Consider the following 55947-nt stretch of genomic DNA (forward strand, 5'->3'; position numbering starts at 1 on the left):
GGCACAAACGACTTAATCCCCTCCGTCCCCTTTTCCCAGATGCCGGCCAGCGGCCGGCACTACCGCGTAGGGATCAATCGCCCAGCAGGGCGGTGTTGCGCACGGCGCCCTTGTCGGCGCTGGTGGCGAGCAGGGCGTAAGCCTTCAGGGCGCTGGTGACCTTGCGCGGGCGCGGCGCACGCGGTTTCCAGCCGCGTGCATCGGCCTCGCTGCGGCGCTGGGCCAGCGTGGCCTCATCCAGCAGCAGGTCGATGCGGCGGGCCGGGATGTCGATGCGGATGCGGTCACCGTCTTCCACAAGCCCGATCGCGCCGCCACTGGCCGCTTCCGGCGAAACGTGGCCGATCGACAACCCCGAGGTGCCACCGGAGAAGCGGCCATCGGTGAGCAGCGCGCACTGCTTGCCCAGTCCCTTCGACTTCAGGTAGCTGGTCGGGTACAGCATCTCCTGCATGCCCGGGCCGCCCTTCGGCCCTTCGTAGCGGATCACCACCACCTCGCCCGGCTGCACCTCGTCGGCGAGGATGCCGGCGACGGCGGCGTCCTGGCTTTCGTAGACGCGTGCGGGGCCTTCGAACACATGGATCGATTCGTCCACGCCGGCGGTTTTCACCACGCAGCCATCGACGGCCAGATTGCCGCGCAGCACAGCCAGGCCACCTTCCAGCGAATACGCATGTTGCAGCGAGCGGATGCAGCCCTCGGCGCGGTCCAGGTCCAGCGCGGGCCAGCGCGTGGCCTGGCTGAAGGCCTCCTGGGTGGGGATGCCGGCCGGGCCGGCCTTGAAGAAGGTATGCAGGGTGTCGTTGTCGCTGCGCACCACGTCCCAGCGTTCCAGCGCTTCGGCCAGGCTGGCGCTGTGCACGGTCGGCACTGTGGTATCGAGCAGGCCGGCGCGATCCAGTTCACCGAGGATGCCGAACACGCCGCCGGCGCGGTGCACGTCCTCGATGTGGTACTTCGGTGTGTTCGGCGCCACCTTGCACAGCTGCGGGACGCGTCGCGACAGCGCGTCGATGTGGGTCAGGTCGAAGTCGACCTCCGCTTCCTGCGCTGCGGCCAGCAGATGCAGGATGGTGTTGGTGGAGCCGCCCATGGCGATGTCCAGGGTCATCGCGTTGGCGAACGCGGCCTGGGTGGCGATCCCGCGCGGCAGCGCGCTCGGGTCTTGGCCGCCGTACCAGCGATGGCAGAGCTCGACGATCAGGCGGCCGGCGCGACGGAACAGCGCCTCGCGGTCGGCATGGGTGGCCAGCGTAGTGCCGTTGCCGGGCAGCGACAGGCCCAGCGCTTCGGTCAGGCAGTTCATCGAGTTGGCGGTGAACATGCCCGAGCAGGAGCCGCAGGTGGGGCAGGCGCTGCGCTCAAAGGCCGCGACCTTCTCGTCGGAGGCGCTGTCATCGGCGGCCACCACCATCGCGTCGACCAGGTCCAGCTTGTGCTCGGACAGCTTTGTCTTGCCCGCTTCCATCGGCCCGCCGGAGACGAACACCACCGGGATGTCCAGGCGCAGCGCAGCCATCAGCATGCCGGGGGTGATCTTGTCGCAGTTGCTGATGCACACCAGCGCGTCGGCGCAGTGCGCGTTGACCATGTACTCCACGGCGTCGGCGATGATCTCGCGGCTGGGCAGCGAATACAGCATCCCGTCGTGGCCCATCGCGATGCCGTCGTCCACGGCGATGGTGTTGAATTCCTTGGCGACGCCACCGACCTGTTCGATTTCGCGCGCGACCAGCTGGCCGAGGTCCTTCAGATGCACGTGGCCGGGCACGAACTGGGTGAAGGAGTTGGCGATGGCAATGATCGGCTTGTGGAAGTCGCCGTCCTTCATGCCGGTGGCACGCCACAGGGCGCGGGCGCCGGCCATGTTGCGGCCGGCGGTGGAGGTGCGGGAACGGTATTCGGGCATGGCTGGCGGAACGGGCGGGCCGTACGACGTGGGGGTCAGCCGATCATGGCCAATTTTTTCGGTTGCTGCTGCAACCACCTTCACCGCTTGCAGCGGCTTGGTGGTCCGCGCATTTCCCCTTATCCCCGCGCCTGCGGCGCGCCCCCTTGAACAACAAGGGGGCTTCTCGCCGGAGACTTGGCTGCGCGCGCCGGGCATAGCGCGGCGCCGCGGGGCGTGTGCCAACCAAGGTTGGCACCTACCAGTGCGGTGTGCCGCCCGGGGTCGGATCCCATCGCAGCGCGATGGGCTCTGACCCCAATGCCGACGAAAATGAAAGGCCGTTCATCTTTCCCACTTTGCCGATTCCGGTTGTTGGTGAGGATTTGGCATCATTGGGCATTGATCCGTATACAGGGCATGAGGCCATGAAACGTTCCCGCACCACCGCGCTGCTGCTGATGAGCGCTGCGCCGCTGCTGTTCACCGCCTGCCAGAAGGAGCCGGAGGTGAAGGTGCAGGAAGGCCTGTACACCTCGGTCGAGGCCTGCACCGAGGCCACCGGTGATCCGTCGTCGTGCCGCAACGCCTTTGCCGAAGCGCAGAAGCAGGCCGCCGATGCGGCGCCGAAGTACGCCAGCAAGGAAGCCTGCGAGAAGGATTACAAGCCGGAGCAGTGCGTGCAGCAGCACACCTCGGCCGGCACCTCGTTCATCGGCCCGATGATGATGGGTTTCTTCATGTCGCAGATGCTGAGCAACCGCGGCGGCCTCGCCCCGCAGGCGCCGGCGTCGGCACCGGCATACCAGGACAAGAACGCTGGCTGGGCGCGCCCGGCACCGGGCGGCACCGGTGGCCTGAACACCGCCAGCGGCATCGGCGCCGGCAAGGCCGGTCTGGCACCGGTCACCAGCGAACCGAACCGTGCGGTCACTGCCAGCCGTGGTGGCTTCGGCAACACCAGCGCACGCCGCAGCACCAGCGGCAGCTACGGCGGCTGATCGACCCATGCAGCGCATCCGGATTGCCGAGCGTGCCCAGTGGCGGGCACGCGCGGAGCAAGCGGGTTTCCGTTTCCATACCATCGATGGCCAGCCCTACTGGGATGAAAGCGCGTACTACGCGTTCACCCTGCGCCAGATCGAACAGGACATCGAAGACCCCAGTGCCGAGCTGCACCAGATGGCGCTGGACCTGGTCGGTGATGTCATCGGCAGCGAGCGGTTGATGGACCAGCTGGCGATTCCGTCGCATTACCGCGACTGGATCGCCGACAGCTGGCGCCAGCGCCAGCCGCACCTTTACGGCCGCCTGGACCTGGCCTACGACGGCACCGGTCCGGCCAAGCTGTACGAGCTGAACTACGACACGCCGACCTCGCTGTTCGAGGCCAGCTTCTTCCAGTGGCAGTGGCTGGAAGACCAGCGCAACGCCGGCCGCCTGCCGCAGCATGCCGACCAGTTCAATGCGATCCATGAGGCGCTGGTCGAGCGCTTCGGCGAACTGGCCACGCAGCTGCCGCCGCCGCTGTACTTCAGCGCGGTGGGAAGCTCGGAAGAAGACCGTGGCACTGTCGATTACCTGCGCGACTGCGCGTCGCAGGCCGGCCTGCATGGCCAGGCCATCGCGATCGAGGACATCGGCCTGTCCGAGGACGGCCGCTTCACCGCGCTGGATGATTCGGTGATCGGCACGCTGTTCAAGCTGTACCCGCTGGAAGACCTGATGGCCGAAGAGTTCGGCCGCGCGCTGCCCGGTTCGGGCGTGCAGTTGCTGGAACCGGCGTGGAAGGCAGTGCTGAGCAACAAGGGCATCCTGCCGTTGCTGTGGCAGCGCAACGTAGGCCATCCGAACCTGCTGGAGGCGCACTTCGATGACGGCAGCACGCTGGCCCCGGGCTGGGTGCGCAAGCCGCTGTTCTCGCGCGAAGGTGCCAACATCGAGATGCACCTGGCCGATGGCAGCACCCAGCGCAGCGACGGTCCCTATGACGGCCCGGCGATCATCCAGCGCGCCCATCCGCTGACCCGCTTCGAAGGTGGCTACCCGCTGATCGGCAGCTGGGTGGTGGGTGACCACGCCTGCGGCATCGGCATCCGCGAGGACGACAGTGCGATCACCCGCGACAGTGCGCGGTTCGTGCCGCACGCGATCGTCGACGAGGCGCCGACGCGGATCTACGTCTGATGACGGTGCGGCGTTGGCCTGGCCGGCATGGGCGTGCCACGCCCGCGCCGGGCCGGCATTTCGATGACGGGCGCAGCCTGCAGGCCTTCGCCGACCGCGTCGCGGTGCGTTGCCACCGCTGCGATGCCCCCGGTTGGGTGATCGCCCGATGGGAAACCTATCGATGGACCGCGCGTTTCCGCTGCACCGCTTGCAGCGCTGCATTGGACAGCGGCGACTGGGTGGGTGCGGTCCGCATTCTGGGCCGCCAGCCCTGTGGATTCTGCGGGCATCAGTGGCTGCATGTGTGTCGGCCGATTCCCGCCGGCATCCCCGCGCCTGCATCCTTCCCCGCCCGATGCGCACAGTGCGGTCGCAGCACCGAGGTCACGGTGTTGACGCGTCCCCTGCGTGACGCCGAGCCTGCCGATCCGCATTTCGGTCTGCCGCTGCGCCTGGTCGAATCGACCCGCGCGGGCCTGCTGTGGGCCTACAACGCCGAACATCTGCAGGCACTGCACGAATACGCGGGCGCGACGCTGCGCGAGGGCCGCGGCCATCATCGATCCATGTTCTCGCGCCTGCCGCAGTGGATGAAGCTGGCCCGCAACCGGGCGCTGCTGCAGCGTGCGGTGGAGCGGTTGCAGCGTCGCTTGCTGCAAGGGTAGTGCCGGCCGCTGGCCGACAGCCGAGCATGGGCTCGGCGCTACAGAATCAGGCCGTCTGTAGAGCCGAGCCCATGCTCGGCGCCGGTCAATCGCAGGGTTACAGCAACCCTTCGCGCTTCACCGCCAGGTAGCGCTCCACCAGCGCGCCCGGCAGGGCGTCGGCGGTGACGTCCAGCACCATCACCTTCTCGCTGCGCAGCGCTTCGTGCGCCTTCGCGCGCTGCTGCAGGTACAGCGCCGCGGCACCGGCCTGGGTGGCGTCCTCCAGCGTCTGCACGTCCCCCTCCAGTACGCCGTCCAGCTCGCGCTCGCGCAGGCTGGCCACGCACACCAGGTGGCGCCGTTGCAGCAGGCGCACCGCCGCCAGCAGGTCTTCGATGTCCTCGTCGCGCACGTTGCTGACCAGCATCACCAGTGCTCGCCGGCGCTGGCGCAGCGACACCTCGGTGGCAGCGGCCAGGTAATCGGTGGCCACCGCGCGTGGCTGCAGGTCGTAGCTGGCGCGCAGCAGGTGCTCGACCGTGCCCATGCCGCGCTGCGGCGCGACCCAGCGGCGTTCGCCACCGGCAGCGAACAGGCCGGCGGCATCGCCCTGGCGCAGCGCCAGGTAGGCCACCACCAGCGAGGCATTCAAGGCATGGTCGAAGTGCGAGAGACCGCCTTCGCTGGCCAGCATGCGCCGGCCACTGTCGAGCATCAGCAGCAACTGCTGGTTCTTCTCGTCCTGGTACTCGCGCGAGATCAGCTTGCGCGCACGCGCGGTGGCCTTCCAGTCCAGCTGGCGCAGGCTGTCGCCGACGCGGTACTCGCGCATCTGGTGGAAGTCGGTGCCTTCACCACGGCGGCGCTTCACGTGTGCACCGACCAGCCGCGAGGCCTGGTCGGCACTGAACAACGCAAAGCGCGTGAGCGGCACGAAATTCGGATAGACCCGCACGTCCAGTGCGGGCGGCAGCGTGCGTTGCTGCCACCACAGGCGCCACGGCGAGCGCATGCGCAGGTGCACGCCTTCGAAGCGGAAGCGCCCACGCTGCAGCGGCTGCAGGTGGTAGTGCAGCGTGGAGGCGCTACTGGCCCGCAGGCGCACGCGCTGTGGCAGCGATTCCAGCGGCCAGCCGCCGGGGACCAGGTCGAACACCTGCACCGTCATCGATTGCTCGGCCTGCAGCCGCAGCGCCGCCTCGCGGCGCACGCCCAGCGCCAGCGCTTCGGGCAGTTCGCGCTGTACCTGCGGCGACGGGCGCTGCGACTGGCGCCACAGGTCGAACAGCGCAGGCAGCGCGATGGCCACGGCGGCCAGCGCCCAGCTCCAGCGCGGCAGCAACCCGCCCAGCACCAGGCCGCCCAGGGCGGCCCAGGCCAGCAGCAGCGCCAGCAGCAGCGGGGCAGGCCTCATCGGCGCGGTGCTTCCACCTTGGCCAGCAGTGCGCCCAGCACGTCGTCGGCGTCCTGGCCTTCGATCTGCAGCTCGGGGGCCAGTGCAATGCGGTGGCGCAGTGCCGGGCGAGCAATGTCGCGCACGTCGTCCGGCGTGACGAAGTCGCGGCCGGCCAGCACCGCCTGCGCACGCGAGGCACGCACCAGCGCGATGCTGCCGCGTGGGCCGGCGCCGACCGCGATGCCCGGCCACTGCCGGGTCGCCGCGACGATGCGTACTGCGTAGTCGATCACTTCGTCATCGACGGTGATCGCCGCGGTGGCGCGCTGCAGTTCCAGCAGTTCGCCGGCACCGAGTACGCGTGGCACCTGGCTCAGGTCGAAATCGCTGGCGGCGCGGCCACTGGTGATCGCGGTCACCATGCGCTTCTCGTCCTCCAGCTGCGGGTAGTCGATCAGCACCTTCAGCAGGAAGCGGTCCAGCTGTGCCTCCGGCAGCGGGTAGGTGCCTTCCTGCTCCAGCGGGTTCTGCGTGGCCAGCGCCATGAACGGCGGCGCCAGGGTGAACGCCTTGCCTTCGATGGTCACCTGGCCTTCCTGCATCACTTCCAGCAGTGCCGACTGGGTCTTGGCCGGCGCACGGTTGATCTCATCGGCCAACAGCAGGTTGGTGAACACCGGGCCACGGCGGATCTTGAAGCTCTCGCTCTTCGGGTCGTACACCGCATGGCCACTGACGTCGCTGGGCATCAGGTCGGGGGTGAACTGCACGCGGCCGTAATCCAGTTCCAGGGCCTGTGCCAGTGCGCGCACCAGCAGGGTCTTGCCCAGCCCGGGCACGCCCTCGATCAGCACGTGGCCACCGGCCAGCAGCGCCACCAGGATCTGGTCCAGTACATCGGCCTGGCCAATGAAGGCGTGGCCGACGGCATCGCGGATGGCATCGACGCGTTCGATCAGGCGGGCGTTGGCGGCCGCCGGCAGCTCGGGGACTTCGGTCATAGCAGGGATCTCATCTGGAGCAGCAAGCGGATGCGCTCGCGCAGGGCGGAGGAATCGTGCGGCGGAGGGGGCGTGAGCGCGCTGGCAACGCGGCCTTGCGGCCAGGACAGCAGTTCGGCGATGGCCTGTTCGCGCGGCGCGCCGTCCAGTGCGGCGGCCACCGGTGCGCGCAGGCGCAGGCGATGCAGGAACAGGGCGAGCACGGCGTCATACAGGCGCGCGCCTTGGCCGAAGCGCAGCAGCAGCTCGCCGCTGGCACGCACGTGTTCCAGCAGCGAGCGGCGTTCCAGCACCGGCGACGGCAGGCGGCTGCCGAAGCGTTGCGAACGGCCCCACAGCCAGCCCAGCAGGGCCAGCAGCAGCGGCGCCCACACCGGCCAGCCCTGGTAGAACAGGCGCGCCCACAGCGATGGCGGGCGGCTGGCGTAGACCAGCCAGAAAGTGCCCTTGCCGTAGTTCGGATCGAGCAGATAGCGGGTCAGGTCGCGGTGCGAGAGATCGTGCAGGCCGTCGCTGGCCTTGCCCGCAGCCGACGCCAGGCGTGCTGCCGGCGAATCCACCTCGCCGCGCATGAACTCCATGTCGGCCAGCACGCTCACCTTGCCCTGCCCGTGGCGCAGTCGCGCGAACACCAGGTTGCGCTCGTTGCCCCAACGCCGTTCGGCGTGTGTACGGGCGGCAAAGCCCAGCGTGAAGCGACGACCACCGCAGAACTCCACATGGCTGGGATCGTCGATGACGTGGAACGGCTGGCAGTCGCTCTGCTGGTACAGGCTGTCCACGCCCAGCTGGTCCAGCAGCGGTCCCTGCGTACTGCTGGCGTCGTCCTCTGCGGGTGGCGGCGTGCGCACCAGCAGATGGCCACCACCATCGACCCAGGCCAGCAGGGCCCTGGCCGCCGGTGCCGGCAGTTCGCTGCTGTCCTGCAGCAGCACCACCGTGTCGCGCGGACCCAGCGCCATCTGCTGCAGGTCCAGCCGCGGCCGCGAGTGCACGTCGATGCCATCGGCACGCAGGGCCTGCCCAAGCACGTACAGCGGGTTGTAGCCGGCTTCGCCCTGCGGCGGCAGCTGCACGGTCTCGGTCACCCGCTCATGCGTGCGCAGGTAGAGGATCGTCAGCGGTACGCCGAGCAGCACCAGCCCGCCCAGCAACAGCGACCAGAACAGGCGCGGGCTCATGCCAGCCACCGGTACTGCTGGCGCAGCGTGTCGGCCAGTGCATCGAAATCGGCGCGGCTGGGCAGGCGGCCACCGTAGGCGGCGTACTGCCACATGCGCACGATGCGCGCGAACAGGTCACGGTCGGTGGCATCGGGCATGCGCCGCGAGGCGCGAAGGCATTGCGCTTCGGTGGCACCGGGCGGAAGCGCGATGCCGCTGCGCTCGCCCACCGTGCGCACGCTGGCGCGGTACAGCAGGGCCAGCGCCTGACGCGGCCGGCCCTGGTCCCACAGCAGGCCGGCCTGGGTGGCCACGTCCGGCGGCAGCACGACCGGCAGCTCCACCTGTTCCTCCACCACCTGCGGTACAGCGTCGGCCTTGCGCCGGCCACTGCCGCGCAGCCACGGCAGCCACAGCCGTGCGGTCAGCAGCAGCACCAGCAGCAGGACGCCCAGCAGGGCCCACAGGCCCCACTCGGCCAGGCGCGCCAGCCAGGCAATGCCGGCCTTGCGGTTGCTGCGCTCGCCCTTGCTGCTGCCGTCGCTCTGCAGCGCCTTGTCTTCCTTCTTTTTTTCCTCGGCCTGTTCGATCGGCTTCCAGCGCGTGACCTGGCGGGTCGGGCGCTGCAGCGGATCTTCATAGGCGCGGTTCACCGCCTGGCGGAAACCGGCGGTGTCCACCGGCGCCGCACCGAAGATCATCGCCGGCGTATTGGCCGGGTCGTTGGCCGCAGTGGCGGGTTCGTCCGCGCTGTCCTCGTCCTCTTCGGCATCGCCGGCCTGCCCAGCGACCGTCTGCGCGTCCTGCGCATGCACTGGCGCGGAGGCCAGCGGCAGGGCAAGGCACAGCAGCAGCGCCAGCGTCGATGCTGCCGGCAGCAGCCGCTCGCGCAGGCGGCGCAGGGCGATCTCCACGTCCCACGCTTCCATCTGCGTACGCCGGTTCAAGTACAGGCCGAAGCCGGCGCCGACATAGAACGGTCCGATCAGCACCGATGCCAGCCAGCACGCCAGGTTGAAGCCCAGTTGCGCCCAGGCAGGCGTGTCCTGGCCGATCATGTCCCATGCGGCACGCCATGATTCGGACATCAGCTCCAGTGGCATGAACATGAACACCGCGCCGATCGCACCGGACACCAGCACCCCTTCAAAGGCCATGCAGGCCAGGGTCAGCACGACGGCGGCGCCCGCGGCACCGGCCGCCACGGCGCGGCGGCGTGCACCGCGCTGGGCCGGCGCGTTGCCTTCCAGCAGGTTCACCGGCAGGCACAGGCTGCGCAGCACGCTGAAGCGGCGCCAGCCCAGGTAGCCCCAGAAGCCTGCATTGCCCCAGCTGCGCTGCGCGCGCAGCGCTGCCAGCGCGCCCACCGGCTCACCGAAGATGCCGCGCGACAGGACGTACAGTGGCGCTCGCTCGAACAGTGGCTTGCACCACCACATCGCCAGCCAGGCCCAGCCGAACGCATCCAGCCACCAGCCCAGCGCGTTGAAGATCACGAACAACGGTGCACTGGCCAGCAGCCAGCTGCCCCATACCGCACGCGCGTGGCGGCGCGACAGCGCGCTGCCCAGCTCCATTGCTTCCCAGCCACTGCGCGCGCGCAGCGCCACGTCCAGGCGGTCAATGCGCATTGCCGCCTCCGCGCCCGCCGCGCCACAGCCACAGCAGCACGCCGGCCCACAGCACACCGGCCACGCTGAACTTGCCCCACGCCGGCACTTCGGCAATCGACGACCAGAACGCTTCGATGAACGCGGCCACCAGCAGCATGAACGCCACGCCCAGGCACAGCCGGGCCCCGATGCGGCCGCCTTCGACCAGGGCATCCAGGCGGCTGCGCCGGCCGGGGGCCAGCAGTTTCATGCCCAGCTGCAGGCCGGCACCGCCGGCGATCACTATCGCGGTCAGCTCGAACGCACCATGGCCCGCGACGAAGCGCCAGAACGGATCGCCATGGCCGATGTGCTGCAGGTGGCCGGCCACCGAACCGATGATCACGCCGTTGAACAGCAGCACCAGCAGCGTGCCCAGGCCGGCCAGCAGACCACTGGCGAAGGTACGCAGGGCGATGCTGATGTTGTTCAGGATGTAGTGGCCGAACATCATCCAGTCCGTGCCGCTGTCACGCCCGAGGCGCTCGGCCGCTGGATCGTACATGCGCTCCATCTCGGCGATCTGGCGGTTGTCCATCACCATGTGGATCAGGTCCGGGTAGAGCTGCGCCAGCACGAAGCAGGCCACCGCCGGCAGCGCGAACATCGCCAGTGCCACCCACATGCTGCGCGCCTGGCTGCGCACCAGCAGCGGGAAGTCGGCCACCAGGAATTCAAGTGCACCGCGCCAGCGCGTCGGCGGCGTGCGGTACAGCACGCTGTGGCCCTGCTGCATCAACTGCTGCAGGCGCTGCACCAGCTGCGGGCTGTAGCCGCGCTCGCGGGCCAGTGCCAGCTGCTGGCACAGGCGCCGGTAGCGCTGCGGGAAGGCGGCGTCGTCCACTGCCAGCGCGCTGGCCTTGCGCCGCGTGCGGCGCGCAGCACCAGCACGCAGCAGCAGCCAGTGTTCCAGGTCCTGCCATTCCTGCTGGTAGCGGGCGACGAACTGCTCCTGCTTCATCGCCGCCCCAACAGCCAGTTTGCCATGGCATACAAGCGCAGTACGCCGACCTGGCCGTGGGTGCCGGTCAGCGGTTCGGCGATGCCGGCCAGTTCCTGCTGGCGGGCCGCCGACAGCCGTGGCGCGCGCTCGGCGAAGGCCATCAGCGCGGCCTGCTCTTCCGGTCGCAGCGGCTGCGGCGGGGCCAGCACGCTGTCGATGGTGGGCGGAGGCGGCAGGTACAGCACGGGCGCATGCACCACCACGGTGCCGGCCACCAGATCGCCCAGGCGACGGCCATGGGGATCGAACAGGCTGCTGATCAGGCCCAGTGCATAGCCGAACGGCAGCATGTCCACGGTGCGCAGCAGGTTGCGGGTGATGGCAGGCATCCAGCCTACCGGCGCGCCATCGCGCGCAAGCACGCGCAGGCCCAGCGCGCGCTTGCCGAGGGTACGGCCCCACAGCGCTTCGCAGACGATCGGGTAGGCCCAGTACACCAGGAACATCAGCACCAGGCCGAGCCCGGAGCCGAACGAATCCAGCAGTGCCAGTGGAATCGACATCACCACCAGTACCGCGATGCGCACGCCCAGATCCACCAGCCACGCCATCGCCCGTGGCACCGGGCCGGCTGCCGGCAGCTGCAGCGGCACACCCTCCGGCGTCACCACCTCGCGGTAGGTATCGAGCATCGGTGCGGCCATCAGTGCGATGGCCTTCGTTGTGGGCGCCGGAGTCCTCTCCGGCAGGCAGCCACAGGCATGGGGGTCTCGACAGGTCCTGGTCGGGCCCAGACTTTAGCAGAGCCGCATGGCGGCGTTGGCTGCTCAGCCCAGGTATTCGTCCTTCAGCCGCACGTAGTGGTCGGCCGAGTAGTGCAGCGACTCGATCTCCTTGTCGCTCAGCGTGCGCGCCGGGCGGGCCGGATTGCCCACCCACAGCTCGCCTTCGCCAACCACCTTGCCCGGGCCGACCACCGCACCGGCGCCGACGAAGCCATGGCGCTCGATGCGCGCACCATCGAGGATGCAGGCGCCCATGCCGATCAGGCTGTAGTCGCCGATCGTGCAGGCATGGATGATGCAGCCGTGGCCGACGGTCACGCCTTCGCCGATCAGGGTCGGGTAGCCGGCCTTGTTGTAGGGGCTGTGGTGGCTGACGTGGATGATCGTGCCGTCCTGCACATTGGTGCGCGCCCCGATGCGCACGTAGTTGACGTCGCCGCGGATGATCGTGCCCGGCCACACCGATACGTCCGCGGCCAGCTCCACGTCACCGATGACGGTGCAGGCCGGGTCGATGTACACGCGCTCGCCGAGGATGGGCATGTTGTCGCGGAAGGGGCGCAGCGGGTTCATCGATATCTCCGGAAATCAGGGCGTTCGCGACGATGATACGCGTGCGTCCGCTGGGGGAGGTACCGCCCTGGGCCGCGCGGATACACAGTAGATCCACGCCATGCGTGGATGGTGATCTCGATGCCGACCAAGGTCGGCAGCTACCAGAAACGGGTGCAACCGCTCAGGACGGCGCGTGCTCGGCCAGCATCCGCCGGAACAGCACGTCCAGCCAGGCGCTGTCGCCCTGTCCGGCCGGCAGCTGCGGGGCCTGCGCCGCGCGAACGGCCATCGCATGGTCAATGTACTCGCTGATGAGCGCGATGCGCGGACGAGCGCTGACCTCGGCGCTGGCGCGCTTGACCACCAGCAATGCGTCGATGGCGTGGCGCACCGGGCCGTCCGGCAGCAACCGGTCCAGCAGATCCTCGAAGGCCATCGGCGGCGGCGTGGGCTCGCTCTCGATCCACTGGCAGGCAAGCAGGGCGCGCAGCACATACAGGTACTTCTTGGTGCTGATGGTGGGCTCACCCAGGTGGCGGCTGTGCGTGGTCCTGGCCATGCTCATGTAGTGCCACCAGCTGCCCAAGGGTGAGTAGAAGCGTTGGGCCGCTTCCCACAGCAGTGCCACCGCAGCGTCATCCTGCCGGTACACGATCGGCGAGCGCAGCCATTCGATCAGTGTCGGATTGGATTTTGAGACCAGCCGCAGTGCCTTGCGCAGGTCCCAGCCGCTGACGTCGAGCTCATCGTCGATCGGCAGCTCGATCACATCGCGCTGCGCATCGCCCGGGCCGGTGCTCTCGTTGACGCTGAGATACCACGGCTGGCGATGCACGTAGATGAAGCGTGCATCGTAGTCGCTGTCCGGCGAAGAGAAGCCCCAGCCACGGCTGCCGGATTCGCAGGCCAGCAGCACACGCACATTGTGGCGCTGTTCGATGTCGGCGAGGCTGGAAAGAATGGCGGCGCGCTTGTCCGGCGCGATCGGGTGGATGTCGTCCATGCAGTTGTGTTCTTAATGTCGAGCGTTCCCGACTGTAGCGCAGGTCTGCATCGCTGCGCTCGCCGGGCATGGCCCGGCGCTACCAGAGGGTGACATTCGTCGACGAGGCATGACGGGGTAGCGCCGGGCCAAGCCCGGCGAACGCGATCACGGCTCGTAGCTGTAGCCCATGCCATACACCGAACGGATCGGTTCGCCTTCCATGCCGGCGTCAGCCAGCTTGCGGCGCAGGTTGCGCACGTGGCTGTCGACGGTGCGGTCGACCACCACGCGGTGGTCCAGATAGAGGCGGTCGAGCAGCTCGTCGCGCGCCCAGATCCGGCCCGGCGTGGCCAGCAGCGTGCGCAGCAGGCGGTATTCGACCGGGGTCAGGTCCAGGCCCTTGCCGTTCCAGGTAGCGCGGGCTGCCGGTTCGTCGATATGCAGCCCGCTGTTGGCACGCGCAGCGGGGTCCGGGCGGTAACGGCGCAGCACCGCCATCACCCGTGCGACCACTTCGCGCGGACTGAACGGCTTGCAGATGTAGTCGTCGGCACCGATGTCCAGGCCCAGCAGGCGGTCGATCTCCTCCACCCGTGCGGTGACCATGATCACCGGTACATCGCTGCTGGCGCGCAGTTCGCGGCACAGGTCCACGCCATCGCGCTGCGGCAGCATCAGATCCAGCAGCACCAGGTCGGGCTGGTAGCGCGCAAATGCGTCGATCACCTGGCCGCCATCGTCCACCCATTCGCTGGTCATGCCGGCGGCGGCCAGGTAGTCGCGCAGCACCGAGGCCAGGCGTGGCTCATCCTCGACGATCAGGATCTTCGAGGACGCGGCGGTGGACAGGCTCATGCAGGCTCCGGCAGGGTAATGACCACGCGCAGCCCGCCCAGCGGCGATGGCTCGGCGTGGATGAGGCCGTGGTGGGCGAGGATGATGTTGTGGCTGATGGCCAGGCCCAGCCCGCTGCCGCCGCTGGCCCGGTTGCGCGAGCTCTCCACCCGGTAGAAGCGCTCGAACAGCAGCGCGCACTTGTCCGCCGGCACGCCTGGCGCGGTGTCTTCCACGATCAGCTGCACGCCGCCAGGCACGCGCGCTGCCTGCACGCGTACGCGGCCCCCGGCGTGGGTGTAGCGCAATGCGTTTTCCAGCAGATTGGCCAGCACCTGCTGCAGGCGTCGTTCGTCACCGGATACCTGCAGCGGTGTGGCGGGCAGGTTCTCCTCCAGTGCCAGCCCGGCCGTGGAGAAGCGCACGCGCATGCCATTGAGCTCGCTGCGCAGCAGCGCCGCCAGGTCCAGCGGTGCGAAGCGGTAGGCCAGGCCGCCGGACTGGGTCATCGACAGGTCGTGCAGGTCGTCGATCAACTTGCCCAGTTGGCGGATCTCGCCCTGCAGGGCACCGAGGTTGGCGCGGTCCAGCGGGCGGATGCCGTCCTCGATGGCTTCCAGTTCGGCACGAACCACCGCCAGCGGCGTGCGCAGTTCGTGCGAGATATCGGCGATGAAGGCACGGCGGTTGCGCTCGGTGTCGTCCAGCGCCTGCGCCATCCGGTTGAAGTCGTTGACCAGTGCATCCAGCTCGTCGTCGCTGGTGCGCTCGATGCGGGTGGCGTAGTCGCCAGCGGCGAGCCGGTGGGTGGCCGCCGCCAGTTTGGCAAGGCGCTGGCGCAGCGCGCGCGATACCAGCCAGGCCAGCAGCACCGTCACCAGCAGCAGCGCGATGCCGATCACCCACCACGCACGCATCTGGGTGTTGTAGAAGTTCAGGTCGTTGGTGGCGATGACGGTCTGGAACGGCACCATGCCCAGCCAGCCGACCGTGTGCCCGTCCACCTGCACGGCGTGCGGCTCGTCGTCGCTGGTGGCGTCCGGGTTGCCGGCTACGAACCGATGCTGTGCATCGAACAGGCCCAGGCGGGAGGGAACGCCGGTCTGGTCGGACAGCGGTGGCACGGGCCCCTCGTGCCCATGGGCCAGATCCGGGCGCAGCAGCCGCGCCCAGCGGTCACTGTCGCCGCGCAGGTGCTCCCAGCCGCCGTGCGCACTGTACTCGCGCTGCAGGTGCGGCATCACGCGCTGCATGCGCAGGTCGCCCTGGTCATTGAGGTAGTCCAGGAAGCCGGTCTGGAACGCCACGCGGCTGGCAATACCGTTCACTGCCAGCACCAGCAGGCAGGCGGTGAAGATCGCGAGGAAGGTCTTCGCGGTCAGGCCGAATTTGAGTCGAATCTTCGCCATCGCGGGGCCATTAGCGGCGCATGCGGCGCCGAAAGCAAGCGCCCGCTGAGCCGGTCGCACAATCTCCATATTCTCTGCACAGTTCCACGGCAGCGTGCACGGGTCAACGCAAGGCCCCCACGCCCCCCATGTCACTCCTGCGCCCGCTGTCCCGCTCCCCCCGTCCGCTGTTGCTGCCCCTGCTGCTGGCCCTGGCGGCCTGCTCGGCGGGCAGGCCCGAGGCCCCGGCCACCCCTGAAGTGGGCGTCATCACTGCCAGCGTGCAGCCGCTGGCCCTGCAGCAGACCCTGCCCGGTCGCGCCGTACCGTTCGAGGTGTCCGAGGTGCGCCCGCAGGTCGGTGGGCTGATCCGCCAGCGGTTGTTCACCGAAGGCCAGCAGGTCAAGGCCGGCGAGCTGCTTTACCAGATCGATCCGGCGCCGTACCAGGCCGCCTTCGATACCGCGCGTGGCCAGCTGGCGCAGGCCGAGGCCACTGTGTTGTCGGCGCAGCCGAAGGCCGAGCGCACCCGCACGCTGCTGGGCATGGATGCGGCCAGCAAGCAGGACGCCGACGATGCCACCTCGGCACTGAAGCAGGCCCAGGCCAATGTGATCGCCGCGCGCGCTGCGCTGCAGGCGGCCCGCATCAACCTCGACTACACCCGGGTTACTGCACCGATCGATGGCCGCATCGGCACGTCCAGTGTCACCGCTGGCGCGCTGGTCGCCGCTGGCCAGGACGCGGCGCTGGCAACCATCCAGCGGTTGGACCCGGTCTATCTGGATGTCACCCAGTCCAGCACGCAGATGCTGGCGCTGCGCAAGCAGCTCGATGCCGGCCGGGTGAAAGCCATCGACGGCAAGGCACAGGTGAAGGTGCTGCTGGAGGACGGCAGCACGTACGCGCATGAAGGCACCCTGGAGTTTGTCGGCAGCGCAGTCGACCCGGGCACCGGCAACGTGGTGCTGCGCGCGGTCATTCCGAACCCGGAGGGCCTGCTGCTGCCGGGCATGTACCTGAGGGCGGTGTTGCCGATGGCCACCGATGCGCGCGCCCTGCTGGTGCCGCAGAAGGCGGTGCTGCGCAATGAACGTGGCGAGCCGCTGCTGCGCCTGCTCGACGCAAAGGACCGCGTGGTCGAGCGCCGGGTCAGCACCGGCCAGGTAGTGGGCAACCAGTGGCAGATCACGCAGGGGCTGAAGGCTGGCGATCGGGTGATCGTCAGCAACGGCAGCGCGGTAGCGCTTGGCCAGCAGGTGCAGGCGGTGGCGGCCACCACCGCGCAGCTGGCCGCAATGCCGGCGATCGACCCGACCGGCAACACCGACGAAACGTCGCACTGAGGCCTGCCGCGCATGGTTCGTTTCTTCATCGACCGGCCGATCTTCGCCTGGGTGATCGCCATCGCGGTCAGCCTGCTCGGCCTGCTCGCGATCCTGATCCTGCCGGTGGACCGCTACCCGCAGATCGCCCCACCCACCATCACCATCCGCGCCACCTACACCGGCGCCTCGTCGCAGACCGTGGAAAACGCGGTCACCCAGGTCATCGAGCAGTCCCAGCAGAGCCTGGACCACCTGATGTACATGACCTCCACCAGCGCCTCCGATGGCTCGGCGCAGGTCAACCTGGTGTTTGCCACCGGCACCAATCCGGACACCGCGCAGGTGCAGGTGCAGAACCAGCTGCAGGCGGCGATGGCGACGCTGCCGCAGGCGGTGCAGCAGAACGGCCTGACCATCACCAAGTCCAGTGGTTCGATCTTCGAGGTGCTGTCGTTCACCAGCGAAGACGGCAGCATGGACAACTTCGATGTCGCCAACTTCATGGAAGCGCGCATCGACGACCAGATCAGCCGCGTCAGTGGTGTCGGCAACATCCAGCCGATCGGCCAGGAATACGCCATGCGCATCTGGCTGGACCCGGAGAAGATGCGCCAGTACGCGCTGATGCCGTCGGACATCGAGACCGCACTGCAGGCGCAGAACACCGACGTCTCGGCCGGTGAGCTGGGTGGCCAGCCGGCACTGAAGGGCCAGCAGCTGGACGCCACGGTCACCGCGCGCAGCCGCCTGCACACGCCCGAACAGTTCGCGCGGGTGGTGCTGAAGGCCGATGCCAACGGCAGCGTAGTGCACTTGGGCGACGTGGCGACGATCGGCCTGGGGCCGGAGAGCTACGACAGCATCAGCACCTTCAACGGCAAGCCGTCGGCATCGCTGGGCATCGAGCTCAATGCCGGCGCCAATGCCATCGCCGTGTCCAAGGCCATCGAGGCCCGCCTGCAGCAGTTGCAGAAGTACTGGCCGCACGGCTACACCTACCACGTGGCGTTCACCACCACGCCGTTCGTGACCATCTCGCTGAAGGAAGTGGTGATCACCCTGATCGAGGCGATCATCCTGGTGGTGCTGGTGATGTACCTGTTCCTGCAGAACTGGCGCGCCACCCTGATCCCGACCATCGCGGTGCCGGTGGTGCTGCTGGGCACCTTCGGCGTGCTGGCGGCATTTGGCTATTCGATCAATACCCTGACCATGTTCGCACTGGTGCTGGCCATCGGCCTGCTGGTGGACGATGCCATCGTGGTGGTGGAGAACGTGGAGCGGGTGATGACCTTCGAAGGGCTGGCGCCGAAGCCGGCCACGCTGAAGGCGATGGGCCAGATCACCGGCGCGCTGGTGGGCATCGTGCTGGTGCTGACCGCCGTGTTCCTGCCGATGGCGTTCTTCAGCGGTGTCACCGGCGTGATCTATCGCCAGTTCTCGGTGACGATTGCCGCTGCGATGATCCTGTCGGTGCTGGTGGCGATGACCATCACCCCGGCCCTGTGCGGCAGCATCCTGCACCAGATTCCCAAGGGCGGCCATCCGCACGGCGACCACGGCGGTGAGCCGAGCCTGCTGGGCAAGTGCTTCATCTGGTTCAACCACCGTTTCGAGCGCACCTCCAACGGCCTGCGTCGCCGGGTGGATGGCTTCCTTGGCCGGCGCACGCTGGGCGTGGTGTTCTACCTGGCGCTGAGCGTGGCCACCGGCCTGCTGCTGTGGCACCTGCCGGGCGCGTTCCTGCCCGACGAGGACCAGGGCATGCTCAACGCGCTGGTGAAGCTGCCGGCCGGTGCCACCCTGGAGCAGACCCGCGCGGTGATGGATCGCCTGAGTGCCGCCGCGGTGAAGGACGACGGCGTGCTGTCGATCCAGGCCACCGCCGGTTTCAGTGTCACCGGCAGCGGCCAGAACGTCGGCCAGGCCTTCATCCGGCTGAAGGACTGGGATGACCGCAAGGATGACGCCGACACCATTGCCGCACGGTTGACCGCGGCCATGGCCAGCGTGCCCGATGCGCAGGTGTTCATCACCTCGCCACCGGCCATCCTTGGCCTGGGCGATGCGGGCGGTTTCACCCTGGAACTGCAGGACGAAGGCGGCGCCGGCCATGCCGCCGCCGTGGCCGCACGCAACACGCTGCTGAAGGAGGCCGCCAGGGATCCGAAGCTGGTCAACGTGCGCTACGCCAGCCTGGACGACGCGCCGGTGTATGCGGTGAAGGTGGACGACGCCAAGGCGCAGGCCATGGGCGTGAATCCGCAGGACATCAATGACACCTTGAATGCGGCCTTGGGCGGCGACTTCGTCAACAACTTCATCTACAAGGGCCGCATCAAGAAGGTGTTCATCCAGGGCACCGCCGAAGCGCGCATGCAGCCGCAGGACATCGAGCGCTGGAGCGTGCGCAACCAGGTCGGCCAGATGGTGCCGCTGTCGTCGCTGGTCAGCGCGCACTGGACCAGCGCGCCGGCCGCGCTGCAGCGCTACAACGGCGTGTCGGCGATGGAGATCACCGGCCAGCCCGCGCCGGGCGTCAGTTCCGGTGAGGCGATGGCCGAGATCGCGCGCCTGGCCGACGCGCTGCCGGAAGGCTTCAGCCATGCCTGGTCGGACATGGCCTACCAGGAACAGCTGTCGGGCAATCAGGCGCCGATGCTGTACGCCATCTCGCTGCTGTTCGTGTTCCTGTGCCTGGCCGCGCTGTATGAAAGCTGGGCGGTGCCGTTCGCGGTGATGCTGGCGGTGCCGGTGGGCGTGTTTGGTGCGGTGCTGATGATGAACCTGCGTGGCCTCAACAACGACGTGTACTTCCAGGTCGGCCTGCTGACCACGATTGGCCTGGCGGCCAAGAACGGCATCCTGATCGTCGAGTTCGCCCGCATCCTTGAACAGCAGGGCAGGAGCACCCGCGAGGCGATCCTGCAGGCCGTCTATCTGCGCCTGCGGCCGATCGTGATGACCTCGCTGGCGTTCCTGATGGGTGTGCTGCCGCTGGTGTTCGCCACCGGCGCTGGCTCGGCCGCGCGCCGCTCGCTGGGTACCGGCGTGGCCGGCGGCACGGTCGCCTCGATGGTGCTGGGCATGTTCTTCGTGCCGTTGTTCTACCTGCTCGTGCGCCGCCTGTTCCCGGGCCGCACGCCTGCCGAAGCCACTGCCCCGGAGGCAAGCCCATGAAGCCGATGCTGCTGCGCGCCATTGCGGCCGCAACGATGACCACCGTGCTGGGCGGCTGCGTGAGCATGGCGCCGCATTACCAGAGGCCCGAGGCGCCGGTGCCGGCACAATTCGGCAATGCCGCCACGGCCGAGGCCGAGCCAGCACTGGCGGTGCCAGCCTGGCGCGAAGTCTTCCTCGAGCCGCGCCTGCAGCAGGTGATCGCGCTGGCGCTGCAGAACAACCGCGACCTGCGCGTGGCCATGCTGCAGGTGGAGAAGGAACGCGCGCAGTACCGCATCCAGCGCGCGGCGCTGCTGCCGTCGGTGGATGCCAGCGGCAGTGTCACCCGCTCGCGGGTAAGTGATGCCAACAGCGAGACCGGTGCCACCCAGGTAACCGAATCCGATGCCGTGCAGGTGGGTATCAGCAGTTGGGAACTGGATCTGTTCGGACGCATCCGCAGCCTGAAGAACGAGGCCCTGCAGAACTGGCTGGCCAGCGCCGAGAACCAGCGCGCCGCGCGCACCAGCCTGGTGGCCGAAGTGGCCACGGCGTGGCTGGCGTTGGCAGCGGACGAGCAGTCACTGGCGTTCACCCGGCAGACCCTGGACAGCCAGCAGCAGACCCTGCAGCGCACCGAGGCCCGCCACGCCCAAGGCCTGGCCTCGGGCCTGGACCTGTCGCAGGTACAGACCAGCGTCGAAGCCGCGCGCGGTGCGCTGGCCAAGCTGCAGACGCAGCAGGCGCAGGATCGCGATGCATTGCAGTTGCTGGTGGGGGCGCCGCTGGATCCGGCCTTGCTGCCAACCGTGCAGGCGCTGGATGGCAGCGTGGCACTGGCGCCGCTGCCGGCCAACCTGCCGTCCAGCGTGCTGCTGCAGCGCCCGGACGTGTTGTCCGCCGAACACGTACTACAGGCGGCCAATGCCGATATCGGTGCCGCGCGTGCTGCATTTTTCCCGACGCTGACATTGACCGCCAATTACGGCCACAGTTCCACCGCGTTGTCGACGCTGTTCTCGGCCGGCACCCGTGGCTGGTCGTTCGCGCCCAGCATCACCGCGCCGATCTTCCACGCCGGCGCGCTGAAGGCATCGCTGGATGCCTCGAAGATCGGCAAGGACATCGGCATCGGGCAGTACGAGAAGGCGATCCAGCAGGCCTTCAGTGAAGTAGCCGATGCGCTGGCCACGCGCGATCACTTGACCGTGCAGATGGACGCACAGCGCGCGCTGGTGGCCGCCAACCAGCGCAGCTACACGCTGGCCGATGCGCGTTACCGCACCGGGCTGGACGGCTATCTGCAGGCACTGGATGCGCAGCGCAGCCTGTTTGCCGCGCAGCAGGACCTGATCGCGCTGCAGCAGCAGGAGGCGGGCAACCGGGTGACGTTGTTCAAGGTGCTGGGCGGCGGGGCCGACGCACGCTAGCTGCCGACCTTGGTCGCACGAAGGCATGGAATGTCGCGGTCTGATGATTCGTGCCGACCAAGGTCGGCACCCACCAAGGCAGATTCATGTGCCGACCAAGGCCGGCACCCACCAGACGCAGGTGCGACCGCTTACGCCACGCGGCCCCGGCGTGCACGCTCCAGGTGCACCAGCAGCAGTGAGATCGCTGCCGGGGTCATGCCCGGAATACGCTGCGCCTGGCCGATGGTCTGCGGGCGCACCCGCTCCAGTTTCTGCAGTGCTTCGGCCGACAGCCCGCGCACGGTCGCATAGTCGAACGCCTCGGCGATCGGCGTGGCCTCATGCCGCTGCTGGCGCTCGATCTCCTCGCGCTGGCGGTCCAGGTAGCCGGCGTACTTCACGCCGATCTCCACCTGCTCGGCCACCTTGGCGTCGGCCACGGCCGGGCCCAGCGACGGCACCTGCATCAGCTGCGCGTAATCCAGTTCGGGGCGCTTGATCAGGTCCAGCACGTTGGTCTCGCGGCTGACCGCCACGCCCAGCGTGTCCTGCACTTCGCGGCCCAGCGCATTGGCCGGGGTTGCCCACAGCGCGCCCAGGCGTGCGCGCTCGGCAGCAACAGCGGCCTGCTTGGTCTCGAACGCACCCCAGCGACGATCATCCACCAGGCCCATCTCGCGGCCGGTCGGGGTCAGGCGCTGGTCCGCATTGTCCTCGCGCAGCTGCAGCCGGTACTCGGCGCGGCTGGTGAACATGCGGTACGGCTCGTTGGTGCCGTGGGTGATCAGGTCATCCACCAGCACGCCCAGGTACGCCTCGTCGCGGCGTGGGCACCAACCGTCCAGCCCACGCACCTGGCGCGCGGCGTTGAGGCCGGCCAGCAGGCCCTGCGCGGCGGCCTCCTCATAGCCGGTGGTGCCGTTGATCTGGCCGGCGAAGAACAGGCCGTTGACCAGCTTGGTTTCCAGCGAAGCCTTCAGCCCGCGCGGATCGAAGAAGTCGTACTCGATCGCGTAGCCGGGGCGGGTGATGTGCGCGTTCTCGAAGCCGCGGATGCTGCGCACCATCTCCAGCTGCACGTCGAACGGCAGCGAGGTGGAAATGCCGTTGGGGTAGATCTCGACGATGCCCAGGCCTTCCGGTTCGACGAAGATCTGGTGGCTGGCCTTTTCGGCGAAGCGCACCACCTTGTCCTCGATGGACGGGCAGTAGCGCGGGCCGATGCCTTCGATCTGGCCGCTGTACAGCGGCGAGCGGTGCAGCGCGTCGCGGATGATCTGGTGGGTCTGCTCGGTGGTGTGGGTGATCCAGCAGCTGACCTGCTGCGGATGCTCGTCCACCGAGCCGAGGAAGGACATCACCGGCCGCGGCGAATCGCCCGGCTGCTCGTCCATCACGCTGTAGTCCAGTGAGCGGCCATCGATGCGCGGCGGCGTGCCGGTCTTCAGGCGGTCCACCTGGAAAGGACGCTCGCGCAGGCGCGCCGCCAGCGTGGTGGCCGGCGGGTCGCCCATGCGGCCGGCGGCGTACTGGGTCGGGCCGACATGGATCTTGCCGGCCAGGAAGGTGCCGGCGGTCAGCACCACGGCCCCGGCGTCGAAGCGCAGGCCGGTCTGGGTCATGACCCCGCGCACGGCGTCGCCTTCAATGACCAGGTCATCGACGGCGGCCTGGAACACGGTCAGGTTGGCCTGGCCTTCGACGATGGCGCGGATCGCCATGCGATACAGGTTGCGGTCGGCCTGGCAGCGGGTCGCGCGCACGGCCGGGCCCTTGGAGGCGTTGAGCGTGCGCCACTGGATGCCGGCGCGGTCGGCGGCATGCGCCATCGCACCGCCCAGGGCGTCGATTTCCTTGACCAGATGGCCCTTGCCGATGCCGCCGATGGCCGGGTTGCAGCTCATCGCGCCCACTGTTTCGATGTTGTGGGTCAGCAGCAGGGTGCGCACGCCGGTACGGGCCGCGGCCAGCGCGGCTTCGGTGCCGGCGTGGCCACCGCCGATGACGATGACGTCGTAACGATGGAAGGACGGGTTCATGGGGCTGTTCAGCTGGGGGCGGGCGCGGCCGGGGCGGCACCGGGGTGGCGATTTTAGCGCCATTCGGGGCTGGGACGTCGGCGCCAGCCGGCTCCCGTCGAAATCAGCCCTAAAGTTGGCAGGATTTTTGCAGATAACCCAATAGCACCCACCGTGGCTGGCGCCGCAGGCGCCCGTGACCGGAATTGGAACAGGGGCCGGTACAGGCGCACGGTGGGGGAGCAGGGGGCCGGCAGTCGGGGGACTGTCCGGCCCTGTTTTTTGGCGCTATCGGGAGGCCGCCATCCACGCATGGCGTGGATCTACGGAAGCTGCGGCCGCCGGTTGACGACCCCGCAAAACAAACGGCCCCGCACTGCGGGGCCGTCTGCCTTCAGAGGTGCCGACATCCGACAGGGCCGGAACAGGGGGGATCCAGATGTTCCTGTCGGATATCGACGTAGAGCTTTTTGCGGCGGCCCGTGTCGTTTTTGTCACTTTGTGACGCGGGCCGTCACTGGCCCCGTAGAGTGCGGCTTGGACCGTGTGAAATGCAAGACGGTTCAGCGCTCAACTGTGCGCTGCGTCCCACGATCCATGTTGCGCCAGGGGGAACCGTTCATTCTTGGCGCACTCGGCGCCGGAGCCGGACGGGCCGGCGGCGGAGGCGCAGAGGGCTGGATGTTCGATTGCGGCGGCCGGCGCATCGAGTCCATGTTCCGCCACGGCGAACCGCCGTTGTACGACGGCCGCGACGGCGGTGGCGGGCGGTTCTCGCCGCCGTTGCCGGGTGGGCGCGGTGGCGGGCGGTGGTTGTGCGGCGGGCGGTAGATCGGGCGCGAGTAGTACGGATTGCCATAGCCGCCGTAGTAGCCGCCATAGCCGCCGTAGTACGGGTAGCCGTAGTTGTAGGGATAGCCGGCGGGGTAGCGGTACTCCACCGACGGCGCACCGTGGTAGTAGCTGCCGCTGCGGCCACCGCCGACATAGTCGTAGGTGGTGCAGCCGGCCAGGGCCAGCATCAGGCCACCGGCAAGCATCAGGCGCGTTTTCATGGTGGGTCCCCCCAGAGGACGGGTTGTACAGTGAGCTTCGTGCGCAGGCGTTGAATCGGCCCTTAACTTCACTGTCCAGGATGAATGGAGGTGAAGGCTGCCATGCTGGCATGACCTGTGCCGGGGTCGCCAGCAGGGAGCCATACGTTAATCTTGCGTCATGAGCGATTCACTGTTGCCCCGTGCCGATGATGTCCTGGCTGCCGCTGCGCGGATCGCGCCGCACGCCAGCGTGACCCCGGTGCTGCGTTCGCGCACGCTCGATGCGCTGGCCGGCGCGCAGCTGGCGTTCAAGGCCGAGCATCTGCAGCGCGGCGGCGCATTCAAGTTCCGCGGCGCCTGCAATGCGGTGTGGTCGCTGGATGCCGATCGCGCCAGCGCCGGCGTGGTCACCCATTCCTCCGGCAACCACGGCGCCGCCCTGGCTCTGGCCGCGCGCACCCGTGGCATTCCCTGCCACGTGGTGGTGCCCGAAGGTGCAGTGGCGGCCAAGCTGGCCAACATCGCCCGCCATGGCGCCACGCTCTGGCGCTGCCCACCAACCATCGCCGACCGCGAGGCCACCTGCGCCAAAGTGCAGGCTGATACCGGCGCGACCTTGGTCCATCCCTATGCGGACCCGGCGGTGATGGCCGGGCAGGGCACCGCGGCACTGGAGCTGCTGCACAGCGACGGCCCGTTCGACGTGCTGGTGGTGCCGGTGGGCGGCGGTGGCCTGGCCAGCGGCACCGCGCGGGCCCTGCAGCTCGCCAGCCCGCAGACCCGGCTGGTGCTGGCCGAGCCGGCCGGCGCTGACGACACCGCGCGCTCGTTGGCCGCTGGCGAGCGCCAGGCGGCATTCACCCCGGACACGATCTGCGATGGCCTGCGCACCCTGATCGGCGCGTCCAACTTCGAGTTGCTGCGCGCGGCCAACGCCGAGGTGATCGTGGTCGATGACGCGGCGACGATGGCGGCAATGCGCTTGCTGTGGGAGGTTCTCAAGCAGGTGGTCGAGCCGTCATCGGCAACCGTGCTCGCCGCGGTGCTGGCGCAGCCGCAGCGTTTTGCCGGCCTGCGCGTGGGCCTGGTGCTGTCCGGCGGCAACGTCGACCTGCAGGCACTGCGCTGGGGGGCGCCGTGAGCCGCGACCGGCACCGGCATCGCACTGGCCTGCTGGGCTGGCTGTGGCGGTTGTTTGTCCTGCTGGTGATCTGGCTGCTGGGCGTGACTGCCTGGATCGTCTGGGTCGGCGAGCGTGACCAGGCGGCCAAGGCCGATGCCATCATCGTGCTCGGTGCGGCGGCCTATGACGCCAAGCCGTCGCCGGTATTCGAAGAACGCATCCGTCACGGGCTGGATCTCTATGAGGCCCAGTTCGCGCCACTGCTGATCTTCACCGGCGGCTATGGTGGTACCGGCGCGCGCTTTTCCGAGTCACAGGTGGCGCGGCGCTATGCGCTCAAGCACGGCGTGCCGGACGATGCGATCCTGATCGAGACTGCCTCGCGCAACACCGTGCAGAACCTGGTGGAAGCCAAGCGGCTGATGGACCAGCGCAACCTGCACCGGGTGATCATCGTCAGCGATCCGCTGCACATGGCGCGCGCGCTGCGCCTGAGCAAGGCGCTGGGCATCGATGCACTGGCCTCGTCCACGCCCAGCACGCGCTTCCGCAGCTTCCACACCAGTTGGCGCTTCCTGGTGCAGGAAATCTATTTCTTCCACCGCGACCTGGTGCGGCCGCCGCTGAGTTCGCCGGCCAATACCTGAGCGGTTGCCTCTGTGCCCGCCGGGCATGGCCCGGCGCTACCCATATCGCGCGTCCGGCGCGGCCCCTATCGCGCGCCCGGTAGCGCCGGGCCATGCCCGGCGGCTCTCGATCAGGTCTGCTTGCGCCGGATCGGAATCGCCGAAACCGGCACTGAGGCCACGTCATGCCCGCCTTCGCGGATCGGTGCGCCCGGGTCCGGTGCCCAGGCATGGGCATAGATCACTTCCCAGCTGCTGGGCAGCTTGCCGTCGGCGCGCCGCATCGGTTCATACGCCGCTGCCGCCGCAGCGAAACGGCCACGCCCGGTCAGCGTGTGGCGGCGATCCACCCGCGCATTGGTCGCGCCCATCGCGCGCAGCTCGCGCATCAACGAGGGCAGGTCGTCGTAGGTCAGGGTGAACAGATCGCGGTCCAGCACCGGGTCGCGGAAGCCGGCCATCATCAGCGCATCGCCGAACTGGGCGATCTGCGCGAAGCGGCTCACGTGCGGGCGGTCATCGGCGGCCGCGAAGGCCTCGTTGAGTTCGATCAGGGTTTCCGGGCCGAAGGTGGAACACAGCAGCAGGCCACCGGGCTTGAGCACGCGACGGAAGCCTGCGAACACCGCCGGCAGATCGTCCACCCACTGCAGGCACAGGTTGCTGAAGATCACGTCCACGCTGTTGTCGGCCAGCGGCAGCGCGGCGGCGTCGCCGCACAGGCGCTGGAACGGCTTCCACCAGCCGGCCTGGCGCTTGGCCTGGTCCAGCATCGGCAGTGCCACATCCAGCGCGATCACCTGCGCCTTCGGCCAACGCTTCTTCATCAACGCGCTGGCGTGGCCGGTACCCGCGCCGATGTCCAGCACCACCTCGGGCTTGCGTGCCTCCAGGTAGTCCAACGATTCGATCAGCCGCGACTGCACCTCGCGCTGCAGGGCGGCGGCAGCGTCGTAACTGGTGGCGGCACGCGCGAATGCGCGGCGGACATGGCGGGCATCGAAGTGGGACGGCATTGCGAAAGTCTCTTAGAACGTACCGGGGTAGGCGCCGCCGTCGATCAGCAGGTTCTGCCCGGTGAGGTAACCGGTGTGTGCGCTGCACAGGAAGGCGCAGGCGGCGCCGAACTCGTCCGCCGTGCCGAAGCGGCCGGCGGGAATCTGCTGGCGGCGGCGTTCGGCCACTTCGCCGGCATCGCCGTCCTTGCCCGCAGTGTGGGCGAAGTTGGCGCGCAGCCGGTCGGTGTCGAACTGGCCGGGCAGCAGGTTGTTGATCGTGACGTTGTGCGCGACGGTGCGGCGCGACAGGCCGGCGACGAAACCGGTCAGGCCGCTGCGTGCACCGTTGGACAGTGCCAGGATGTCGATCGGCGCTTTCACCGCCGACGAGGTGATGTTGACGATGCGACCGAAGCCACGCGCAATCATCGCGTCCACGGTGGCGCGGATCAGCGCGATCGGCGCCAGCATGTTGGCGTCGAGCGCGGCGATCCAGTCGTCGCGCTCGAAAGTGCGGAAGTCGCCTGGCGGCGGGCCACCGGCATTGGTGACCAGGATGTCCACCTGCGGGCACGCGGCCAGCGCCGCGGCACGACCGGCGTCGGTGGTGACGTCGGCGGCGACCGCGCGCACCTCAGCGGCACCGGGCAGTGCACGCAGCTCTTCGGCAGCGACCTGCAGTGCAGCCTCGCCACGGGCCACGATCACCACGTTGACGCCCTCGCGCACCAGCGCACGCGCGCAGCCCAGGCCCAAGCCCTTGCTTGCGCCGCAGACCAGTGCCCAGCGGCCGTTGATACCCAGATCCATGCGTCAATCCCGTGGAATGAGGAAGGCGCTCATTGTCCGCCATCGGCCGGTGACAGGCCGGCAACGAAGTGTTGCAGGGCGCTGGCCACCTCGTCGGCATGGCCGAGGAAGGGTGCGTGGCCGCCATGGGCGATGGTCAGCGCCTGCGCACCCGGGGCCAATGCCGCAGCGGCCTGCATCGCCGCCGGAGACACCAGCCGGTCGCGCTGGCCGGCGATCCACAGGCTGGGTTTGCCCAGTGTTGGCAATGCGCCGCGCAGGTCGGTGCTTTCCAGCAGGCGCAGGCCTTCCAGCAGGGCCCGTTCGGTGGGCGCGCCGCGCTCAACCAGGCGTTGGCGCAGCGTGCGCAGCTCCTCGCGGGCGTGCGCCGAGCCCATCACATCCAGCGCCAGGAAGCGTTCCAGGGTGCCACCGAAATCGGTCGCCAGCTCGCGCCCGAACTGCTCGAACACCGCCGGCTCCACCGCATGCGGCCAGTCGTCGCCGCGCACGAAGCGCGGCGTGGCCGCGATCATCGCCAGCCCGCGCACTTTCGGAAGCGTTGCGGCGGCGTGCAGTGCGAACAGGCCGCCCAGTGACCAGCCGCACCACACCGCCGGCGGCGTGGCCGCGGCAATGGCGTTCACCACGAACGGCAGGCGCAACGGCGTGGTGTCTTCGCGGCTGTGGCCATGGCCCGGCAGATCAACCAGATGCAGGGTGAACCGGTCGGCCAGGCGCTGCACCAAGGGTGCGAACACACCGCCCTGCAGGGCCCAGCCATGGATCAGTACCAGGTCCGGCCCCTGGCCGGTGACGTCGATATGCATGGGAAAACGACAGCAGGCTCAGGCAAAGACAGGCAATGGCGGTGGCGCGGCGTCACGCACCGCCAGATCCACGCGATCGCGCGCGCTGGCGATCGCGTCCACCAGGCCACGCACCTGTTCCGGCGTGTGCAGGGCGGACAGGGTCACACGCAGGCGCGCCTTGCCTTCGGGCACCGTGGGCGGACGGATCGCGCCGACCAGCCAACCAGCCTGCTCCAGTGCCTTGGACATCGCCACGGCGCGGTGATCGTCACCACACAGCAGCGGCTGGATCGGCGTTTCCGAAGCCATCAGGTCCAGGCCATGGCGGCGTGCCTCGCTGCGGAACAGCGCGATCAGGTCGGTCAGTTTCGAGCGGCGCCAGTTGTCACGGCGTGCCAGGCGCACCGCTTCCAGTGCAGCGGCGGCCAGCGGTGGCGGCATCGCCGTGGTGTAGATGTAGGGGCGTGCGGTTTCAGCCAGGTGCTCGACCAGATCGTCGCGGCCCAGCACCAGCGCGCCGGAACCGCCCAGTGCCTTGCCCAGCGTGACCAGCTGCAGCGGCACATCGTCCACGCCCAGCCCGGCGGCGGCCACGGCACCACGGCCGTCACCGACCACACCTACGCCGTGCGCATCGTCCACATAGAACAGCGCCTGCTGCAGGCGTGCCACAAGCGACAATGCACGCAGCGGTGCGATGTCGCCATCCATGCTGAAGACACCATCGGTGGCCAGCATCGCCGCGCCGTCGGGCGCGTGCTTGAGCTGGCGCATCGCGCCTTCGGCATCAAGGTGCGGATAACGGCGCAGGCGCGCACCGGCCAGCCGCGTCGCATCCAAGAGGCTGGCGTGGTTGAGCTTGTCCTGCACGCAGACATCACTCTCTTCGCTCAGCAGTGCCTGCTGCACGGCCAGGTTGGCGGCGAAGCCACTACCGAACAGCAGCGCGCGCGGGTAGCCCAGCCACTCCGCCACTTCGCGCTCCAGCGCGTCATGCAGGGCGTGGTGGCCGCAGACCAGATGCGATGCACCGGCGCCGGTGCCTTCGCGTGCGGCGGCATCCTGCAGCGCGTTGACCACGCTGAACTGCTGGGCCAGGCCCAGATAATCATTGCTGCAGAAGCCGGTCAGCCACTGGCCGTCCACTTCCAGGCGGACGCCATCACGACGGTTGACCGTGCGCCGCGTGCGGCGACGGCCTTGGGCATCGCGCAGGGCGCGCTGGGCGTGGAGGCGGGCGGTCAGGTCGGGGCGGGCCATGGCGGCTGAATGCGGCGACGGGGCGGCTAGGGTAGCGCGTTGCCGCGACGCCTGCTTGTACCCCGTCTCAGGCCGCGTGAGCGCAGCCGCAGCCGGGCGCATCGGCGCTGATGTCGGCGTGCACTGTACCGCCGTGATCGTGGCCCTCGGCATCCACCTGCACCGCCATCGGTTGCAGTCCCAGCCGGGCGAACAGGGCCAGGTCGCGCTCACTCTCCGGGTTGCCGGTGGTCAGCAGCTTGTCGCCGTAGAAGATCGAATTGGCACCGGCCAGGAAGCACAGCGCCTGCAGTTCGTCACTCATGGCTTCGCGCCCGGCCGACAGCCGCACCATCGAGCGCGGCATGGCGATGCGTGCCACCGCGATCATGCGCACGAATTCGAACGGGTCCAGCTCCGCGCTGCCATGCAGCGGGGTGCCCGCCACCTGCACCAGCCTGTTGATCGGCACCGAATCGGGATGCGCCGGCAGCGTGGCCAGCGCCAGCAGCAGGCCAACGCGCTGCGCGCGCGTCTCGCCCATGCCGACAATGCCGCCGCAGCAGGTCTTCAGGCCGGCCTCGCGCACGTGCTCCAGCGTGTCCAGGCGGTCCTGGTACTGGCGCGTGTGGATGATCGAATCGTAGTAGTCCGGTGCGGTGTCGAGGTTGTGGTTGTAGTAGTCCAGGCCGGCGTCCTTCAGCGCGCGTGCCTGTTCGCCACTGAGCATGCCCAGCGTGGCGCAGGTCTCCAGGCCCAGCGCCTTCACCCCGGCGATCATCGCCGCTACCTTCGGGATGTCGCGGTCCTTCGGTGATCGCCACGCGGCACCCATGCAGAAACGCGACGCACCGGCGGCCTTGGCCTGGCGGGCCTTGGCCAGCACCGCATCGGTGTCCATCAGCTTCTGCGCGTTCACCCCGGTGCTGTAGCGCTGCGCCTGAGGGCAGTACGCGCAGTCTTCCGGGCAGCCTCCGGTCTTCACCGACAGCAGCGTGGAGACCTGCACCTGCGCCGGGTCGAAGTGCTCACGGTGGACCGCCGCGGCGCGGAACAGCAGCTCGGGCAACGGCAGGTCGAACAGGGCCTGCAGTTCGTCGTGTTGCCAGTCGTGGCGGATGGCAGCAGCCATGGCGGACCTTGGGTACGAGTGGAGCGAGGGCGGCAGTGTGGGTGGGTTGGTGAAGGCTGTCAACTAACTGGTAATTAATTCGGTTTACAGAAATCGACTGCCAGAAATGCGCGCTACGGTGTAAGTTCATTGCCGCATACGGACTCGCGAGCACGTGCCATGGACAGCTACCAGCCCTACCCGATCCGCCGCCATGCGGTGCTGTGCAGCCTGGCCGAACTGCCTGACGGCGGCCTGCGCGTGGTGATGGATGATCTGCGCCAGGCCGAAGCGCCGGGGCAGTGGAAGAATCACACCTTCGTGACCTTCAAGGACTACGCGGCGGGGGAGCTCGATCCGGCGATGCTGCCGAAGGAGGAACTTGAAGCATTCGGTCACTATGTCTTGGTTCGCTTGTTGGCGATAAACGGTTGCCTGCGTGATACGGACGAAGGTCCTGACAGCGATGTCCCTCTCACCGACCAGTAGCGGCAAAGCACCGCCGCGCTGACCGATGAAGGCATCGCCCGGATCGATGCGCAACTGCGTTTCCACTGCGATGGACAGTTCCGAACATCGCCTGCATCGTGGGGAACGCGATGTCGCTGGACCCGCAGCGCCACCCCGGCATTGCCGATGTCTTCTACGCCCAGCGTGTGCGCGAACGGGTTGCGCGCGGTGTACTGGAAGCGCGGGGTGAAAAAGCGCCGGTGGCGGGAGCGCCTGCGCGTCCAGCGATGTACGCACGGGGCAGGCAGTCGGGACGACCCGTATCGGGGCATTTCACCGCATCCTGCAAGGCCTTCGGCCACAGTGACCGCTGTCCACCTGCTCCCGCTGCGTCCACACTGCCTCGCATGACCGATCTCCATCGCCTTCGCGGCCGCATCACCGCGCTGGTCCCAAGCGAGGCCTGGCGCCGCCGTGCCGCGCTCTGGGGCGGGGCTGTGGCCGTAGCGCTGGTGGCCATCCTGTTTGCCAAGGCCAGCGACGCGGCCTTCCATCTGTTCCAGCGCATCACCGCGCACTCGCCGTGGTGGGCCCTGCTGCTCACGCCCGGCATCTTCGCGTTGCTGGCCTGGCTGACCAGTGGCGTGCTGAAACCCACGCGGGGCAGCGGCATTCCGCAGGTCATCGCTGCGTTGGACAAGCCCGATGAGCCGTTCCGGAAAACCAACCTTTCCCCAGCGGTTTCGGCCGGCAAGCTGTTGCTGACCTCGCTGTCCCTGCTCGGTGGCGCGTCCGTTGGTCGCGAGGGCCCGACCGTGCATGTGGGTGCCAGCCTGATGTACCTGTTCGGCCGCTGGTTCGGCTTCAAGGATCCGCGCGAACTCTCGCACTTCCTGCTGGCGGGTGGTGCAGCGGGCATCGCCGCGGCATTCAATACACCGCTGGCCGGCATCGTGTTCGCCATCGAGGAGCTCAGTGGCCGTTTCGAACATCGCTTCTCCGGCACCCTGTTGACCGCAGTGATCGTCGGCGGCGTGGTATCGCTCGGTCTGTTGGGCAACTACACCTACTTCGGCCATGTGAGCGCGCGCCTGCCGCTCGGCCAGGGCTGGCTGGCGATCCTGCTGTGCGGCGTAGTGGCCGGATTGCTGGGCGGATTGTTCGCGCGCGCGGTGCTGGCCAGTGCGGCGGGCCGCCCCCGTTGGCTCGGGCAACTACGGCAGCGGCATCCCGTGTTGCTGGCCGCAGGCTGCGGGCTTGTGGTGGTGCTGCTGGCCCTGGCGTTCGGAGAAGGCGCATTCGGCACCGGCTACGAACAGGCGCGCAGCCTGGTGCAGGGGCAGGCGATGGTGGGCCACGAGTTCGGTCTGATGAAGCTGCTGGCGAATCTGGCGTCCTACGTGGCGGGCATCCCCGGCGGCCTGTTCTCGCCGGCGCTGGCGGTCGGTGCCGGCCTTGGCCACAACCTGGCCGTACTGATGCCGGGCGTGGACCCGCGTGCGTTCGTGCTGCTGGGCATGTGCGCCTACCTGACCGGCGTCACCCAGGCCCCGCTGACCTCGGCGGTGATCTCGCTGGAGCTGACCGACAGTGGTGATCTGCTGCTGCCGATCCTGGCCACGGTGCTGATCGCACGCGGCGTGTCCGGGCTGGTGTGCCGCGTGCCGATCTACCGTGGGTTGGCGGAGCTGTTGATGGTGCCGAAAGCAGAGCCAGCTGATAGACCTCACTGATTACCTTGATCAACAGGACCAATCATCTCGAATCTTCACTCCAGCAGTGAAGCTGATTCCGCGCTGCACCGTCTACCCCATGCGCGGCGCGGCGCTGAAGATGCATCGACACCGGGGCTGCACCCGGACCCGCATCGAGAGCACCATGATCAACTGCCGTATCCGCAGCCTGGCGGCTGCCGTCCTGGCCCTGGCCAGTTCCCCCGCGCTGGCGATGTCCGGCGCGCCCATGCTGCCCAGCGAGCGCAGCATCGGTACCCTCGAACCGGTGGCGCGTTTCGAAGGTGCCATGCCCACCAGCGTGGCGGTATCAGAAACCGGGCGCATCTTCGTCAACTTCCCGCGCTGGGGCGATGACGTGAGCTACAGCGTGGCCGAATGGCGCGACGGCCGCGCCGTTCCCTATCCGGATGCGCGCATCAACAGCGCGGACGGAGCCGACCCGGCTGCACACTTCATCAGCGTGCAGAGCGTGGTGGCCGATCGCCAAGGCCGGCTTTGGGTGTTGGACACTGCAGCGCCCGGATTCTCCGCACCGCAGGCCGGTGGCGCCAAGCTGGTGGCGATCGATCTGGCTACCAATACCGTGGCCAGGACACTGGTGTTCCCGGCCAACGTCATCGACGCGCGCACCTACGTCAACGATGTGCGCTTCGACTTCCGGGTCGGCCGCGAGGGCGTGGCCTACGTGACCGACTCGTCGCTGAGCGGTATCGGCGGCATCATCGTGATCGACCTCGCTACCGGTAGCGCCACCAAGCGCCTGATCGGGCATGTGTCCACGTCAGCCGACCCGACCTTCGTGCCGATCGTGGAAGGGCAGCAGATGCGACTGCGCAACGCCGATGGTTCGTCGGCGCCGTTCACCGTGGCCGCCGATGGCATCGCCCTGTCGCCCGATGGCGGCACCCTGTTCTACACGCCCTTGTCCAGCCGTCATCTGTACAGCGTGCCGACCGCGCTGCTGCGCGACCCGGAGGTGAGTGAAGCGGAACTGGCGGCGGCGGTGGTCGACCTGGGCGACAAGGGCGCCTCCGATGGCATGGAGATGGACGCCAACGGGCGGCTGTATGCCAGCGACTACGAGCACAACGCCATCCATGCCCGCGACGCGCAGGGGCGATGGACGACGGTGGTGCACGACCCGCGCATCCTGTGGCCGGATACGCTGTCGATGGGGCCGGACGGCTATCTGTACTTCACCGCCAACCAGCTGCACCGCCAAGCCGGATTCAATGGCGGCGTTGATCGGCGGCAGGCGCCGTACATGGTGTACCGCACGCGGGTGGATGCCGCGCCGGCGCCCACGAGATGAAGTGATCCGTAAACGGGTAAGGATGCCTACGGGTTGAAGGGCGAGCGTCTGATGGCCCCAGGGCCGGGGTGCGATCACGCTGTAGTGCATGCCGGTCCTGTTCAAGTCCACTCGCCTCCTGCAGGCGGCGCTTCGCGTGCTGCTGCCACTGCGCTGCCTGGTATGCGGCGATCCGGGCGATGATGATCTCGACCTGTGCCGCGCCTGCCTCGCCGGACTCCCCTGGGCCGGCCGCGCCTGCCTGCGTTGCGCGCTGCCGTTGCCGGACGCCGCCCTGATCGTCTGCGGCAGCTGCCGCGAGGAAGCGCCACCGCAGACGGCCACCCATGCCAGCCTGTTGTACCTGCCGCCAGTGGACCAGCTGCTGGTGCGCTACAAGTTCCATCAGGACCTGGCGGCTGGCCGCCTGCTGGCGCAGTTGATGCAGCGGGCACCGCCCGCCTGGTCATGCCCACCACTGGTGCCGGTGCCGCTGCACCGCCGCCGCCTGCGCCAGCGTGGCTACAACCAGGCCGCCGAGCTGTGCCGGCTGCTGCCGTTGCCGGTCTGGCATGGGCTGTACCGGCGGCGGCATACGGCGCCACAGTCCGAACGCACGGCCGAACAGCGCCGGGAGAACCTGTTCGATGCGTTCGATGTGCGTGGTCCGGTGCCACCCCGATTGACCGTGGTTGACGACGTGATGACCACCGGCAGTACGGTGATGGAGATTGCCGAAACGCTGCGCTGCGTGGGCGCTGAAGAGGTGCGGGTATGGGTGTGCGCGCGGGTACCGTGATCGCTGTCTTCATCGCCGGGGGCTAGGATGTGGCCGGTACTGGACTGAAGGAGTGGCCATGAATTCCCCCTTGTCTCCCTTGTTGTCGGCGGTGGGTCGCAGCTGGTGGATCCTGCTGCTGTATGGGCTGGTTGCGCTGGGCTTCGGCATCATCGCCATCGGCTGGCCGCTGTCCGCCGCCATGGCATTGGCGTGGACGCTGGGCGTGATGGCCATCGTTGAAGGCGTCATCAGCCTGTTCGCACTGGTCAGCGGCGGCAGCGGCGCGTCGCGTGGCTGGCTGGCACTGTATGCCATCGCCTCGCTGGGTTTCGGCATCCTGGCGGTGATCAATCCGCTGGCCACCGCCAGCGTGCTGGTGCTGTTCCTGGCGGCGTGGCTGCTGGTGGCAGGCATCTATCGCATCGTGTTCGCGATCCGCGTGCGCAAGCAGATCCAGGGTGAGTGGCTGCTGATTCTCAGCGGCGTGCTGGCGGTGGTGCTGGGCCTGCTGTTCGCGGCCAACCCGTACGCGGGCGTGGCGGTGACCACGCTGTGGATCGGCATTGGCAGCCTGCTGTACGGCCTGCTGCAGGTGCTGGTGGCGTTCAAGCTGCGGAAGCTGAAGTGAGAACGGCGCTTGCGTTGTTGCTGGGCGCGGCACTGGCCATGGCCGGATGCACGCCAGGTGCCACGCCCGCGGTGCAGGCGGTCGAGGGACATGTACCGCGCGCGGGTGTGGATGTACGCCTGAGCGCGGTCGATGCGGACGGCAAGGGCAGGCAGGTGCAGTGGCAGGGCGAAACCCTGGCCCTGCACGAGCCACCGATCGCCGGCAGCGCCGACATTGCCGATGTGCGCTACGTGCTGGATCAGGACAAGCAACCTGGCCTGCAGATCCGCTTTCGACACGAAGCGCACCAGCGCATCCACGATGGCACGGAAGCACTGGTGGGCCAGCGAGCGGCAATCAGCGTGGATGGCCGCGTGTTGATGGTGGCGACGGTGCAGGGCCCGTTCGGGGAGTCGATGATGCTGAGCGGGCTGCCGAGCATCGCCGAGGCGCAGGCGTTGGCGAAGCACATCACCGGTCAGTGACGGGCGCGCCAACATCCGCGCGCTACGCGGAGGTCGACCAAGGTCGACCGCTACCGGGCGAACCGTGCCTCGATCTCCTCCAGTGACTTGCCCTTGGTCTCCGGCAGCCAGAATGCGGCTACCAGGAAAAATACGAAGGTGCAGGCCGCCCAGAACACGAACATGCTGGCGTAGCCGTAGTGGCCCACCGTGGGCAGGAAGATGGCGGCGATGGTGGTCGACACGAACTGGTTGATCAGCAGTGCGATGCTCATGCCGTTGGAGCGGATGCGGTTCGGCATCAGTTCCGACAGTGCCAGCCACACGCACACGCCGGGACCGACCGCGAAGAACGCGACGAATACCAGGATGCAGGCGGCCACCGCCCAGCCATGTGCAGGCGGCGGCACCGGGCCGATGCGGGCCTGTTCGACGCGCAGCGGCGCCTGCGCGGCACTGGCGGGGTCGGCGAACGGGTTCAGATGCAACTTGCGGAAGAATGCGCCGATCACGCTGTCTGGCTGTACGGTGCCGGTGCGGTCGATACGCAGTTCGCGATCAATCAGGTTGTCGCTGCGCACGGCGCGCACATTGGTGAAGTCGCCGTAGGCGTACGACACGGTCAGCTGCAGCGGCCGGCCCTCGCTGTCGATGCCAGCACCGAGGCGCTCCCACTGGGCTTCATCCAGCACCAGCTGCAGGCCATCGCCGTTGACCGCCGCCTGCAACTGCGGCTGCACATCAGCGCGACCGCGCTCGGCCTGGAAGAACAGCGTGGCCGCTGCCAGCAGGGCCACGCAGATACCACCGCTGCCGAGCATCAGCAGGAACTTGCGGCCCTTGCGGTCGACCAGCAGCAACGCGACCACGGTCATCACCGCATTGAGCAGCTTGATCGCCACGTCGGCGCCGTTGGCCACTGAACCGGACAGGCCGGCCTGGTTGAGGATGTTCACCGCGTAGGCCAGTACCGAGTTGATGCCGGTGGCCTGGGTGCAGGCCAGCACGACGCAGGCGAGCAGGAACGGCACCACGTAGCGGCGGCTGAGCAGCGGGTCGCGCTTGCTGTCGCTGCTGCTCGATTCCGGCGCCTGGATCTGCGCAAGGGTGGGCTCCACATCGGCAGCAGGCAGAACGCGCTGCAAGCTGCGGCGGGCATCGTTGACACGGCCCCGGCGCACCAGCCAGCGCGGCGATTCGGACAGCCAGAAGATGCCGGCGCAGAACAGCAGGCCCGGCGCCAGGCAGCTCCAGAAGATGGTGCGCCAGGCGTGGTCCTTCACCGTGAACAGCTCCTGCGCCTGCTGTGCCAGCGGCAGCGAGCGCACGGCCTCGGCGGCGGCATCCACCGCATGTGCGTGGTACAGCCCGATCAGCGCGGCCAACACCAGGCCAATGGTCAGCAGCAGCTGGAACATCGCCGCACCCCGGCCACGTCGCTCGGGGCTGAGGACTTCGGCCAGGTACAGCGGTACCACCACGCCGATCAGGCCACCGCTGACGCCCTGCAGCAGGCGGCCCAGCAGCAGGGGTGTATAGCCCGAGGCCAACGCCATGATCGGAATCGAGGCGGTGAACAGCAGGCCGGCCAGCAGCATCGCGCCGCGGCGGCCGATCAGGTCGGCGATCATGCCGGCGAACAGCGAGGACAGCACGCTGCCCAGCAGTACCGCGGCCACCACGAAGCCAAGCTGCTGGCTGCTGAGCTGCCAGGCGTGGCTGGCGGTGGCTTCAAGATAGGGCAGGGCGCCGGCGATGATGCCGATGTCGATGCCGTACAGCAGGCCACCGAGGCCGCCGATGAAGAGCAGGTAACGTACGGGCCAGCGCGGAGCGGTGGAAGCGGGTACGGCGGGTGCGGTGGCTGCGGTCATCGGCGTATTCCTGGAATAACGGGGATGGTGCGGGGCTGGGGCATTGCGCTTGCGCGCTTCATGTAGAGCCGAGCCATGCTCGGCTTGCCGCGCGAAGCGCGGCGCGGACATCGTCGATGCTGATGCGAAAAGCAGCCGAGCACGGCTATGCCGATCGTCCTGATCGGCACCCTCCGGGCCGTCGCAAGCGACGTTGGCAATGGCTCCTGCCATTGCCTTCGGCTCTACAGACGCGCGTCGCCTAGTGCAGGTCGATCACCCGGCCACCAACCACCACCTGCCGCAGGCGCAGTTCGGTGTCCAGTACCACCAGGTCGGCACGGGCGTCGGGCGCGATGCGGCCGCGATCGCCCAGGCCCAGATAGTCGGCCGGGAAGGTGGAAACGCGCTGCGAGGCATCGGCCAGCTCCAGGCCCACGCGCACCAGGTTGCGCAGTGCCTGGTCCATGGTCAGGGCGCTGCCGGCCAGTGAACCGGTCGCCAGGCGCACGCAGCCGCCGCACTTGTGCACCCGCTGCTCGCCCAGCGCGTACTCGCCGTCGGGCATGCCGGTGGCGGCCGTCGCGTCGGTCACCGCATACAGGCGCGGGATCGCGCGCGCGGCCAGGCGGATCACGCCGGGATGGATGTGCTGCAGGTCGGGAATGATCTCGGCGTACTGTGCATGCGCCAGCGCCGCTGCGGCGATGCCGGGTCGGTAATGGTCGACACCGGTCATGCCATTGAACAGATGGGTGAAGCCGGAGGCGCCGGCCTGCAGCGCGGCTACGCCTTCCTCGTAGGTGCCGGCGCTGTGGCCGAGCTGCACGCGGATGCCCATCGCCGAAAGCGCGGGAATCAGTGCGGTGTGATCGCCGATTTCCGGTGCCAGCGTCATCACCCGGATCGGCGCCAGTGCGTGCAGTTGCTGCACCAGCGCCAGCGTCGCCTCGATCGTACGGTTGGGCTGTGCACCGAGCCGCTGCGGGCTGATGAACGGTCCTTCCAGATGCACGCCGACGATGCTGGCGGCGTCGGCATCGGGCGCCGCCATCGTCGCAGCCACGCCCTGCAGCGCGTGCTCGATCTCATCCAGGCCGGCGGTCATGGTGGTTGCCAGCAGCGTGGTGGTACCGAAGCGCAGATGGGTGCGCGCGATGGTGCGCGCCACGTCGCCGCCCTGCATCAGGTCCACCCCGGCCGCGCCGTGCACATGCAGGTCGATGAAGCCGGGCAGGATGACCGGCAGCTGCAGGTCGTCAGCACCACTGTGGTCATCCACCTGCAGCTGGCGCACATGTGAATCGAAGTGTACCTGGCCACGCCGCCAGCCCAGCGGGGTGAGGATGCGGCCATGCAGGGAACGGATGTCGGTCATGCGGGAGGCTCGGCAATGATCACTTCGATACCCAGCCGCTGCAGCCCTTCGCGGGTTGCCTCGTCGATGCCGGCGTCGGTGATGATGGCGTGGATCTGGTCGAGGCGGGCGATGCGGTGCAGGCTGACACGGCCGAACTTGGAGGCGTCGGTCAGCACCACGATGCGGCGCGCGCGCTCGACCATGCGGTGGTTGAGGCGGGCTTCGGCCTCGTCGTGGGTGGTCAGGCCGAACTGCAGGTCCAGGCCATCCACGCCAAGGAACAGGGTATCGAAGCTGTACGAGTTGAGGCTGGCCTCGGCCTGGCTGCCCTGCAGCGACAGCGACTGCTGGCGCAGCAGACCACCGGTCAGCAGCACGGTGATGCCCGCGGCATTGGCCAGTTCCCAGGCGATGTTCAGGCCATTGGTCATCACCGTCACGTCGCGATGCGCGCGCAGGTGGCGAGCCAGCGTCATCGTGGTCGAGCCGGAATCGATGATGATGTTGTCGCCCGGCTGCACCAGGCGCGCAGCGCGCGCACCGATCGATTCCTTCAACGGCAGGTTCAGCGCGTCCTTCTCATGGATGTCCTGTTCCTGCGGCGGCGTGCGCACCAGGGTGGCGCCGCCGTGGGTGCGGTTGGCCAGGCCCTGCGACTCGAAGTGGGTCAGGTCGGCACGGATGGTCACCGCCGACACGCCGAAACGCTCGACCAGATCGGCCACCTGCACCGAGCCGTGCTCGATCAGCAGCTGCAGGATCTGTTGCCGGCGGGAGCGGGTGTTGCGCATGGCCATTCTCGGTTTCGCGGGGAAAGGTAGAGATTAGCCGTTCGCAGCAACTGCGGCAGCCGAACGTGCGTTCTGCGTGCGGGTTCCGGCCTGGTTGGCGCCGCAGGCGCGCGCGTACTCGCCCAGGCACAGGCCGATGCGGTGCTGCACCAGCGCGGTGGGGGTGTTGGCCAGCGTGCCCTCACGCACGGCGCGGTACTGCTCCGGCAGGTACTGGCTGAGCAGCACCAGTGGCGGCGCGTGCTGTTCCAGGTTGGCGAACAGGGTCTGCACCGCCTGCACCAGCGCGGGCTCGCCCCAGTAGTAACGGCAGCGGTCACTGAAGGAGTAGCTGCGCAGCAGGCGCAGCGCCGTGTCATCGCCCTGGTAGTAGGACTGCCAGTACTTCGGCTGCGCCACCATCACCTCGTCCAGCACCTGCGGCAGGCGCGAGCACTGTGCCGCCGGCAGCAGTTCGGCCTCGATCGCGGCCAGCGCGAACAGCGCTTCGCGGTAGGCGAAGGTGGCCGCGGGCCCGACCTTGAGGATGGCGAAGTGGTCGCGCACCAGCGCGTGCAGGCCGCTCTCGCGCTGGTAGTCGGTGGAGTGCGCTTCGAACACGATGCGTGGCTGCTGTTCGAGGAAATCGGCCAGCGTACTGGCAGCGGCGGCGTCGTACTCGTGCACGCTGCTGTGGTCGAAGTCCACGCCCGGCTGCACCACCATCGCGATCACACGCTGCCACGCATCGCGCAGCTGCGGGGTATCGAAGGCCTGCCGGTGGATGGCCAGGGTCTGCGCGGCGGCGGCCGGCGTGGTCACCTGCAGGCCTTCGGCCAGCGAGGCTTCGCCTCCGGGAATCGGCACTTCGGTACCGATCACGTAGACCGGCGGCGGCAGGCCATGTTCGGCGGCGGTGCGTTCGGCGATTTCGGCCAGCTCGGCCGAGCGCGCAGCGACGATGGCATCGGGCAGCGGCACCGGATCATCGGCGCAGGACATGCTGCAATCCAGATGGATCTTGTGGAAACCGGCGGCGACGTAGGCTTCGATCAGCACGCGCGCGTGGGTCATCGCTTCGGCCGCCGGGCGCTTCTGCCAGGCATTCGGGCCGAGGTGGTCGCCGCCCAGCATCAGCCGCTCGCGCGGGAAGCCTTCTTCATCGGCCAGCGTGCCCACGTAGTCGCGGTACTGCGGCGGGGTCATGCCGGTGTAGCCGCCGAACTGGTCGACCTGGTTGGAGGTGGCCTCGATCAGCAGCACGGTGCCATGCGCCAGGGCGACGTGCATGGCCGCGCGCAGCACCTGCTCGTTGCTGCAACAGACGCTGTACAGGCCGACGTTGGCGCCGGCGCGGTGGGAAGCAAGCAGGGTCTGCAACGGGGACATGGTCAGGCTCCGGAGATCAGGAAAACGAGGGTTGGCAGGCGAGCAGGGCGGCACCACGTGCGCCACCGGCATCGCCGAACCGTGGCGGCACGATCGGCGGAACCTGCACGCCATTGAACAGATGGGTGGCGATGGCGGCCGGCAGCTGCTGGTACAGCGGCGCGTACTGCGAGAGTCCGCCGCCGAGCACGATCACGTGCGGGTCCAGTGCCAGCACCAGCGCGGCCAGGCTGTGTCCGAGCAGGTCACGATGGATGTCCAGCGCCTTGCGCGCGCGGGCATCGCCGGTTTCGGCCAGCGTGATCACCGCACTGGCGTCGACGGCGCTGCCTCCGAGGTGGCGTTCGATCATGGCCAATCCGCTGCCGGACACATAGCGCTCCACGCAGCCCTGCAGGCCGCAGCCGCAGTCCAGCAGCGGCAGGCCATGGCGCTGCAGCAGATGGCCGGGCACGCTCCAGTGGCCCCATTCGCCGGCCAGGCCGTTGAAGCCGGACAGCAGCCGGCCCTGCAGGCAGAAGCCACCGCCGGCACCGGTGCCGAGGATGGCGCCGAACATGCTGGGGTAGCCATCGGCGGCGCCGCCGTGCGCTTCCGACAGGGCAAAGCACTGCAGGTCATTGCCGAAATGCAGCGAGCGTTGCAGCCGCGCCTGCAGATCCTGCGCCACGCATTGGCCGGTCAGTGCGGGCACGTTCGCGCTGAGCTGGCGGCCGCTGCGGCGGTCACGCACGCCGGGCAGGGCAATGCCGATGGCCGCATCATTCCGGCCCAGCGCGGCGTCGGCCTCGGCCACCAGCGTCACCACGGCCTGCAGGAAACCATCGTAGTCGCCCTGCGGCGTGGCCACGCGGCGGCGCCAGGTGACCTGCATCGCCGCATCGCACGCCACCAGCTCGATCTTGGTGCCGCCGATGTCGATGCCATAGCAGGCGTGGGCGATCAGCTCAGCCATGGTGGATGGTGACGCCCTTGACGACGCGGTTGACGGTGCCGTCCGGGAACGGGTTGTCCGGGGTCAGTCCCAGCGCGGCCGAGCGCTGCAGCGCGAACAGCTGCGCGAAGCCCAGCCACACCGGTGCCAGCCACGGATCGTCCAGCGCCGGTACGGTGAGGGTGTAATCGTCATCGGCGCCGATGACCGAATGTGGACCGATCGCCAGCACCTGCCCGGCTACGCCATCGCGGCGCAGTTCGTCCAGCAGGTCCTGCTCGTAGCGGCGCGCGAGCGGCTGCACGCTGCGCAGCACCACCACCAGGGTGTTGCCATCCAGCGTCGACTTGGGGCCGTGACGGAAGCCCAGCGGCGTGTTGGCCAGCGCCAGAACGCGGCCAGCGGTCAGCTCCAGCACCTTCAGTGCACACTCGCGGGCCAGCGCTTCCAGCGGGCCGCTGCCAAGGTAGATCACGCGGTTGAACGGGCGCTGCGCAAGCGTTGCCACTGGTGCGTCCCACTGCGCCTGCCCTTCGCGGGCCAGCGCGGCGATCTGCTTCAGGCGCGCCACGCGCGCATCCCACGGCGAGCGATCAAACACCGTCAGTGCCGCCAGCAGCATGCAGGTCAGGCTGCTGGTCATGGCGAAGGCGCGGTCGCAGCTGGCCGACGGCATCAGCAGGGTGCACGTATCGCCACGGCCGGCGCCACGGCGGGCCAGTTCGCCATCGGCGTTGCAGGTGATGTCGAGGAAGCGCGCGTCGTCCACGTCGCTGCGCACGCGATCCACCGCTGCCACGCTTTCCGGGCTGGAGCCACTGCGGCCGAACGACACCAGCAGGGTCGGGCGGTCACGCTGCAGGTACAGCGCCGGGTGGGTCAGCAGGCTGGTGGTGTGCACCACGCGCACCTCGGCCGCCCACTGTGCGTTGATCGCGTCGGCCACCATCTCGGCGATGAAGCCGGAACTGCCGGCGCCGGTGAACAGCACGCGCTGGTTGGGATCGTTGAGGCTGTCGCCGAGGAAGGCCTGCAGGCGGTCGCGGGCACGCGACAGGTCCTGTGCGAGTGCTTCCCACAGCGCAGGCTGCTGGGCGATTTCGGTTGCGGTATCGGCTCCGCCAAGGCGCTGCCAGGCGGACACATCGGAAAGCAGGGTGACGTCCATTCGGAGGTTCCAGTTGGGCCAGCGCACCATCTGTGTTTTCTTTCGAAATGTCAAACATCGAAAGTAAAAAGAAAGAAAATGGCCGAGTGGCTTTCCCAGTCGCGGCATGACCAGGAAAACGAAAGGACGGCTCAAATGCCGTATCGCACAATGCTTAACAGGCGACTGCAAGCGCTTACACAAAGTATTGCGACGCAACAACTTTCGTTTCAATGGAATATATCTTCCTTTTTCCTTTCAATTTGTTGACATCTTTCGAATCGCTGCCCTAGAGTCGGCCCAATCGCTTTCGAAACGCCCGGTGAACGGGTTGGGAGTCCGCGTGGAAAACTGCGTACGTCGCTCGCCGCTGATGCTGGCCCTGTTGCCGGCCTTGATGCTGGCGTCCATGACGGCCAGGGCCGAGCCGGTCGGAAACCTGCGATCGGTCAGCGCCAGCGCCAGCCGCGATGGCGTGCAGGGCTGGGACCTGCAGACCGACAAGGGAGCGCGCATCCGCATTGAACTGCCGGCGACCGACATCATCCGCGTGCAGGCCGGCCGCAACGGCACGTTGACCGGCGCCGGCGACAAAGCCGCACCGATCGTGCTGCCGCAGCCCAAGGCGAACGTGCAGGCGCAGCTGGAAGAAGATGCGCAGGAAATCCGCGTGCGTACCGACGCACTGGTCCTGCATGTGCAGCGGCAACCGCTGCGCCTGCGCCTGGAACGCCTGGACAACGGCCAGCCCACCGCGCTGTGGCAGGAACTGCAGCCGCTGGACCTGGAGGCCACGCAGAGCGTGCAGGTGCTGTCCTCGCAGGCCGATGAGGGCTACTTCGGTGGCGGCCAGCAGAACGGCCGCTATCAGTTCAAGGGCCGCGAGCTGGAGGTGTCCTATTCCGGCGGCTGGGAAGAGGGCGACCGCCCCAGCCCGGCACCCATGCTGCTGAGCAGCCGTGGCTGGGGCATGCTGCGCAATACCTGGAGCGATGGCAGCTACGACCTGCGCCAGCCCGACCAGGCCACGCTGCTGCATCGCGAAGACCGCTTCGATGCCTACTACTTCGTCGGCGCGGACCTGCCCAAGCTGATCGAGCGTTACACCCAGCTGACCGGCCGCCCGAACATGGTGGCGCGCTGGGCGCTGTCCTATGGCGATGCCGACTGCTACAACGACGGCGACAACAGCAAGAAGCCCGGCACCGTGCCCGAAGGCTGGAGCGACGGCCCGACCGGCACCACGCCGGATGTGATCGACAGCGTGGCCAAGCAGTACCGCGCCCACGACATGCCCGGTGGCTGGATCCTGCCCAATGATGGCTACGGCTGCGGCTACAAGCAGTTGCCGGAAACGGTGAAGGGGCTCGCCGGCTACGGCTTCCGCACCGGCCTGTGGACCGAGAACGGCGTCGACAAGATCGCCTGGGAAGTCGGCAAGGCCGGCAGCCGCGTGCAGAAGCTGGACGTGGCCTGGACCGGCAAGGGCTACCAGTTCGCGATGGATGCCAACCGCCAGGCGTTCAACGGCATCCTCGACAACTCCGATTCGCGCCCGTTCCTGTGGACGGTGATGGGCTGGGCCGGTATCCAGCGCTACGCCGTAGCGTGGACCGGCGATCAGAGCAGCAGCTGGGATTACATCCGCTGGCACGTGCCGACCCTGGTCGGTTCGGGCCTGTCCGGCATGGCCTACGCCAGTGGCGACGTCGATGCAATCTTCGGCGGCAGCGCCGAGACCTTCACCCGCGACCTGCAGTGGAAGGCGTTCACCCCGGTGCTGATGGGCATGAGCGGCTGGTCGTCGAACGCGCGCAAGCACCCGTGGTGGTACGACGAGCCGTACCGCAGCATCAACCGCGATTACCTGAAGTTGAAGATGCGCCTGACCCCGTACATGTACGGGCTGGTGCACGAGGCCGCGCAGACCGGCGCACCGCCGGTGCGGGGCCTGATGTGGGACTACCCGCGCGACCCGCATGCGCAGGATGAGACCTACAAGTACCAGTTCCTGCTCGGCCGCGATCTGCTGGTGGCGCCGGTGTACCGCAGCCAGGCCGCCAGCCGTGGCTGGCGCCGCGACATCCACCTGCCGGCCGGCGGCTGGATCGACTACTGGGACGGCCGCCGCGTGCAGGCCGGTGCCGACGGCCGCCAGCTGGACCGCCAGGTGGACCTGGCCACGCTGCCGGTGTTCGTGCGCGCCGGTGCGATCCTGCCGATGTACCCGTCGATGCTGTTCGACGGCGAAAAGCCGCTCGATGAAGTGACCTTCGACCTGTACCCGCAGGGCGACTCGCAGTACACGTTGTACGAAGACGATGGCAACACGCGCCGCTACCAGCAGGGTGAGTCGAGCACGCAGGTAATCCGCGTGCAGGCGCCTGCACTGGGCAGTGGCCCGGTGCAGGTGCAGATCGATGCGGTGCAGGGCCAGTACAACGGCCAGCTGGCGCAGCGTCGTTATGGCCTGCGCGTGCTCAGCCGGCAGGCGCCACGTGCAGTGCAGGCCGGTGGCCGCGCGTTGCCAGCGCTGGCCGATGCGGCGGCGTTCAACGGTGCGGCTGAAGGCTGGTACTTCGATGCCAAGGAGCGCCGTGGCACGCTGCACGTGCGTACCGCTGTCCAGGACATCCGCCAGCCGCTGCAGCTGCAGCTGGACTTCGCGGCGGCCGCTGCGGCCGCCGACGATGCCTATCCGGCCGCGCCGGTACTCGGCCGCGAACTGCCCGCAGACAGCCTGCTGGTGGTCAACCGCCCGGCCGAGGAGCCCGGCCATGCGCTGGAGAACGCCTTCGATGACGATCCCAACACCTGGTTCCGCAGCGTGCGCAACCAGGCCGTGCGCACTGGCGCGCACGAGTGGGTGATCGGCTTCGGCGAGCGCAGGATGATCGATGGCATCGACATCGCACCGCGCAACGACAAGAACTGGAAGCACGGCCAGGTGCGCGATTACGAGGTGTACCTGGGCGACAGCAATGGCGAGTGGGGCGAGCCGATCGCCCGTGGCCGCCTGCAGCTGAAGGAAGGCGTGCAACGCATCGACTTCCCGGCCCATGCCGGCCGCCTGCTGCGCTTCCGCGTACTGAGCGTGCAGAACCCCGAAGGCGACGGCGCCAGCAGCACCGACCCGATGGTGACCGCCGCCCAGGGCAGCGCCCGCGCGTTCGATGCACTGCAGCCGCGCGACGTCGGCCCGATCGCACTCTCCACCTTCCACATCCTCGAACACCAGGAACCGGAGCGACCGGCCCGGCAGCGCTATCTCTCCGAGCTGCCGGTGCCGGCCGCGCTGGCCAGCCAGCTGCGTACCGACCAGTCCTTCCGTGGCGACGCCGGCATGCGCATGAACGGCCTGCAGTTCCGCCGTGGCCTGGGGGTCGGCGCCAACAGCCGCATCGACCTGCGCCTGCTGGGCGGCTGGCACCTGCTGCGTGCCGACCTCGGCATCGACGACGCCTGCCGCAACGCCGGCGGCCTGCAGTTCCAGGTATGGGGCGACAACCGCCTGCTGTACGACAGCGGCCTGGTGAAGGCGCCCGGCGTGGTCAAGCCGGAGCTGGACATCCGTGGCCTTTCCACCCTGAGCCTGCGCACGCTGGGTGCGCAGGGCAGCCAACCCGCCCAGGTCTGTGCCAACTGGGCCAACGCCGTACTGATCGGCCAGGAGGGCGACTCCGCCAGCATCGTCGCCCCATGACCCCCACGTAACACCGCTCCTCCCCCGCCCCATCCCGACTACGGCCCTCATGGCCGTGGCCCGGGAGCGTTTTGCCCGCCGAACGCCCACGCGCTCACTCAGTTGCGCCGCACCCCTGCCAGGAGAGAACCCCGATGTTGCCCGCCCGCCACCACCGCCCCCCTTGCCGCTCGATCGCTCCGCTGACGCTGGCCATTGCCGGCGCGCTGTTCTCGCTTGCCGCTCCTGCCTTCGCCCAGGAGAGCAAGGACAACGCCACCGACCTCGCCCGTATCGAGGTCACCGGCTCCAACATTCGTCGCACCGACGTTGAAACCGCCTCGCCGGTGCAGGTGATCAGCAAGCAGGACATCCAGAACATGGGTGCGCGCACGCTGCTGCAGGTGCTCGACAACCTGCCGGCCGCTCGCCCCGCGCAGCAGGATGCGCGCTCGCTGTTCACCGGTTCCGATGGTGCCTCGCAGGCCAACCTGCGCGGGTTGGGCGCACAGGGCACACTGGTGCTGCTGAACGGTCGCCGCCTGTCGTACTACGGCGCACCGGCCGGGTTCCAGACCCAGTTCGTCAACATCGATGCGATCCCGGCGGCGGCCATCGAGCGCATGGAAGTACTGACCGACGGCGCGTCGGCCGTGTACGGTACCGACGCGGTGGCCGGCGTGATCAACGTGATCACCAAGCGCAACTTCCAGGGTGCCGAGATCAGCTTCACCAACGACACCTCCTCGCGCATCGATTCCTACGGTGAGCGCCAGGCCAGCATCACCGCCGGCTTCGGTGACCTGGCCGAGAACCGCTTCAACATCTACGGCGCGGTCAACATGTACCGTCGCGACGCGATTCCGCTGAGCGATTTCTACGACAAGCGTCCGGACCAGTACTACGTCAACAACCCGAACTACCTCAATAACCTGCGCCTGGGCGTGGGCAGCAGGCCGGGCGAGTTCAACCCGGGCACCTACTTCGCCTTCGATCCGGTCACCGGCCGCCGCGTGCAGGAAGCTGCGCCGGGCTGCAAGAACGTGTTGACCAGTGAAGCGGCCGGCCCGCGTTGCGTCTGGGAAACCTGGATGAACAACGAGATCGATGCCGGCGCCAAGTCCGAGCGCAACACCGCCTACCTCAACGGCACCTTCCTGGTCGGCGACAGCACCGAGATCTTCGCCGAGGCGACCTACACCGACATCGACCTGCGCGCCAACGGCGGCACGCCGCGCACCTACGGCACCACGACCGGCAACCCGACCAGCTGGTTCTCGCGCAACACCGGCAACACCGTCAACCAGTTCCTGTACCCGTTCCTGGGCCCGAACAACGAGTACAACCACGCCAGCCCGCAGTTGAAGGCGATGATGGGCGGCGTGGTCGGCCTGAACTACCTGCTGCAGGATGCCGGCCCGAATTACTTCGGCCAGCGCAATACCGACAAGAGCTATCGTGTGCTGGCGGGCGCACGTGGCAACGTGGGTGACTGGAACTGGGAAACCGCATTCGCCAGCGCGGGTACCCACTCCACCACCTACCAGACGATCAACGTCAACACCAAGGGCTTCGAGAAGGCGTTCGGGCCGTACACGATCGATCCTGGTACCGGTCGGGTGATCATCTCCGACCACCCGGCGTACAAGTTCGGCGAGATCAGCGAAGCCAACGCCGCGTTGATCCGTGAAGCGTTCCCGACCTTCGACATCCAGTCGTGGACCCGCCTGCATACCCTGGACGGCAAGATCGAAGGACCGCTGTTCCAGCTGCCGGCGGGCGAGATGCGCGCCGCGTTCGGCTTCAACGCCAGCCGTGAGACCTTCTACACCCCGGGCAATGCCGATGCGGCCAATGGCCTGATCACCCAGCAGGGCGGCTCGTGGTTCGACGGCAAGCGCAACACCTACGCGCTGTTTGCCGAGACCGTGGCACCGATCACCGACAAGCTGGAACTGGATGCGGCGGTGCGCGTGGACAAGTACCCGAACTTCAGCGCCAACATCGCGCCGAAGATCGGCTTCAAGTACCAGGCGTTCGATCAGCTGATGCTGCGCGGCACGTATTCCACCGGCTTCCGCGCACCGAGCCTGGCCGAGTCCGGCAACGGCGGCGTGTTCGCCCAGCTCGGCGGCTTCCGTGACGAGCTGCGCTGCAACGAGACCAACGCCATCGCCAACCTGCTGCTGAAGTCGCAGCGGCCGGGTGACGTCGATCTCGGCAAGACCCTGCTGAACGTCGATTGCAGCCGTACCGTCGCGCGCATGACCCAGCCGAACAAGGATCTGAAGCCGGAGAAGGCGAAGATCGCCACCCTCGGCTTCGTCTACGAGCCAGCGAGCTGGCTGTCGGTGTCGGCCGACTACTGGTTCATCTACCGCAACAATGAAATCGTCGCGCCGGATTATCGCCGCATGGAAGACATCATCTCGATGTCGCGCTCGCCGATCACCGACAGCGACCGCGCCAACCTGGCGCAGCTGGCGGCAATGTGCGCCGATCCGGCCAGCGGCGTGAGCTGCCCGGCCACCCTGCCGGGCTACTCCGCCGGCAACGTGGCCAGCGTGGTCGGCCAATACAAGAACCGCGGCAAGACGCTTATCGACGGCTTCGACATCGACGCGCGCAGCCGCTTCTCGCTGGGCGACTGGGGTAATCTGAACATCGGCCTGGCCGCCACCATCGCCAACCGCAACCGCTTCTACATGGATGCGGAGAACGGCTGGTACTACGGCGACGTGGTGGGCTACTACAACAACCCGCGCCTGCGTGCCACGCTCAATGCAGACTGGACCTACAAGCAGGTGACCACCAGCATGTTCGTCAACTACGTGGGTGGCACCAAGTGGGCCACCGACCAGATCGACGAAGAGAGCAACAACAAGGAAACCTGCACCGGCGGTTACCTGGCCCTGCAGAAGAGCAAGTGCGATGGTGCACCGTCGTGGTGGACCGCCAACATGAGCGTCACCTGGCGCCCGGACGATGCGTGGAACCTGAGCTTCACCGTCAAGAACCTGTTCAACCGCCTGCCGTTCTACGATCCGAACAGCTTCCTGGGTGACTCCAGTGACTACGCCACCATCTTCGGTCGTGGTTACAGTGTGACCATCGGCTACCGGTTCAAGTAATTCCGTTTGCGTGACCTGGCGTGCCGGCTGCGGCCGGCACGCTGCCAAGAGGAGAGATGTCTGCCATGAAGCGTAGGGAATTCATCGCGGCCAGTGCCGCTGTCGCCGCCAGCAGCCTGCTGCCGCAGACCCCGGCATGGGCACGCGGGCGCAAGGTGCGTCTGGCCATGATCGGTACCGGCATGCGCGGGCTGGTGCTGCTGAAGGAGCTGGTGCGTCGCGACGACGTCGAAGTGGTTGCCCTGTGCGACATCGAGCCGATCATGCTCGGTCGCGCCATGGAGATGGTGGCGAAGGCCGGCAAGCCCGCGCCGAAGACCTATGGCCAGGATCGTGACACCAACGCGTGGAAGCGCCTGCTGGAACAGAAGGGCATCGATGGCGTGATCATCGCCACGCCGTGGGAGTACCACGCACCAATGGCGATTGCCGCCATGCAGGCCGGCGTGGCCGTGGGCTGTGAAGTGGTGGCCGGCATCACCCTGCAGGACCACTGGGACGTGCTGAAGACCCAGCTGAGCACCGGCACCCCGTACATGCTGCTGGAGAACGTCTGCTACCGCCGCGACGTGATGGCCGCGCTGCAGATGGTGCGCCAGGGCCTGTTCGGCGAACTGGTGCATCTGCAGGCCGGCTACCAGCACGACCTGCGCGGCGTGAAGTTCAATTCCGGCGACCCCAACCAGCCCTACGACAGCGGCGTGGAGTTCGGTCCGAAGGGCTGGAGCGAAGCTCGCTGGCGCACCGAGCATTCGGTGGAACGCAATGGTGAGCTGTACCCCAGCCACGGCATCGGCCCCTGTGCGATGTACACCGGCATCAACCGTGGCAACCGCTTCACCCACATCAACGCCTTCGCGACCAAGGCACGCGGCCTGCACGAATACACCGTGGCCAAGAGTGGCGGCACCACCCACCCCAGCACCCAGGTGAAGTTCAAGCTCGGCGATATCGTCACCACCACGCTGGCGTGCGAGAACGGCGAGACCATTCTGCTGCAGCACGACACCTCGCTGCCGCGCCCGTACTCGATGGGCTTCCGCGTGCAGGGCACCAAGGGCCTGTGGATGGATGTGAACCATTCGATCCACATCGAAGGCCGCAGCCCGCCGCACCAGTGGGAAGAGTTCAAGAAGTACCAGGACGAGTACGAGCACCCGCTGTGGAAGCAGAATGCCGACACCGCCGCCAGCGCCGGCCACGGCGGCATGGACTGGTTCGTCATCCATGCATTTGTTGAAGCGCTCAAAGCCAAGGCACCGATGCCGATCGACATCTACGACGCGGTGACCTGGAGTGCGATCACCCCGTTGAGCGAGCAGTCGATCGCCAACGGTTTCCAGACGCTGGAGTTCCCGGACTTTACTGCTGGTGCGTGGAAGACGCGCAAGCCGATCTTCGCGTTCGACGGTAAGTATTGAGGTTTACACCCTTCCACGCTGTGACGGAGACGCCGGGCACTGCCCGGTGTTTCTGTTTCTGGAGGCATTCGCCTTGTAGAGCCGAGCCCACGCTCGGCTGCTTGTTCGGTCGGCCGCTCGCTTTATCAGAAAACTCTGAAATCCGACCCGCTCCACACTTTATGACTTGAATGTGTAAACGACATCGGAGATAACGTCCCCCATGCGGTCAGACCGCATTCCGGACCAGGGACGATCCGAAGCATGACGTGGTGAGGCAACCGCCCCACGTTCTCGTTCCTGCCGGTGCTGTGTTTGTCCAGGAAGGAGAACAGGGATGTTGGAACGACTGAAGACCATTTCGTGTGCCGCACTGGCGATGATCGCGCTGGGGAGCTTGGCTCCTTGGGGTGCGCAGGCGCAGGAGGTGCAGAAGAAATGGGAGAGCTACCTGTCGATGGGCCAGCCGCGAGCTACCGAAGCGGCGGTGCAGAAGGACATCAAGTCGCTCTTTTCCCAGTACGAAAAGGACAAACCGTTCAATTGGCATGTCAAACGCCAACGCGTCCTTGGAAAGAAGGTCATCTACGATTACCGGGTGAGACCCGAGAAGATCGTTACTACCGACTGGGTCTACATCCACTCAGGGCAGGAGTACTCATCCGAAGATCAGATTCGTAGCGTGATCCTCGCTACCCGCGTCAGCGACCCGCAGTGCCCGGCGACTTCACTCACGGAGGATCCTTGGGTGGAGCTCCTTGGACTTGGCAGGGGCGACGACGGTAGCGTCACCAACGAGGAGAAGAATTTCCATTACACCTTGAACTTCTATCATCAGAGCACTCAAGAATGCTCGTCGATAGTGGGGTGGGAGCATGTGCGCCGGGCCAGAACGGCGCTTTGTCCGAATCGACCGTCCCTGACGTGGAATGAGGCCCTGCAGATGTGCTCTCTGGTCCAGCAGGACGAGCCGCACATGTCGCCCATGCTCTCCTACACAAGCGGGCCGCTGCCGCCGCAGCAGTGTCCTGTTGGTAACCCGTGTGATCCGACCACTGGCGATAAATCCCAGCCTGAGCCGGATTTCAACCTTGGATGGGTGAGCTTCCAACGCCACTATCACTCCCTGACGAGCACGGCGGGCGGCGCGTTGGGTACGGGCTGGACCCATTCCCACAATCTGCGGCTTACCGCAGGCGTAGACGATTCCACCTTCCCTCCCAGCTCCGAACTGAAAGTTGGGCTGATCGGCGCCGATGGCGGGCAGATCGCATTCCAGAAAGTGGGGGCAAGCTACGAAGCCATGGACGGAAGCGGTGATCGCGCGGTCCAGCAGGGCACCAACTGGCAACTTTCACGTGCCGGAGAGCGCATTTATTTTGATGCTGATGGCTTGATGCAGCGCCGTGATTTCGAAGACGGTACTTCGCTGACCTATGCACACGACAGCCGCGGCCGCCTGCTCAGCATCACCCATTCAACCGGTCGGCGCGTGGATGTCCAGTACCTCGCGCCGGGCGACGATTCACTGATCTCGGCCCTGGTGATCGCCGGCCAGCCTGTGGTGAGCTACGCCTATTCTCCGGCCGGGGAACTGATCACCGCGACCTATGCCGACGGTGCCAGCCGTACCTATCACTATGAGGACGCCCGCTTCCCGGGCTACCTGACCGGCGTGACCGCCGAAGACAACCAGCGCTACAGCTGGTACGGCTATGACACGCAAGGGCGAGTCACCTGCAGCCGCCATTCCGGCGATTGCAGCCAAGCCGACGTGGGCATTGATGGCGTGCGCCTGGAGTACACCCCGGCAGGCACCACCATCGTCACCGACGCACTGGGCAAGCAGAGCACCTACGCCTTGACCGCCAGCGGTACCAGCGGCCTTCCGCGCAAGGTCAATGGCATCACCGAAAGCAACGGCAGCATCACTCGCGCCTATCTGCCCGAGGGGACCGATTTCCGGCGTCGGCTGCAGTCGGTGACCGATCGCCGTGGTGTCGTCACCAGCTACGCCTATGCCGAGGCCAGCGATGCCGCCGCAGGCGCCGTCAGCGTGACCACCACCACCGAAGCGGCCGGTACTCCGGACCAGCGCATCAGCGAAACGCGCGTGGCCATGGACAGCAATCGGCTGGTGCAGCAGACCGTCGGTAACCGTGAGGTCCGCATCGCGCGCAATGCACGCCTCCAGCCGACCACCATCACCGTGCGCGACAGGGTGACCGGTGACACCCGCGTCACCACGCAGACCTACTGTGAGGCAGAGGGCCCGGAGTGCCCGCTGGTGGGACTGCTGCGTAGCGTGGATGGCCCACGCAGTGATGTGGCGGATGTCTCCACCTATGCCTACTACACCGCAGACGACGCGGGATGCGCGACCAGTGGTGCCTGCAGTTATCGCAAGGGCGACCTGCGCAGCGTGACCAATGCGCTGGGCCAGACGGTCGAGACCTTGGCCTACGACGCGTTCGGGCGGCCGTTGTCGGTCAAGGATGCCAACGGCGTGGTCACCGATTACACCTACCATGCGCGCGGCTGGCCGACCTCGGTCACCGTGCGCGGTGCCACCACAGCCGAGGACCGGGTGACCCAGATCAGCTACTGGCCGACCGGCCAGGTGCAGCAGGTCACCGAGCCGGACGGCAGCAGTGTCACCTATGTCTATGACGCCGCCCAGCGCTTGACCGATATTGCGGACAACAGCGGCAACACGATCCACTACGTATTGGACAACGCCGGCAACCGCCTCAAGGAAGACACGCTGGATGCAGGCGGCACCCTGCGCCGTACCCTGGCGCGGACGTTCAACACGCTTGGCCAGCTGACCGCGCTGAAGGATGCGGGCAACCACGCCACCGGCTTTGCCTACGATGCCAACGGCAACCCACAGACGGTGACCGATGCCCTGCAGCGCGTGACCAGCCAGCAGTACGATCCGTTGAACCGCTTGGCGCAGACCCTGCAGGACGTCGGCGGCGTCGCGGCGGAGATCCGCAGCCAGTACAACGCGCTGGACCAGGTCACCCAGGTTACCGACCCGAAGGGCCTGCATACGACCTATGCCTACAACGGTTTCGGTGAGCTGACCGGGCAGGTCAGCCCGGACAGTGGCGCCAGCAGCTTCACTGTGGATGCGGCGGGCAACCGCAAGACGGCCACCGATGCGCGCGGCGTCACCGCCACCTATCACTACGATGCGCTCAACCGCCTGATTGGCATTGCCTATCCGGATCCCAATCTGGATGTCGGCTATAGCTATGACGTGGCGCCGGCCGCCTGTGCCGCCGACGAACGCTTTGCCAAGGGACGTCTGGGGCAGGTGCTGCATGCCAATGGCAGCACCCAGTACTGCCACGACCGCTTCGGCCAGGTCACCCGCAAGGTGCAGACCGTCAATGGTGTCGCCAGCACGCTGCGCTATGCCTACAGCAAGTCGGGGCGCCTGACTGCGTTGACCTACCCCGACGGCAGCGTGGCCGACTACGTGCGCGATACCCAGGGCCGCATCAGCCAGATCGGCCTGACCCGGCCCGGCCAGGCACGCCAGATCGTGGTGAACAACGTGACCTATGCGGCCTTCGGCCCGGCGACCGGCTGGACCTACGGCAACGGCCGCCAGCTGCAGCGTCCGCTGGATCTGGACTATCGCCCGCAGGCGGTGCATGACCCCGCGGCAGGCGGCCTATCGCTGGGCTATGGCTATGACCCGGTCGGTTCGATCACCGAACTGAAGAACGGCACAGGCTCGACGGTGCTGGCCAAGTACGCCTACGACGCGCTGGGTCGCCTGACCCAGACCCAGGACGGGACGACAGGCACGCCGATTGAAACCTATGCCTACGACGCCACCGGCAATCGCACTGCGCTGACCACCTCGGCAGG

General features: G+C 67.8%; 42 protein-coding genes. 18 read left to right on the forward strand and 24 right to left on the reverse strand.

Annotated elements, in window-relative coordinates; genetic code table 11:
• Positions 1 to 73: 73 nt before the first annotated feature.
• The gene (ilvD, locus tag HMPREF3114_RS15400) at positions 74 to 1912 is read right to left on the reverse strand and encodes a dihydroxy-acid dehydratase (protein WP_053496800.1); all 1839 of its coding nucleotides are present in this window, start codon (positions 1910 to 1912) and stop codon (positions 74 to 76) included.
• A 407-nt stretch (positions 1913 to 2319) separates the two neighbouring features.
• Between ilvD and HMPREF3114_RS15405 the strand changes: the two genes are divergently transcribed.
• The 3 genes from HMPREF3114_RS15405 to HMPREF3114_RS15415 are packed head-to-tail and all read left to right on the forward strand — an operon-like array spanning position 2320 to position 4725.
• On the forward strand, positions 2320 to 2892 hold the full coding sequence (locus HMPREF3114_RS15405) for a DUF1190 domain-containing protein (RefSeq protein ID WP_005420172.1): 573 nt from the start codon (positions 2320 to 2322) through the stop codon (positions 2890 to 2892).
• A gap of 7 nt (positions 2893 to 2899) precedes the next feature.
• On the forward strand, positions 2900 to 4078 hold the full coding sequence (locus tag HMPREF3114_RS15410; protein WP_070489961.1) for a glutathionylspermidine synthase family protein: 1179 nt from the start codon (positions 2900 to 2902) through the stop codon (positions 4076 to 4078).
• Complete coding sequence (locus tag HMPREF3114_RS15415; RefSeq protein ID WP_053496802.1) at positions 4078 to 4725, forward strand: hypothetical protein; 648 nt, start codon at positions 4078 to 4080, stop codon at positions 4723 to 4725. Before HMPREF3114_RS15410 ends, HMPREF3114_RS15415 begins: the two co-directional genes overlap by 1 nt.
• Before the next feature lie 97 nt (positions 4726 to 4822).
• On the opposite strand, the gene HMPREF3114_RS15420 is transcribed toward HMPREF3114_RS15415, so the two are convergent.
• The 10 genes from HMPREF3114_RS15420 to baeS all read right to left on the reverse strand — a co-directional run bounded on the left by HMPREF3114_RS15420 (position 4823) and on the right by baeS (position 15430).
• Positions 4823 to 6121 carry a DUF58 domain-containing protein gene (locus HMPREF3114_RS15420; RefSeq protein ID WP_070489963.1) on the reverse strand — a complete coding sequence of 433 codons (1299 nt, stop codon included), beginning with the start codon at positions 6119 to 6121 and terminating at the stop codon, positions 4823 to 4825.
• Entirely contained in the window at positions 6118 to 7104 is a 987-nt protein-coding gene (locus HMPREF3114_RS15425; RefSeq protein WP_005411535.1) for an AAA family ATPase, read from the reverse strand. The genes HMPREF3114_RS15420 and HMPREF3114_RS15425 overlap by 4 nt, the downstream gene beginning before the upstream one ends.
• Positions 7101 to 8285, reverse strand: a complete 1185-nt coding sequence (locus HMPREF3114_RS15430) for a DUF4350 domain-containing protein (RefSeq protein WP_005420168.1) — start codon at positions 8283 to 8285, stop codon at positions 7101 to 7103. Before HMPREF3114_RS15430 ends, HMPREF3114_RS15425 begins: the two co-directional genes overlap by 4 nt.
• The gene (locus HMPREF3114_RS15435) at positions 8282 to 9898 is read right to left on the reverse strand and encodes a DUF4129 domain-containing protein (protein WP_070489965.1); all 1617 of its coding nucleotides are present in this window, start codon (positions 9896 to 9898) and stop codon (positions 8282 to 8284) included. The genes HMPREF3114_RS15430 and HMPREF3114_RS15435 overlap by 4 nt, the downstream gene beginning before the upstream one ends.
• The gene (locus HMPREF3114_RS15440; RefSeq protein WP_065177881.1) at positions 9888 to 10880 is read right to left on the reverse strand and encodes a stage II sporulation protein M; all 993 of its coding nucleotides are present in this window, start codon (positions 10878 to 10880) and stop codon (positions 9888 to 9890) included. The genes HMPREF3114_RS15435 and HMPREF3114_RS15440 overlap by 11 nt, the downstream gene beginning before the upstream one ends.
• On the reverse strand, positions 10877 to 11566 hold the full coding sequence (locus tag HMPREF3114_RS15445; protein WP_005420157.1) for an RDD family protein: 690 nt from the start codon (positions 11564 to 11566) through the stop codon (positions 10877 to 10879). The genes HMPREF3114_RS15440 and HMPREF3114_RS15445 overlap by 4 nt, the downstream gene beginning before the upstream one ends.
• Before the next feature lie 123 nt (positions 11567 to 11689).
• A complete protein-coding gene (locus HMPREF3114_RS15450) occupies positions 11690 to 12220 on the reverse strand; it encodes a gamma carbonic anhydrase family protein (protein ID WP_070489967.1) in 531 nt (176 codons plus the stop codon).
• A 163-nt stretch (positions 12221 to 12383) separates the two neighbouring features.
• A complete protein-coding gene (locus tag HMPREF3114_RS15455; protein ID WP_005420149.1) occupies positions 12384 to 13205 on the reverse strand; it encodes a nucleotidyltransferase domain-containing protein in 822 nt (273 codons plus the stop codon).
• A 147-nt stretch (positions 13206 to 13352) separates the two neighbouring features.
• Positions 13353 to 14042 carry a response regulator gene (locus HMPREF3114_RS15460; protein ID WP_005420147.1) on the reverse strand — a complete coding sequence of 230 codons (690 nt, stop codon included), beginning with the start codon at positions 14040 to 14042 and terminating at the stop codon, positions 13353 to 13355.
• Positions 14039 to 15430 carry a sensor histidine kinase efflux regulator BaeS gene (gene baeS / locus HMPREF3114_RS15465; protein ID WP_070489969.1) on the reverse strand — a complete coding sequence of 464 codons (1392 nt, stop codon included), beginning with the start codon at positions 15428 to 15430 and terminating at the stop codon, positions 14039 to 14041. The genes HMPREF3114_RS15460 and baeS overlap by 4 nt, the downstream gene beginning before the upstream one ends.
• A 128-nt stretch (positions 15431 to 15558) precedes the next feature.
• On the opposite strand from baeS, the gene smeA reads away from it, so the two are divergent.
• From smeA to smeC, 3 genes are read left to right on the forward strand one after another with little or no spacing between them, the layout of a single operon-like run.
• Positions 15559 to 16755: a multidrug efflux RND transporter periplasmic adaptor subunit SmeA gene (gene smeA / locus HMPREF3114_RS15470; RefSeq protein ID WP_053496810.1), complete on the forward strand. Its 1197-nt coding sequence runs from the start codon at positions 15559 to 15561 to the stop codon at positions 16753 to 16755.
• A 12-nt stretch (positions 16756 to 16767) separates the two neighbouring features.
• Complete coding sequence (smeB, locus tag HMPREF3114_RS15475; RefSeq protein ID WP_053496811.1) at positions 16768 to 19917, forward strand: multidrug efflux RND transporter permease subunit SmeB; 3150 nt, start codon at positions 16768 to 16770, stop codon at positions 19915 to 19917.
• Positions 19914 to 21329 (forward strand): multidrug efflux transporter outer membrane subunit SmeC, encoded by a 1416-nt coding sequence (smeC, locus tag HMPREF3114_RS15480; protein WP_053496812.1) that lies wholly within the window; start codon positions 19914 to 19916, stop codon positions 21327 to 21329. The genes smeB and smeC overlap by 4 nt, the downstream gene beginning before the upstream one ends.
• Positions 21330 to 21460: 131 nt before the next feature.
• On the opposite strand, the gene mnmG is transcribed toward smeC, so the two are convergent.
• Entirely contained in the window at positions 21461 to 23350 is a 1890-nt protein-coding gene (mnmG, locus tag HMPREF3114_RS15485) for a tRNA uridine-5-carboxymethylaminomethyl(34) synthesis enzyme MnmG (protein WP_005420137.1), read from the reverse strand.
• Positions 23351 to 23892: 542 nt separating this feature from the next.
• Complete coding sequence (locus HMPREF3114_RS15490) at positions 23893 to 24384, reverse strand: hypothetical protein (RefSeq protein WP_053496813.1); 492 nt, start codon at positions 24382 to 24384, stop codon at positions 23893 to 23895.
• 160 nt (positions 24385 to 24544) lie between these two features.
• On the opposite strand from HMPREF3114_RS15490, the gene HMPREF3114_RS15495 reads away from it, so the two are divergent.
• Positions 24545 to 25507 (forward strand): pyridoxal-phosphate dependent enzyme, encoded by a 963-nt coding sequence (locus tag HMPREF3114_RS15495; protein ID WP_053496814.1) that lies wholly within the window; start codon positions 24545 to 24547, stop codon positions 25505 to 25507.
• Positions 25504 to 26136, forward strand: coding sequence for a YdcF family protein (locus HMPREF3114_RS15500; protein WP_005420132.1), 633 nt, complete (start codon positions 25504 to 25506; stop codon positions 26134 to 26136). The genes HMPREF3114_RS15495 and HMPREF3114_RS15500 overlap by 4 nt, the downstream gene beginning before the upstream one ends.
• Positions 26137 to 26246: 110 nt before the next feature.
• Here HMPREF3114_RS15500 and bioC read toward each other — a convergent pair whose 3' ends face one another.
• The 5 genes from bioC to bioB all read right to left on the reverse strand — a co-directional run bounded on the left by bioC (position 26247) and on the right by bioB (position 31085).
• Positions 26247 to 27131, reverse strand: coding sequence for a malonyl-ACP O-methyltransferase BioC (gene bioC, locus HMPREF3114_RS15505; protein WP_005420131.1), 885 nt, complete (start codon positions 27129 to 27131; stop codon positions 26247 to 26249).
• 12 nt (positions 27132 to 27143) lie between these two features.
• Entirely contained in the window at positions 27144 to 27923 is a 780-nt protein-coding gene (locus tag HMPREF3114_RS15510; protein ID WP_005420130.1) for an SDR family oxidoreductase, read from the reverse strand.
• 29 nt (positions 27924 to 27952) lie between these two features.
• The gene (gene bioH, locus HMPREF3114_RS15515) at positions 27953 to 28732 is read right to left on the reverse strand and encodes a pimeloyl-ACP methyl ester esterase BioH (RefSeq protein ID WP_053496815.1); all 780 of its coding nucleotides are present in this window, start codon (positions 28730 to 28732) and stop codon (positions 27953 to 27955) included.
• An 18-nt stretch (positions 28733 to 28750) separates the two neighbouring features.
• Positions 28751 to 29974, reverse strand: a complete 1224-nt coding sequence (bioF, locus tag HMPREF3114_RS15520) for an 8-amino-7-oxononanoate synthase (protein ID WP_053496816.1) — start codon at positions 29972 to 29974, stop codon at positions 28751 to 28753.
• Positions 29975 to 30041: 67 nt separating this feature from the next.
• Positions 30042 to 31085 (reverse strand): biotin synthase BioB, encoded by a 1044-nt coding sequence (gene bioB, locus HMPREF3114_RS15525; RefSeq protein WP_005420125.1) that lies wholly within the window; start codon positions 31083 to 31085, stop codon positions 30042 to 30044.
• A gap of 159 nt (positions 31086 to 31244) precedes the next feature.
• On the opposite strand from bioB, the gene HMPREF3114_RS15530 reads away from it, so the two are divergent.
• The 6 genes from HMPREF3114_RS15530 to HMPREF3114_RS15555 all read left to right on the forward strand — a co-directional run bounded on the left by HMPREF3114_RS15530 (position 31245) and on the right by HMPREF3114_RS15555 (position 36417).
• Complete coding sequence (locus HMPREF3114_RS15530; RefSeq protein WP_053496817.1) at positions 31245 to 31553, forward strand: hypothetical protein; 309 nt, start codon at positions 31245 to 31247, stop codon at positions 31551 to 31553.
• A 368-nt stretch (positions 31554 to 31921) separates the two neighbouring features.
• Complete coding sequence (locus HMPREF3114_RS15535) at positions 31922 to 33247, forward strand: chloride channel protein (protein ID WP_053496818.1); 1326 nt, start codon at positions 31922 to 31924, stop codon at positions 33245 to 33247.
• Positions 33248 to 33392: 145 nt separating this feature from the next.
• Positions 33393 to 34562: an L-dopachrome tautomerase-related protein gene (locus HMPREF3114_RS15540; protein ID WP_053496827.1), complete on the forward strand. Its 1170-nt coding sequence runs from the start codon at positions 33393 to 33395 to the stop codon at positions 34560 to 34562.
• A gap of 88 nt (positions 34563 to 34650) precedes the next feature.
• Positions 34651 to 35340 carry a ComF family protein gene (locus tag HMPREF3114_RS15545; protein WP_070489971.1) on the forward strand — a complete coding sequence of 230 codons (690 nt, stop codon included), beginning with the start codon at positions 34651 to 34653 and terminating at the stop codon, positions 35338 to 35340.
• Between the two features lie 58 nt (positions 35341 to 35398).
• Positions 35399 to 35950 (forward strand): HdeD family acid-resistance protein, encoded by a 552-nt coding sequence (locus tag HMPREF3114_RS15550; protein WP_049400854.1) that lies wholly within the window; start codon positions 35399 to 35401, stop codon positions 35948 to 35950.
• Between the two features lie 38 nt (positions 35951 to 35988).
• A complete protein-coding gene (locus HMPREF3114_RS15555; protein WP_141750830.1) occupies positions 35989 to 36417 on the forward strand; it encodes a SecDF P1 head subdomain-containing protein in 429 nt (142 codons plus the stop codon).
• Positions 36418 to 36467: 50 nt separating this feature from the next.
• Here HMPREF3114_RS15555 and HMPREF3114_RS15560 read toward each other — a convergent pair whose 3' ends face one another.
• The 6 genes from HMPREF3114_RS15560 to HMPREF3114_RS15585 all read right to left on the reverse strand — a co-directional run bounded on the left by HMPREF3114_RS15560 (position 36468) and on the right by HMPREF3114_RS15585 (position 43870).
• Positions 36468 to 38270 (reverse strand): MFS transporter, encoded by a 1803-nt coding sequence (locus HMPREF3114_RS15560; RefSeq protein ID WP_053496821.1) that lies wholly within the window; start codon positions 38268 to 38270, stop codon positions 36468 to 36470.
• A 241-nt stretch (positions 38271 to 38511) separates the two neighbouring features.
• Entirely contained in the window at positions 38512 to 39627 is a 1116-nt protein-coding gene (gene nagA / locus HMPREF3114_RS15565; RefSeq protein WP_053496822.1) for an N-acetylglucosamine-6-phosphate deacetylase, read from the reverse strand.
• Positions 39624 to 40400, reverse strand: coding sequence for a DeoR family transcriptional regulator (locus HMPREF3114_RS15570; RefSeq protein WP_005420109.1), 777 nt, complete (start codon positions 40398 to 40400; stop codon positions 39624 to 39626). The genes nagA and HMPREF3114_RS15570 overlap by 4 nt, the downstream gene beginning before the upstream one ends.
• A 33-nt stretch (positions 40401 to 40433) precedes the next feature.
• Positions 40434 to 41768, reverse strand: coding sequence for a D-tagatose-bisphosphate aldolase, class II, non-catalytic subunit (locus HMPREF3114_RS15575; protein WP_053496823.1), 1335 nt, complete (start codon positions 41766 to 41768; stop codon positions 40434 to 40436).
• A gap of 16 nt (positions 41769 to 41784) precedes the next feature.
• Positions 41785 to 42723 (reverse strand): ROK family protein, encoded by a 939-nt coding sequence (locus tag HMPREF3114_RS15580; protein ID WP_053496824.1) that lies wholly within the window; start codon positions 42721 to 42723, stop codon positions 41785 to 41787.
• Positions 42716 to 43870, reverse strand: coding sequence for an SIS domain-containing protein (locus tag HMPREF3114_RS15585; protein WP_053496825.1), 1155 nt, complete (start codon positions 43868 to 43870; stop codon positions 42716 to 42718). The genes HMPREF3114_RS15580 and HMPREF3114_RS15585 overlap by 8 nt, the downstream gene beginning before the upstream one ends.
• Positions 43871 to 44192: 322 nt before the next feature.
• On the opposite strand from HMPREF3114_RS15585, the gene HMPREF3114_RS15590 reads away from it, so the two are divergent.
• The 4 genes from HMPREF3114_RS15590 to HMPREF3114_RS15605 form a co-directional block, all read left to right on the forward strand.
• Complete coding sequence (locus HMPREF3114_RS15590) at positions 44193 to 47552, forward strand: TIM-barrel domain-containing protein (RefSeq protein ID WP_070489973.1); 3360 nt, start codon at positions 44193 to 44195, stop codon at positions 47550 to 47552.
• Positions 47553 to 47686: 134 nt separating this feature from the next.
• Positions 47687 to 50662, forward strand: coding sequence for a TonB-dependent receptor domain-containing protein (locus HMPREF3114_RS15595; RefSeq protein WP_053500945.1), 2976 nt, complete (start codon positions 47687 to 47689; stop codon positions 50660 to 50662).
• Between the two features lie 65 nt (positions 50663 to 50727).
• Positions 50728 to 52083 carry a Gfo/Idh/MocA family protein gene (locus HMPREF3114_RS15600; protein ID WP_053500947.1) on the forward strand — a complete coding sequence of 452 codons (1356 nt, stop codon included), beginning with the start codon at positions 50728 to 50730 and terminating at the stop codon, positions 52081 to 52083.
• A 316-nt stretch (positions 52084 to 52399) separates the two neighbouring features.
• A partial coding sequence (locus HMPREF3114_RS15605) for a DUF6531 domain-containing protein (protein WP_070489975.1) occupies positions 52400 to 55947 on the forward strand: 3548 nt, incomplete at its 3' end.

This window comes from Stenotrophomonas sp. HMSC10F07 (genome assembly GCF_001807895.1).
GTDB classification, from domain to species: domain Bacteria; phylum Pseudomonadota; class Gammaproteobacteria; order Xanthomonadales; family Xanthomonadaceae; genus Stenotrophomonas; species Stenotrophomonas sepilia.

Bases quoted from the DNA above. Each gene is read 5' to 3' on its own strand.
- HMPREF3114_RS15550 (WP_049400854.1), top strand. From the start codon at position 35,399: ATGAATTCCCCCTTGTCTCCCTTGTTGTCGGCGGTGGGTCGCAGCTGG.
- HMPREF3114_RS15545 (WP_070489971.1), top strand. From the start codon at position 34,651: ATGCCGGTCCTGTTCAAGTCCACTCGCCTCCTGCAGGCGGCGCTTCGC.
- HMPREF3114_RS15425 (WP_005411535.1), bottom strand. From the start codon at position 7,104: ATGACCGAAGTCCCCGAGCTGCCGGCGGCCGCCAACGCCCGCCTGATC.
- HMPREF3114_RS15560 (WP_053496821.1), bottom strand. From the start codon at position 38,270: ATGACCGCAGCCACCGCACCCGCCGTACCCGCTTCCACCGCTCCGCGC.
- smeA (WP_053496810.1), top strand. From the start codon at position 15,559: ATGTCACTCCTGCGCCCGCTGTCCCGCTCCCCCCGTCCGCTGTTGCTG.
- HMPREF3114_RS15435 (WP_070489965.1), bottom strand. From the start codon at position 9,898: ATGCGCATTGACCGCCTGGACGTGGCGCTGCGCGCGCGCAGTGGCTGG.
- HMPREF3114_RS15455 (WP_005420149.1), bottom strand. From the start codon at position 13,205: ATGGACGACATCCACCCGATCGCGCCGGACAAGCGCGCCGCCATTCTT.
- HMPREF3114_RS15530 (WP_053496817.1), top strand. From the start codon at position 31,245: ATGGACAGCTACCAGCCCTACCCGATCCGCCGCCATGCGGTGCTGTGC.
- HMPREF3114_RS15450 (WP_070489967.1), bottom strand. From the start codon at position 12,220: ATGAACCCGCTGCGCCCCTTCCGCGACAACATGCCCATCCTCGGCGAG.
- HMPREF3114_RS15430 (WP_005420168.1), bottom strand. From the start codon at position 8,285: ATGAGCCCGCGCCTGTTCTGGTCGCTGTTGCTGGGCGGGCTGGTGCTG.
- HMPREF3114_RS15405 (WP_005420172.1), top strand. From the start codon at position 2,320: ATGAAACGTTCCCGCACCACCGCGCTGCTGCTGATGAGCGCTGCGCCG.
- HMPREF3114_RS15580 (WP_053496824.1), bottom strand. From the start codon at position 42,723: ATGGCTGAGCTGATCGCCCACGCCTGCTATGGCATCGACATCGGCGGC.
- mnmG (WP_005420137.1), bottom strand. From the start codon at position 23,350: ATGAACCCGTCCTTCCATCGTTACGACGTCATCGTCATCGGCGGTGGC.
- baeS (WP_070489969.1), bottom strand. From the start codon at position 15,430: ATGGCGAAGATTCGACTCAAATTCGGCCTGACCGCGAAGACCTTCCTC.
- bioF (WP_053496816.1), bottom strand. From the start codon at position 29,974: ATGGCCCGCCCCGACCTGACCGCCCGCCTCCACGCCCAGCGCGCCCTG.
- HMPREF3114_RS15585 (WP_053496825.1), bottom strand. From the start codon at position 43,870: ATGGACGTCACCCTGCTTTCCGATGTGTCCGCCTGGCAGCGCCTTGGC.
- bioB (WP_005420125.1), bottom strand. From the start codon at position 31,085: ATGGCTGCTGCCATCCGCCACGACTGGCAACACGACGAACTGCAGGCC.
- smeC (WP_053496812.1), top strand. From the start codon at position 19,914: ATGAAGCCGATGCTGCTGCGCGCCATTGCGGCCGCAACGATGACCACC.
- nagA (WP_053496822.1), bottom strand. From the start codon at position 39,627: ATGACCGACATCCGTTCCCTGCATGGCCGCATCCTCACCCCGCTGGGC.
- HMPREF3114_RS15410 (WP_070489961.1), top strand. From the start codon at position 2,900: ATGCAGCGCATCCGGATTGCCGAGCGTGCCCAGTGGCGGGCACGCGCG.
- HMPREF3114_RS15600 (WP_053500947.1), top strand. From the start codon at position 50,728: ATGAAGCGTAGGGAATTCATCGCGGCCAGTGCCGCTGTCGCCGCCAGC.
- bioH (WP_053496815.1), bottom strand. From the start codon at position 28,732: ATGCATATCGACGTCACCGGCCAGGGGCCGGACCTGGTACTGATCCAT.
- HMPREF3114_RS15415 (WP_053496802.1), top strand. From the start codon at position 4,078: ATGACGGTGCGGCGTTGGCCTGGCCGGCATGGGCGTGCCACGCCCGCG.
- smeB (WP_053496811.1), top strand. From the start codon at position 16,768: ATGGTTCGTTTCTTCATCGACCGGCCGATCTTCGCCTGGGTGATCGCC.
- HMPREF3114_RS15570 (WP_005420109.1), bottom strand. From the start codon at position 40,400: ATGCGCAACACCCGCTCCCGCCGGCAACAGATCCTGCAGCTGCTGATC.
- HMPREF3114_RS15510 (WP_005420130.1), bottom strand. From the start codon at position 27,923: ATGGATCTGGGTATCAACGGCCGCTGGGCACTGGTCTGCGGCGCAAGC.
- HMPREF3114_RS15555 (WP_141750830.1), top strand. From the start codon at position 35,989: ATGGCCGGATGCACGCCAGGTGCCACGCCCGCGGTGCAGGCGGTCGAG.
- HMPREF3114_RS15420 (WP_070489963.1), bottom strand. From the start codon at position 6,121: ATGAGGCCTGCCCCGCTGCTGCTGGCGCTGCTGCTGGCCTGGGCCGCC.
- ilvD (WP_053496800.1), bottom strand. From the start codon at position 1,912: ATGCCCGAATACCGTTCCCGCACCTCCACCGCCGGCCGCAACATGGCC.
- HMPREF3114_RS15445 (WP_005420157.1), bottom strand. From the start codon at position 11,566: ATGGCCGCACCGATGCTCGATACCTACCGCGAGGTGGTGACGCCGGAG.
- HMPREF3114_RS15490 (WP_053496813.1), bottom strand. From the start codon at position 24,384: ATGAAAACGCGCCTGATGCTTGCCGGTGGCCTGATGCTGGCCCTGGCC.
- HMPREF3114_RS15440 (WP_065177881.1), bottom strand. From the start codon at position 10,880: ATGAAGCAGGAGCAGTTCGTCGCCCGCTACCAGCAGGAATGGCAGGAC.
- HMPREF3114_RS15495 (WP_053496814.1), top strand. From the start codon at position 24,545: ATGAGCGATTCACTGTTGCCCCGTGCCGATGATGTCCTGGCTGCCGCT.
- HMPREF3114_RS15460 (WP_005420147.1), bottom strand. From the start codon at position 14,042: ATGAGCCTGTCCACCGCCGCGTCCTCGAAGATCCTGATCGTCGAGGAT.
- HMPREF3114_RS15575 (WP_053496823.1), bottom strand. From the start codon at position 41,768: ATGTCCCCGTTGCAGACCCTGCTTGCTTCCCACCGCGCCGGCGCCAAC.
- bioC (WP_005420131.1), bottom strand. From the start codon at position 27,131: ATGCCGTCCCACTTCGATGCCCGCCATGTCCGCCGCGCATTCGCGCGT.
- HMPREF3114_RS15535 (WP_053496818.1), top strand. From the start codon at position 31,922: ATGACCGATCTCCATCGCCTTCGCGGCCGCATCACCGCGCTGGTCCCA.
- HMPREF3114_RS15540 (WP_053496827.1), top strand. From the start codon at position 33,393: ATGATCAACTGCCGTATCCGCAGCCTGGCGGCTGCCGTCCTGGCCCTG.
- HMPREF3114_RS15595 (WP_053500945.1), top strand. From the start codon at position 47,687: ATGTTGCCCGCCCGCCACCACCGCCCCCCTTGCCGCTCGATCGCTCCG.